This window comes from Maribacter sp. 4G9 (genome assembly GCF_002742265.1).
In the GTDB taxonomy this organism is placed as follows: Bacteria; Bacteroidota; Bacteroidia; order Flavobacteriales; family Flavobacteriaceae; genus Maribacter.
In genome coordinates, this window is record NZ_MDGL01000039.1 from 57345 (window position 1) to 115015 (window position 57671).

At 41.5% G+C, this 57671-nt stretch carries 57 protein-coding genes, 1 tRNA gene and 1 riboswitch; of the genes, 12 read left to right on the forward strand and 46 right to left on the reverse strand.

All coding sequences use genetic code 11. The features are described 5' to 3' along the window. The first annotated feature begins 12 nt into the window (after positions 1 to 12). From BFP75_RS21745 to BFP75_RS22605, 3 genes are read left to right on the forward strand one after another with little or no spacing between them, the layout of a single operon-like run. A complete protein-coding gene (locus BFP75_RS21745) occupies positions 13 to 186 on the forward strand; it encodes a hypothetical protein (RefSeq protein WP_165776551.1) in 174 nt (57 codons plus the stop codon). Beyond that, positions 183 to 839, forward strand: a complete 657-nt coding sequence (locus BFP75_RS22305; protein ID WP_240531705.1) for a recombinase family protein — start codon at positions 183 to 185, stop codon at positions 837 to 839. Before BFP75_RS21745 ends, BFP75_RS22305 begins: the two co-directional genes overlap by 4 nt. After that, positions 840 to 1799 carry a recombinase family protein gene (locus BFP75_RS22605; protein WP_317044510.1) on the forward strand — a complete coding sequence of 320 codons (960 nt, stop codon included), beginning with the start codon at positions 840 to 842 and terminating at the stop codon, positions 1797 to 1799. Here BFP75_RS22605 and BFP75_RS05610 read toward each other — a convergent pair. The 15 genes from BFP75_RS05610 to BFP75_RS05680 all read right to left on the reverse strand — a co-directional run bounded on the left by BFP75_RS05610 (position 1753) and on the right by BFP75_RS05680 (position 17853). Next, a tRNA-Arg gene (locus BFP75_RS05610) sits at positions 1753 to 1826 on the reverse strand. The genes BFP75_RS22605 and BFP75_RS05610 overlap by 47 nt on opposite strands. 121 nt (positions 1827 to 1947) lie before the next feature. Then, positions 1948 to 2397 (reverse strand): GatB/YqeY domain-containing protein, encoded by a 450-nt coding sequence (locus BFP75_RS05615; RefSeq protein WP_099544129.1) that lies wholly within the window; start codon positions 2395 to 2397, stop codon positions 1948 to 1950. 86 nt (positions 2398 to 2483) lie between these two features. Continuing rightward, a complete protein-coding gene (gene ftsZ, locus BFP75_RS05620) occupies positions 2484 to 4391 on the reverse strand; it encodes a cell division protein FtsZ (protein ID WP_099544131.1) in 1908 nt (635 codons plus the stop codon). Between the two features lie 43 nt (positions 4392 to 4434). Next, positions 4435 to 5760 (reverse strand): cell division protein FtsA, encoded by a 1326-nt coding sequence (ftsA, locus tag BFP75_RS05625; RefSeq protein ID WP_099544133.1) that lies wholly within the window; start codon positions 5758 to 5760, stop codon positions 4435 to 4437. A 4-nt stretch (positions 5761 to 5764) separates the two neighbouring features. Next, on the reverse strand, positions 5765 to 6484 hold the full coding sequence (locus BFP75_RS05630) for a cell division protein FtsQ/DivIB (RefSeq protein WP_099544134.1): 720 nt from the start codon (positions 6482 to 6484) through the stop codon (positions 5765 to 5767). Further along, a complete protein-coding gene (murC, locus tag BFP75_RS05635) occupies positions 6474 to 7826 on the reverse strand; it encodes a UDP-N-acetylmuramate--L-alanine ligase (protein ID WP_099544135.1) in 1353 nt (450 codons plus the stop codon). The genes BFP75_RS05630 and murC overlap by 11 nt, the downstream gene beginning before the upstream one ends. Before the next feature lie 5 nt (positions 7827 to 7831). Further along, positions 7832 to 8920 (reverse strand): undecaprenyldiphospho-muramoylpentapeptide beta-N-acetylglucosaminyltransferase, encoded by a 1089-nt coding sequence (gene murG / locus BFP75_RS05640; protein WP_099544136.1) that lies wholly within the window; start codon positions 8918 to 8920, stop codon positions 7832 to 7834. Then, complete coding sequence (locus BFP75_RS05645) at positions 8907 to 10109, reverse strand: FtsW/RodA/SpoVE family cell cycle protein (RefSeq protein WP_099544138.1); 1203 nt, start codon at positions 10107 to 10109, stop codon at positions 8907 to 8909. Before BFP75_RS05645 ends, murG begins: the two co-directional genes overlap by 14 nt. A 3-nt stretch (positions 10110 to 10112) precedes the next feature. Further along, positions 10113 to 11447, reverse strand: coding sequence for a UDP-N-acetylmuramoyl-L-alanine--D-glutamate ligase (gene murD, locus BFP75_RS05650; protein ID WP_099544140.1), 1335 nt, complete (start codon positions 11445 to 11447; stop codon positions 10113 to 10115). Beyond that, positions 11448 to 12668, reverse strand: coding sequence for a phospho-N-acetylmuramoyl-pentapeptide-transferase (gene mraY / locus BFP75_RS05655; RefSeq protein ID WP_099544142.1), 1221 nt, complete (start codon positions 12666 to 12668; stop codon positions 11448 to 11450). 17 nt (positions 12669 to 12685) lie between these two features. Beyond that, a complete protein-coding gene (locus BFP75_RS05660; protein ID WP_099544144.1) occupies positions 12686 to 14149 on the reverse strand; it encodes a UDP-N-acetylmuramoyl-L-alanyl-D-glutamate--2,6-diaminopimelate ligase in 1464 nt (487 codons plus the stop codon). Further along, positions 14146 to 16152: a penicillin-binding protein gene (locus BFP75_RS05665; RefSeq protein WP_099544146.1), complete on the reverse strand. Its 2007-nt coding sequence runs from the start codon at positions 16150 to 16152 to the stop codon at positions 14146 to 14148. Before BFP75_RS05665 ends, BFP75_RS05660 begins: the two co-directional genes overlap by 4 nt. 3 nt (positions 16153 to 16155) lie before the next feature. Next, positions 16156 to 16491: an FtsL-like putative cell division protein gene (locus BFP75_RS05670; protein ID WP_240531706.1), complete on the reverse strand. Its 336-nt coding sequence runs from the start codon at positions 16489 to 16491 to the stop codon at positions 16156 to 16158. A 5-nt stretch (positions 16492 to 16496) separates the two neighbouring features. Further along, the gene (gene rsmH, locus BFP75_RS05675) at positions 16497 to 17411 is read right to left on the reverse strand and encodes a 16S rRNA (cytosine(1402)-N(4))-methyltransferase RsmH (RefSeq protein WP_240531707.1); all 915 of its coding nucleotides are present in this window, start codon (positions 17409 to 17411) and stop codon (positions 16497 to 16499) included. Continuing rightward, positions 17380 to 17853 carry a division/cell wall cluster transcriptional repressor MraZ gene (locus tag BFP75_RS05680; protein ID WP_099544150.1) on the reverse strand — a complete coding sequence of 158 codons (474 nt, stop codon included), beginning with the start codon at positions 17851 to 17853 and terminating at the stop codon, positions 17380 to 17382. Before BFP75_RS05680 ends, rsmH begins: the two co-directional genes overlap by 32 nt. 259 nt (positions 17854 to 18112) lie before the next feature. Here BFP75_RS05680 and BFP75_RS05685 point away from each other — a divergent pair, with 259 nt between their 5' ends. Together BFP75_RS05685 and yihA are read left to right on the forward strand one after the other, a co-directional pair. Continuing rightward, on the forward strand, positions 18113 to 18877 hold the full coding sequence (locus tag BFP75_RS05685; protein WP_099544152.1) for an alpha/beta fold hydrolase: 765 nt from the start codon (positions 18113 to 18115) through the stop codon (positions 18875 to 18877). A 10-nt stretch (positions 18878 to 18887) separates the two neighbouring features. After that, entirely contained in the window at positions 18888 to 19514 is a 627-nt protein-coding gene (gene yihA, locus BFP75_RS05690) for a ribosome biogenesis GTP-binding protein YihA/YsxC (protein ID WP_099544154.1), read from the forward strand. Between the two features lie 17 nt (positions 19515 to 19531). Here the strand turns inward: yihA and gldC are convergent, their stop codons facing one another. Together gldC and gldB are read right to left on the reverse strand one after the other, a co-directional pair. Beyond that, the gene (gldC, locus tag BFP75_RS05695) at positions 19532 to 19867 is read right to left on the reverse strand and encodes a gliding motility protein GldC (protein ID WP_099544156.1); all 336 of its coding nucleotides are present in this window, start codon (positions 19865 to 19867) and stop codon (positions 19532 to 19534) included. Beyond that, positions 19868 to 20797: a gliding motility lipoprotein GldB gene (gene gldB, locus BFP75_RS05700; protein WP_099544158.1), complete on the reverse strand. Its 930-nt coding sequence runs from the start codon at positions 20795 to 20797 to the stop codon at positions 19868 to 19870. Positions 20798 to 20912: 115 nt separating this feature from the next. Here gldB and nadE point away from each other — a divergent pair, with 115 nt between their 5' ends. Then, entirely contained in the window at positions 20913 to 21701 is a 789-nt protein-coding gene (gene nadE / locus BFP75_RS05705; protein ID WP_099544160.1) for an NAD(+) synthase, read from the forward strand. A gap of 173 nt (positions 21702 to 21874) precedes the next feature. Continuing rightward, a complete protein-coding gene (locus BFP75_RS05710) occupies positions 21875 to 22504 on the forward strand; it encodes a response regulator transcription factor (protein WP_099544162.1) in 630 nt (209 codons plus the stop codon). Positions 22505 to 22565: 61 nt separating this feature from the next. Here the strand turns inward: BFP75_RS05710 and dnaG are convergent, their stop codons facing one another. Further along, a complete protein-coding gene (dnaG, locus tag BFP75_RS05715) occupies positions 22566 to 24545 on the reverse strand; it encodes a DNA primase (RefSeq protein ID WP_099544237.1) in 1980 nt (659 codons plus the stop codon). A 174-nt stretch (positions 24546 to 24719) separates the two neighbouring features. On the opposite strand from dnaG, the gene BFP75_RS05720 reads away from it, so the two are divergent. Then, positions 24720 to 25325, forward strand: a complete 606-nt coding sequence (locus BFP75_RS05720; protein WP_099544164.1) for an SIMPL domain-containing protein — start codon at positions 24720 to 24722, stop codon at positions 25323 to 25325. 12 nt (positions 25326 to 25337) lie between these two features. Beyond that, on the forward strand, positions 25338 to 25577 hold the full coding sequence (locus tag BFP75_RS05725) for a zinc-ribbon domain-containing protein (RefSeq protein WP_099544166.1): 240 nt from the start codon (positions 25338 to 25340) through the stop codon (positions 25575 to 25577). A gap of 60 nt (positions 25578 to 25637) precedes the next feature. Here BFP75_RS05725 and BFP75_RS05730 read toward each other — a convergent pair whose 3' ends face one another. From BFP75_RS05730 to rsgA, 10 genes are all read right to left on the reverse strand, one after another. Next, a complete protein-coding gene (locus BFP75_RS05730; RefSeq protein WP_099544168.1) occupies positions 25638 to 26717 on the reverse strand; it encodes a hypothetical protein in 1080 nt (359 codons plus the stop codon). Positions 26718 to 26836: 119 nt separating this feature from the next. Continuing rightward, positions 26837 to 27592, reverse strand: a complete 756-nt coding sequence (locus BFP75_RS05735) for a hypothetical protein (RefSeq protein WP_099544170.1) — start codon at positions 27590 to 27592, stop codon at positions 26837 to 26839. Then, positions 27579 to 28142 carry an RNA polymerase sigma factor gene (locus tag BFP75_RS05740; RefSeq protein ID WP_099544172.1) on the reverse strand — a complete coding sequence of 188 codons (564 nt, stop codon included), beginning with the start codon at positions 28140 to 28142 and terminating at the stop codon, positions 27579 to 27581. Before BFP75_RS05740 ends, BFP75_RS05735 begins: the two co-directional genes overlap by 14 nt. 121 nt (positions 28143 to 28263) lie before the next feature. Then, on the reverse strand, positions 28264 to 29241 hold the full coding sequence (locus tag BFP75_RS05745; RefSeq protein ID WP_099544174.1) for a polyprenyl synthetase family protein: 978 nt from the start codon (positions 29239 to 29241) through the stop codon (positions 28264 to 28266). 273 nt (positions 29242 to 29514) lie between these two features. Next, positions 29515 to 30555 (reverse strand): 23S rRNA (adenine(2503)-C(2))-methyltransferase RlmN, encoded by a 1041-nt coding sequence (gene rlmN / locus BFP75_RS05750; protein WP_099544176.1) that lies wholly within the window; start codon positions 30553 to 30555, stop codon positions 29515 to 29517. A 121-nt stretch (positions 30556 to 30676) separates the two neighbouring features. Further along, entirely contained in the window at positions 30677 to 31729 is a 1053-nt protein-coding gene (gene queA / locus BFP75_RS05755) for a tRNA preQ1(34) S-adenosylmethionine ribosyltransferase-isomerase QueA (RefSeq protein WP_099544177.1), read from the reverse strand. A 156-nt stretch (positions 31730 to 31885) separates the two neighbouring features. Beyond that, on the reverse strand, positions 31886 to 33115 hold the full coding sequence (locus BFP75_RS05760) for a 3-phosphoshikimate 1-carboxyvinyltransferase (protein ID WP_099544178.1): 1230 nt from the start codon (positions 33113 to 33115) through the stop codon (positions 31886 to 31888). 36 nt (positions 33116 to 33151) lie between these two features. Continuing rightward, a complete protein-coding gene (locus BFP75_RS05765) occupies positions 33152 to 33478 on the reverse strand; it encodes a nucleotide pyrophosphohydrolase (protein WP_099544180.1) in 327 nt (108 codons plus the stop codon). Next, entirely contained in the window at positions 33478 to 33930 is a 453-nt protein-coding gene (gene dtd, locus BFP75_RS05770; RefSeq protein WP_099544182.1) for a D-aminoacyl-tRNA deacylase, read from the reverse strand. The genes BFP75_RS05765 and dtd overlap by 1 nt, the downstream gene beginning before the upstream one ends. Continuing rightward, a complete protein-coding gene (rsgA, locus tag BFP75_RS05775; protein WP_099544184.1) occupies positions 33927 to 34880 on the reverse strand; it encodes a ribosome small subunit-dependent GTPase A in 954 nt (317 codons plus the stop codon). The genes dtd and rsgA overlap by 4 nt, the downstream gene beginning before the upstream one ends. Positions 34881 to 35043: 163 nt before the next feature. On the opposite strand from rsgA, the gene BFP75_RS05780 reads away from it, so the two are divergent. Beyond that, positions 35044 to 35484 carry a hypothetical protein gene (locus BFP75_RS05780; protein WP_099544239.1) on the forward strand — a complete coding sequence of 147 codons (441 nt, stop codon included), beginning with the start codon at positions 35044 to 35046 and terminating at the stop codon, positions 35482 to 35484. 99 nt (positions 35485 to 35583) lie between these two features. Here BFP75_RS05780 and BFP75_RS05785 read toward each other — a convergent pair whose 3' ends face one another. The 17 genes from BFP75_RS05785 to BFP75_RS05865 all read right to left on the reverse strand — a co-directional run bounded on the left by BFP75_RS05785 (position 35584) and on the right by BFP75_RS05865 (position 53659). Then, entirely contained in the window at positions 35584 to 36666 is a 1083-nt protein-coding gene (locus BFP75_RS05785; RefSeq protein ID WP_099544185.1) for a bifunctional 3-deoxy-7-phosphoheptulonate synthase/chorismate mutase type II, read from the reverse strand. Continuing rightward, positions 36666 to 37526 carry a prephenate dehydrogenase gene (locus tag BFP75_RS05790; RefSeq protein ID WP_099544187.1) on the reverse strand — a complete coding sequence of 287 codons (861 nt, stop codon included), beginning with the start codon at positions 37524 to 37526 and terminating at the stop codon, positions 36666 to 36668. The genes BFP75_RS05785 and BFP75_RS05790 overlap by 1 nt, the downstream gene beginning before the upstream one ends. A gap of 75 nt (positions 37527 to 37601) precedes the next feature. Next, entirely contained in the window at positions 37602 to 38750 is a 1149-nt protein-coding gene (locus BFP75_RS05795; protein WP_099544189.1) for a pyridoxal phosphate-dependent aminotransferase, read from the reverse strand. Beyond that, positions 38747 to 39574: a prephenate dehydratase gene (locus BFP75_RS05800; RefSeq protein ID WP_099544191.1), complete on the reverse strand. Its 828-nt coding sequence runs from the start codon at positions 39572 to 39574 to the stop codon at positions 38747 to 38749. Before BFP75_RS05800 ends, BFP75_RS05795 begins: the two co-directional genes overlap by 4 nt. Positions 39575 to 39822: 248 nt before the next feature. Beyond that, positions 39823 to 40287 (reverse strand): hypothetical protein, encoded by a 465-nt coding sequence (locus BFP75_RS05805; RefSeq protein ID WP_099544193.1) that lies wholly within the window; start codon positions 40285 to 40287, stop codon positions 39823 to 39825. 197 nt (positions 40288 to 40484) lie between these two features. Then, positions 40485 to 41282 carry a head GIN domain-containing protein gene (locus tag BFP75_RS05810; protein WP_099544195.1) on the reverse strand — a complete coding sequence of 266 codons (798 nt, stop codon included), beginning with the start codon at positions 41280 to 41282 and terminating at the stop codon, positions 40485 to 40487. Between the two features lie 3 nt (positions 41283 to 41285). Continuing rightward, positions 41286 to 42383, reverse strand: coding sequence for an acyloxyacyl hydrolase (locus BFP75_RS05815; RefSeq protein WP_099544197.1), 1098 nt, complete (start codon positions 42381 to 42383; stop codon positions 41286 to 41288). Positions 42384 to 42503: 120 nt separating this feature from the next. Continuing rightward, positions 42504 to 43457, reverse strand: a complete 954-nt coding sequence (gene metF / locus BFP75_RS05820) for a methylenetetrahydrofolate reductase [NAD(P)H] (RefSeq protein WP_099544199.1) — start codon at positions 43455 to 43457, stop codon at positions 42504 to 42506. Between the two features lie 61 nt (positions 43458 to 43518). Then, complete coding sequence (locus tag BFP75_RS05825; RefSeq protein ID WP_099544201.1) at positions 43519 to 43875, reverse strand: four helix bundle protein; 357 nt, start codon at positions 43873 to 43875, stop codon at positions 43519 to 43521. A 26-nt stretch (positions 43876 to 43901) separates the two neighbouring features. Continuing rightward, on the reverse strand, positions 43902 to 46622 hold the full coding sequence (gene metH / locus BFP75_RS05830; RefSeq protein ID WP_099544203.1) for a methionine synthase: 2721 nt from the start codon (positions 46620 to 46622) through the stop codon (positions 43902 to 43904). Further along, positions 46619 to 46969: a four helix bundle protein gene (locus tag BFP75_RS05835; RefSeq protein WP_099544204.1), complete on the reverse strand. Its 351-nt coding sequence runs from the start codon at positions 46967 to 46969 to the stop codon at positions 46619 to 46621. The genes metH and BFP75_RS05835 overlap by 4 nt, the downstream gene beginning before the upstream one ends. 44 nt (positions 46970 to 47013) lie before the next feature. Next, entirely contained in the window at positions 47014 to 48015 is a 1002-nt protein-coding gene (locus tag BFP75_RS05840) for a homocysteine S-methyltransferase family protein (protein WP_099544206.1), read from the reverse strand. A 92-nt stretch (positions 48016 to 48107) separates the two neighbouring features. Next, a riboswitch (SAM riboswitch) is annotated at positions 48108 to 48233 on the reverse strand. A 139-nt stretch (positions 48234 to 48372) separates the two neighbouring features. Next, positions 48373 to 49434: an NAD(P)/FAD-dependent oxidoreductase gene (locus BFP75_RS05845; protein WP_099544208.1), complete on the reverse strand. Its 1062-nt coding sequence runs from the start codon at positions 49432 to 49434 to the stop codon at positions 48373 to 48375. A gap of 67 nt (positions 49435 to 49501) precedes the next feature. Then, on the reverse strand, positions 49502 to 50344 hold the full coding sequence (cobA, locus tag BFP75_RS05850) for a uroporphyrinogen-III C-methyltransferase (protein ID WP_099544210.1): 843 nt from the start codon (positions 50342 to 50344) through the stop codon (positions 49502 to 49504). Position 50345: 1 nt separating this feature from the next. Further along, entirely contained in the window at positions 50346 to 52436 is a 2091-nt protein-coding gene (locus tag BFP75_RS05855) for a HEPN domain-containing protein (RefSeq protein ID WP_099544212.1), read from the reverse strand. Between the two features lie 6 nt (positions 52437 to 52442). Continuing rightward, entirely contained in the window at positions 52443 to 53066 is a 624-nt protein-coding gene (locus BFP75_RS05860) for a phosphoadenosine phosphosulfate reductase family protein (protein WP_099544241.1), read from the reverse strand. A 161-nt stretch (positions 53067 to 53227) separates the two neighbouring features. Continuing rightward, a complete protein-coding gene (locus BFP75_RS05865) occupies positions 53228 to 53659 on the reverse strand; it encodes an RrF2 family transcriptional regulator (protein WP_099544213.1) in 432 nt (143 codons plus the stop codon). A gap of 226 nt (positions 53660 to 53885) precedes the next feature. Between BFP75_RS05865 and BFP75_RS05870 the strand changes: the two genes are divergently transcribed. Next, positions 53886 to 54353: a (2Fe-2S)-binding protein gene (locus BFP75_RS05870; protein ID WP_099544215.1), complete on the forward strand. Its 468-nt coding sequence runs from the start codon at positions 53886 to 53888 to the stop codon at positions 54351 to 54353. A 26-nt stretch (positions 54354 to 54379) separates the two neighbouring features. Next, positions 54380 to 56581 carry a xanthine dehydrogenase family protein molybdopterin-binding subunit gene (locus tag BFP75_RS05875; protein WP_099544217.1) on the forward strand — a complete coding sequence of 734 codons (2202 nt, stop codon included), beginning with the start codon at positions 54380 to 54382 and terminating at the stop codon, positions 56579 to 56581. A 138-nt stretch (positions 56582 to 56719) separates the two neighbouring features. On the opposite strand, the gene BFP75_RS05880 is transcribed toward BFP75_RS05875, so the two are convergent. Continuing rightward, positions 56720 to 57625 carry a helix-turn-helix domain-containing protein gene (locus tag BFP75_RS05880; protein WP_206073496.1) on the reverse strand — a complete coding sequence of 302 codons (906 nt, stop codon included), beginning with the start codon at positions 57623 to 57625 and terminating at the stop codon, positions 56720 to 56722. Positions 57626 to 57671: the final 46 nt, after the last annotated feature.

Below are 57671 nucleotides of genomic sequence, written 5' to 3' on the forward strand. Positions count from 1 at the left end.
GATGTATAGGTAATGTCAAATTCAGTACTTGAACCAAAGCAGAAAAAAGGAACATTCAATAGTACATGGCTCAAAACTTTTAATGGTTTTGAGGATTATTCGGAGGAAGAAGCTGAAAGAATTTTGGAGCAGCTCCGGGAACTCGCCAACATAGTTTGTCGCCATGTACAAAAAACGGGCACATGAATTTAGAGGTATTCGGTCAATTTGCGAAAAAGGAAAAGGGAAGGATTATCGGAAGGAACCAGACGGCGGTCATCTACACCCGTGTGTCCAGTAAGGAGCAATTCGACAACAATGCCAGTCTGTCCACCCAACTTAAATATTGCCAGGAATACGCACTCAGAAAGGAATTGGACGTATTGGAATATTTTGGGGGAACCTACGAATCCGCTAAGAGCGATGAGCGTAGGGAATTCCAAAGGATGCTGAACTATGTCAAAAGGAGAAAGAACATTGGCTACATCATCGTCTATTCCTACGACAGGTTTTCCCGTACTGGCGCCAACGGTGCCTATATCAGCGAGCAGTTGAAAAAGCAAGGGGTCGCCTTAATATCGGCCACACAGGAAATCGATGTGACCACAAGTGCCGGTACCTTTCAGGAAAACCTGTACCATATGTTCTCCCATTTTGATAACCAGGTCCGACGGGACAAGTCCATTACTGGAATGCAGGAAAAGCTTCGAAGGGGCCATTGGACCGGAGCTTACCCATTCGGGTATACCAATACCAATCCCGGTAAAGGAAAGACCCCAAATTTCGTGATCACAGAGGAAGGAAAGCTTTTAAAACAGGCCTTTTTGTGGAAGGCCAATGCCAATATGTCCCATGTTTAGATCGCAAAAAGGCTTAAAGAGAAGGGCCTTTGCATAAATGCAAAAAAGCTCACCGATCTTTTCAGGAACCCTTTTTATTGTGGACTTATTGTCAATCGGCTGATTCCGGGAGAGGTAGTCCAAGGAAAACACGAGGCCCTGATTCCAAAAGAGGTTTTTTTGAAGATACACGATCTGCTACATACTGGGGATTCGCCCAAAAAATATTCGTATGACGACGAAAACCTGCCTCTGAAACAGTTCGTTAGGTCTTCGGTTTGCGGTACGCCATACACAGGCTTTATAGTGCGGCAAAAGGGCCTTTACTATTACAAGAACCGACGAAAGGGAAGTAGGGAGAACAGAAGTGCCAAAAAGCTCCATCAGGAGTTCCTGAACGTTCTGGGCGAATATACGATTGTGGATAAAAAGTATATCGAACCCTTGACCGAAATCATTCACGATACTCTGATGGATAAAAATCAGGAAGCATTGGAAGACCAAAAAAGGTTGACAAAAGAACTGGATCAGGTAAAGGAGCGGAAAGGTACATTGGAAAGAAGGTTCGTTCTATTGAACGAAATTTCAAGGTCACAGTATGACCTTTTCATGCCCGAGCTAAAGGCCAAACAAAGGGAACTGGAAATGAAATTGGAGAAGGGCGGTATAAATAGTTCAAACCTCAAAAAGTCGGTAAAGATGGCACTCAATTATGCTTGTAACCTCCCTAAAATATGGGAGTTAGGTGATTTGGAAACTAAAAGGGCCATTCAATATATGGTATTCCCGGACGGGATCGGGTATGACTTTAAAAACAAGGCAGTTCAAACTTTTCGAGTCAATGAAATTTTCAGCGCAATCTCCTCATTTTCAGGTGACTCAAGGAAAATAAAAAACGGGAATTTCCACTCATTTCGTGAAAAATCCCGTTTAGTGACCGCGGAGGGATTCAAACCCCCAACCCTCAGAGCCGAAATCTGATGCGCTATTCAGTTGCGCCACGCGGCCATTTATCAATATATGAGCAAAAAACTCAAATATGCCATTAAGACTATAAAACTAAAACCAACACTCAGATGCGCTTTTCTCCCGATAGCTATTGGGAGCGCCACCCAGCCTTTATCTTAATCTAGGAACTTAATTTTTGCTTTACAATCGTGGAAATTAACTTCCCATCCGCTTGCCCTGCCAATTCCTTGGAAACGATACCCATGACCTTTCCCATATCCTTCATACCCGAAGCACCCGTGGCATCGATGGTTTGTATAACTACTTTTTCGACTTCCTCCTCAGTAAGTTGTTCCGGTAAAAATTGTTCTATCACTGCAACTTGTGCCAATTCCGGATCTGCTAAATCCTTTCTTCCTTGTTCTATAAAAATCGTAGCACTATCCTTTCGCTGTTTTACCAATTTCTGAACCAACCTGATCTCATCCTCTTCACTAATATCCTTACCGGAACCACTAGTGCTCTCCAACAAAAGAGCGGATTTGATGGCTCTCAAAGATTCCAAGGCCACCGTATCCTTGGCTTTCATAGCCACCTTCATCTGTTCCATTACCTTTGCCTGTAAACTCATCTATTGTGGTTTTTGGTCTGCAAAGATAAATAATAAACCCGAAAACAATGTTTGTTTTCGGGTTCAAAAGTTTATTAGGCTCAATACTAGTCCACGTTATCGTGTAAAAACGAATTGTTGGACCTTAATTGAATCTCATCATTGCTATCATCACTGAGGGTCGTTCTGGAAATTTTTTTTTCTCGTGGATTGTCGTTCAAATTGACGCCCTGTCTTTTATAAGCGGGTTCCTTTTCAATTTCATCAATATTGCTCAAACTATTTTTAAACTTATAATTATAGTTTTTCAGCGTTCTTTTTCTTTCATCTAACCGCTCCCTTAGCAATTCCTCAATAGGGGTTTCCATAGGGTCTACAGAGGTATCATGGTTCCTGTTTTCCCTAGATACCACGGTTCTTTTCTCAAAAACCAATTCATCTTCGATAATTTTGGGTTCGAACTCTTCAGCTTTGGATTTGGCGCCTGTCAGCCTATTCTCCAACTCCATATAGTCGTCCAAACTGTATCTGGTCTCGCCCTTTTTATTATACTCCAAAACAGGAATTACCTCTACGCTATCGTTCACGTCTAAATCCTTAATTTCATCATCAAAATTAAAAACCACAACGTTCTCTATTTCTTCCTCCTCCATTTGCTTACCAAAACTCATGGCGACTTGATCTTTTTCTTCCCTGCTATACTTCAAAACTTCCGGTTCCACCACTTCAATATCCCTAATTTTAGCCGTGGCATCAATGATAACAAAGTCGTCATCGGAAATAGCATCGGCAATTACTTCCTCATAAAAGACATTAAAGTTTTTTATATAATTGGTTGTAGGAATCAGATCAAAATCTCCTGGATCTAAAAATTGATATCGCTCCAGTTCCTTGTCCGTTTCTTCCTCCTCCTCTACTTCCAACGTGTGAATTGTACGCGAATCGGAAAGCAATTCCGCCTCTGCTTTTTGATTATCCTCCAGTGTATGGATTATTTTTTTTGCCTCGGTATTTACTATGTCATCCTGTTGTTCCACATTAAACCCCGTAGCAATAACCGTAACCGCTATAGCCTCTCCTAAGGATTCATCCTCACCTACACCCATGATGATATTGGCTCCGTATCCAGCTTCAATTTGAATGTGATCATTGATTTCTCCTATTTCATCGATGGTGATTTCTTGAGCTCCGGATACGATCAACAGCAATACATTCTTCGCGCCCGTAATTTTATTGTCGTTCAAAAGCGGTGAATCCAATGCTTTCATTATTGCTTCGTTGGCCCTTGCAGAACCTGAAGCAATGGCGGAACCCATTATGGCCGTACCACTATTGGAAAGAACGGTCTTGGCATCGCGTAAGTCAATATTTTGTGTGTAGTGGTGGGTAATCACTTCTGCTATACCCCTAGCGGCAGTTGCCAAAACCTCGTCGGCTTTGGAAAAACCTGCCTTAAACCCAAGGTTTCCATATACTTCCCTTAACTTATTATTGTTGATTACAATTAAGGAATCGACATTTTTTCGTAATTTTTCTATACCCAGTTGGGCTTGATCACAACGCATTTTACCCTCGAATTGAAAGGGCATGGTAACGATTCCAACCGTTAAGATATCCATTTCCTTGGCAAACTTGGCAATAACGGGAGCAGCACCAGTTCCTGTTCCCCCGCCCATTCCGGCAGTAATGAAAATCATTTTTGTGGTACGGTCCAACATGCCTTTGATATCCTCCATGCTCTCCATCGCAGCCTGTTCACCTACTTCAGGATTGGCACCAGCTCCCAATCCCTCCGTCAGCGATACACCCAATTGAATCTTTATGGGAACAGGACTGTTGTCCAAGGCCTGCGCATCCGTATTGCAGATAACAAAATCAACCCCATTGATACCGGCCTGGAACATGTGGTTTATGGCATTGCTACCCCCACCACCTACACCAATGACCTTAATGACATTGCTTTGATTTTTTGGAAGATCAAAAGAGATACTGTCAAATTCGTTGTGATTACTCATACTTATTTATATTACTGGTTATTATGTGCTTATTCTATTTTTTCTACTCGGCGTTATCCAAAAAATCCTTTAGTTTTTCGGACCACTTGTCAAAAACGGATTTTCGTTCCTTTTTTCTGGGGTTCGCCGTGGACTCCTCTTCAAAACCTGCCATTACAGGTTCTGCTTCTTTCCTTATAGTGTTAACATGCATGGCCGACTTCCTTTCTTGGTTCCTAATAGCATTCATTAGCAAACCTACTGCCGTAGCATATAATGGACTAGCCACTTCCTCATCAGAATCCCCTGCCAAATGCTCATTGGGATAGCCAATTCGCGTATCCATTCCCGTGATATATTCCACCAATTGCTTTAAGTGCTTCAATTGACTGCCACCCCCAGTTAGTACAATCCCCGCGATCAGTTTCTTTTTCTGTTCATCATGACCGTAATTCTTGATCTCTACATATACCTGCTCAATAATTTCCACTACCCTGGCATGTATAATTTTGGAAAGGTTCTTAAGGGTTATCTCCTTCGGCTCACGCCCTCTTAAACCTTGTATGGATACAATTTCATTGTCCTTGTTCTCCCCGGGCCAAGCAGAGCCAAACCGCACCTTAAGACTTTCGGCCTGTTTTTCTATAATGGAGCAACCTTCCTTAATATCCTCGGTTATAACTCCGCCACCAAAAGGAATTACGGCCGTATGTCGAATAATCCCATCTTTAAAAATGGCCAAATCCGTAGTACCGCCCCCTATATCGATCAAAGCGACACCAGCTTCCTTCTCCTCCATGCTCAATACGGCATCGGCCGAGGCTAATGGTTCCAACGTAATATTTCCCAAATCCAGACCGGCACTTTTTATACACCTGCCCACATTCTTGATCGAGGAAACCTGACCAACAACTACATGGAAATTCGCCTCCAATCGACCCCCGTACATACCAATGGGCTCTTTTATTTCAGCCTGGCCATCAACCTTATATTCCTGGGGCAGCACGTGAATTATTTCTTCCCCGGGAAGCATGATGAGTTTATACACCTGGTTACACAAAGAATCCAGATCATCCTCATTGATGACTTCCTCTGAATCCTTTCTGGTAATGTAATCACTATGCTGAAGGCTTCGGATATGTTGCCCAGCTATACCCACTACTACCGAACCAATTTTAAGCCCAGAATTGGTCTCTGCCTGTTCCACGGCCTGCTGTATGGATTTTATGGTCTGTGTGATATTATTAACAACTCCCCTATGCACCCCAAGACTCTTGGATTTACCAATCCCTAAAATCTCGATTTTGCTATACTCATTCTTTTTCCCGATGATGGCCACAATTTTAGTGGTCCCAATGTCTAAACCGACCGAATAATTTCCTTGTTCCATGTTGTTATATTTTAGTGCACACTACCTGGTTATTGAATTCCAAACTTACTTCCGCAAAGTCCTCCAAAGTGTTATCCTTGTTCGCCTTGGCATAAAAGGCCTTAAAGTTGCTGAACTTTGTTTCCAAATTTTCAATATCCCCTAAATTCACCACAAATTGATTCAGCCTGAACTTTAATTGATAATCATCCTCTGCCTTTACATGAATACCTATTACGTTCTTTCGTAAAAAATCGTCCTTGTTTATAAACTCCAAAATTTTGTATACATCCTCTAGGCTCTTACCCGTTATATTACCTGTTATAATAGGCACCCTAGCCGAATAATTTGATGAAAACGGCATACGTTTCCCTTCATCATCCAGATAGAACTTTGAATTCCCCTCAATGCGTCCGATGGGTTTGCGTTGAACAATTTTAGACCTTAGCTCACCGTCTATTGTGATATAGACCTGGGCACTTTTCACCATTTCATTGGCCTCAATGGCCTTTTCTATAGTATTCAAAACTATATTTTCTTTAGGCACATTTTCGAGCCGTCCATAATTTTGTATTAACAATTTATTAACCGCTCCCTCAGTGATATACAAATTTTGATCACCCAAAAATTCTACCTTGGAAACGACCACGTTCTTATCGCGGTTTCTCTTATTAGAAAATGCATAAAGCCCCATGATTACTGACACCAACGCAACTATTTTTAAATAATTCCAATTAATGCGCATACTCCAATTCCTTTTTTATTCTTATTATTTCCAACCCAATATCACCGGCGCCCATCATTACAAGCACTTCAGGATTTTGGGCCTTTATTTCCGATACCAGTTCTCCCTTTTCCACGATTTTCTTTTGGGGATTGGTCATCTTTTCCATAAGCCAAGCGGAGTCTATTCCCTCCATGGGCTCTTCCCTGGCGGGATAAATTTCCATGAGCAGCACACTTGAAAATTTTGATAGACTTTTTGCAAAATCATCGCCAAAATCCCTTGTCCTGCTAAATAAGTGCGGTTGAAAAATCGCCAATACCCTTTTATTGGGGTGCATTTCCATGATGGCATCGTACACGGCATCGATTTCAGTAGGGTGATGTGCATAATCATCAATAAGGACAAAATTCTCATGCTTAATCCTATAAGAAAACCGTCTTTGAACACCCTTAAAAGTTGCCAAGGCTTCAGCCAGGCGATACGGTGGGGAACCTGCTTGTATCGCCATGGCAAAAGCAACCAAACCATTCAGTAAATTGTGTCTTCCTGGCTTGTTGAACTTAACTCCGGTTATCGATCCATCCGGAGTTCCCAAATCAAAAATGTAGGCACCATGTTCTATTTTTATATTTCGGATGCAATAATCCGAACCATCTTCAATTCCATAGGTAATACCCGCTAAGGGCAATCCTTTTCTAATAAATAATTTCCCTCCCGGTTTTATTCTTTCCACAAATTGCAGAAAGGATTTTCTTAACTCCTCTGCATCCCCATAAATATCCAAATGATCGGCATCCATAGAAGTAATGCAGGCCACGTTTGGGGAAAGTCGTAAAAACGACCTATCAAACTCATCCGCCTCAACAACGGAATAATCCGTTCCTTCCAACAAAAAATTGCTATTGAAGTCCTCTGAAATACCTCCCAGAAATGCCGTCAACTGCGTGCCTGTTTCCTTTAACAAATGGGCAAGAATGCTCGAAGTTGTGGTCTTGCCATGTGTACCCGCCACTGCAAAGCAGAATGAATCCTTGGTAATGAGTCCCAAGACCTCGGAACGCTTTTTAATTACAAAGTCGTTATTTAGAAAATATTGATATTCCGAATGTGTGGTTTTTACCGCAGGCGTGTAGACCACCAAGGTTCCTTGGGAATTTAAAAATGGTTTTGGGACCAATTTTAAATCATCCTCATAGTGAATGGAAATGTCATGGCCGGATAGTTCAATGGTCAAAGGAGTTTCGGTCTTATCATAACCGGCCACCTCCTTACCGATAAATTTGAAATATCTGGCCAATGCAGACATACCAATACCTCCGATACCTATGAAGTAAACCTTATGTATGTCCTTTATTTCCATGTTGGCTAATTCAACAATTTTTCAATTTCGTCACAAATGTCCTTGGTCGCACTTGGCAAAGCCAAGTCCTTAATATTTTTGGAAAGCCTTTCCTGGATTTCCCTTGACTCGAAAACCGACAAAAATGTCGTTTCAAAGTTTTCGTCCAAATCATTTTCCTTGATCATGATGGCGGCCTCTTCGGCCACCAATGCTTGCGCATTTTTTGTCTGATGATTCTCCGCAACCACGGGCGACGGTATAAAAATGGTAGGTTTTCCTACCAGACAAAGCTCGGAAACCGCACCTGCGCCAGATCGTGAAATTATCATGTCAGCTGCCGCATAGGCTTTGGCCATATCATTTAAAAAGGCATGGACCTTCACCCTATCCGAATTTAGATTCTCATAGTCCTTAATGTAACCCTTGCCACATTGCCAAATCAACTGAAGGTCCAAAGACTTAAAAAACGCGAGATTATCCGCAATCAGGGCATTGATCCTTTTGGAACCCAAACTTCCTCCAAGCACCAAAAGGGTTTTTCTCCCTGTTTCCAGACCAAAAAACCGTAATGCCTCGCTTTTATCCTCATTGATGGCAATCAAATCCGCCCTAACGGGATTACCCGTTTTTACAATTTTATCCAATGGAAAAAAACGTTCCATCCCGTCATAGGCAACACAAATCTTGGCCACCTTATCCTTTAAAAGCTTGTTTGTGATGCCAGCAAAGGAGTTCTGCTCCTGAACCACGCAAGGTATACCTCTGCCCGAAGCGACCTTTAATAAAGGACCACTGGCAAAACCGCCCGTACCCACTACGGCATGGGGTTTAAACTTGCTTACTATTTTGCTTGCCTTGATCAAACTACTTATCAGTTTAAATGGAAACATTAGATTTTTAAGGGTCAGTTTCCGTTGTATCCCTGTTATCCACAATCCTTCAATTTTGTATCCCGCTTGGGGAACCTTCTCCATTTCCATCCTATCCTTTGCTCCCACAAAAAGGAATTCCGCATTGGGATGTCTTCGTTTCAGTTCGTCGGCAATCGAAATTGCCGGATAAATATGCCCCCCTGTTCCCCCTCCGGAAATGATAAACCTATAATTGCCCACTCAATACTTCTAAGGGGTTACTCTCATCAATATCCACACTACTTTCCTTGGTCTGTGCCGCATTTTTATTACTTGCACTCAAAATGATCCCGATGGCCAAACAAGTCATCCAACTAGAAGTACCCCCACTACTTATCAAGGGCAAATTTTGCCCGGTAACCGGAAACAACTCCACGGCAACGGCCATATTTATCAATGCTTGGAATACGATGGGCAATCCCACTCCCAAAACCAATAATTTGCTGAAAATGGTTTTACAACCATTGGCCACCACTACAATCCTGAATAGTAAAAACAGGTAAAAAAACATTAATGCAAAGCCACCTATCAATCCATATTCCTCAACAATGATGGCATAGATAAAATCCGAAGAACTCTGTGGCAGAAAATTCTTTTGTACGCTTTTGCCGGCACCTTTTCCCATAACGCCACCCGTTGCAATGGCGATTTTCGCCTTTTCTATCTGATAGGTACCTTCCGTATCTTCCGGATTGCTAAAACTATCGATACGGCTCATCCAAGTATCCACTCTATTTGGAAACAAATCAGGAGCGGCCTTGGCCACCAAAATAAAAAGGGCCAAACAAGCGATTCCCGTACCAACGATTGCAACCAAATACTTTAATGGGTATCCCCCCAAAAAACATAACATCAAGACCATGGAAAATATAATTCCCGCGGTAGAAAAGTTAGCCGGAAGGATAAGGACCACGACTAAAAATACAGGCAACCACAAAGGCAAGATACTTTCCTTGAAAGTGACCTTTATATCGCGCACTTTTGACAAATATCTTGCTACATAGATCATCAAAACCACGGCCGCTAAGTTCGAAGGTTGAAATCCAAACCCAACAAGCGGCAATCGTATCCACCTGCTCGCATTGGTTTCACCTGCCGTTGTTCCCTGTGCCAATACAAAAATCAATAGTACGATCACAATGGGCATGGCAATCAAAGAAAGTCCCTTGAAAAAATGCGTGGGTATTTTATGAACCCCGTATATAATCCCAAAACCTAAAAACAATAACAAGGCATGTTTCACCAAATGGCCTACCGTAGTACCATTACCTACTACATAAACCAGATTACTACTGGCACTGTACACTGGAAGAAATGAAAACAACGCCAAAAGTGCCGCTATGGCCCAAATGGCTTTGTCCCCGTTAATACTTTGTAATAGGTTTCGCACTATTTATAAATTTTTTACGCAATTCTTAAATTGATTCCCGCGGTCCTCATAGTTCTCAAAAAGGTCAAAACTGGCACAGGCAGGAGACAATAACACCGTATCGCCTCTTTCTGCAATTTTGTAGGCCACTTTTACCGCTTCCTCCATAGCATAGGTCTCCACCAATAGATCCACTACATTACCAAAAGTGTCCTTGATTTTTTCATTATCGACCCCCAAACAAACGATGGCCTTCACTTTCTCCCGCACCAAGGGCATCAACTCCTTGTACTCATTACCTTTATCCACTCCTCCAACTATCCAGACCACAGGCGTCTTCACGCTATCAAGAGCGTAATACGTGGCATTTACATTGGTAGCCTTGGAATCGTTTATATACTGCACATGGTGTATTTTCAAAACCTTTTCCAAACGATGTGGGGCCCCTTGGAAATTGGTAATACATTCCCTAATAGTTTCTTTGCGGATACCCACTAATTTTGCCACCATGGCAGCAGCCATTGTATTCTTTAAATTGTGTTGGCCTTCCAATGCTAAACTGTCTGTCATCATTTTTATAGTGTCTACTTGCGTTGTTATTTTAATTTCATTTTCTTCTATACAGGCTCCTTCCTTCAAGGATTCCTTCAAGGAAAAAGGGAGTAATTTGGATTTGACCGGGTGTTCCTCCAACCAATTGGCAATAACTTCATCATCAGCATCATAGATAAAATAATTCTCCCTTTTTTGGTTTTTGGTGATCAAGAATTTGGAGGCGATATAGTTTTCGAACTTATATTCATACCTATCCAAATGGTCCGGAGTAATGTTGGTAATTATGGAAATATGCGGTTTAAATTCCCGGATACCGTCCAATTGAAAACTGCTGATTTCCAAAACATAGTAATCAAAGTTTTCCTCGGCCACCATTTTTGCGAAACTATCACCAATATTACCGGCCATACCTACGTTCAAACCGCCACTTTTTAAAATATGGTAGGTAAGCATCGTAGTGGTAGTCTTTCCGTTGCTTCCGGTTATCCCTATGATTTTTGCATCGGTGTATCTACTTGCAAATTCAATTTCAGAGATAACGGGAATGCCTTTATTGACCAGCTCCTTCACTAGGGGAACAGCATCTAGAATTCCGGGACTTTTCATGACCACATCGGCCTTCATTATTTTTTCCTCGGAATGTTTTGATTCCTCCCAATCAATCCCAAAATGTTCAAGAACGTTTTTATATTTTTCCCTTATTTTTCCCTTATCGGAAACGAAAACATCAAATCCCTTTTTTTGTCCTAAAATGGCCGTACCCACGCCACTTTCACCACCACCAAGCACTACCAAAAAAGCCATCTATCTCACCTTAAGTGTTACAATGGTCACAACGGCCAACATAATGCCCACAATCCAAAATCTGGTTACGATCTTACTCTCGTGATATCCCTTCTTTTGATAATGATGGTGCAGGGGCGACATTAAAAAAATACGCCTGCCTTCCCCAAATTTCTTTTTGGTATACTTGAAATACGCCACTTGTGTCATGACCGATAGGGACTCCGCGAAAAAAATACCACAAAGGACGGGAATCAATAATTCCTTTCTAACGATTATGGCAATTACCGCGATTACCCCCCCAATGGTCAAACTGCCCGTATCTCCCATAAAAACTTGGGCCGGATAGGTATTGTACCAAAGAAAACCTACCAATGCCCCAACAAATGCGGTGATGAATATCAACAGCTCACCTACCCTTGGTATGTACATAATATCCAAGTATTCTGAAAAAATAATATTACCGGAAACCAAGGCGAAAACCCCCAGGGTAAATACTATTATGGCCGAAGTCCCCGCTGCCAGACCATCGATACCATCCGTTAGGTTTGCCCCGTTGGAAACAGCCGTCACAATTAAAATGATAATGGGAATGAATATCAACCAGGCATACTCCTTGGCCCCTTCTCCCATCCAAGAGATAAAACTTCCGTAATCAAATTCATTATTTTTGAAAAAAGGTACGGTGGTCATCGTAGACTTTATTTCCTCACCACGTACCTCCTCAACCGTAAACTGCTCCGTGATTATGGTCTTATTATGGTCGCGCATGGTTACCTCTGGATGGAAGTAAAGTACCGCACCTACCAAAAGACCCAACACCACCTGGCCTATCACTTTGAACCTTCCCTTAAGTCCTTCCTTGTTCTTTTTGAACACCTTAATATAATCATCGATAAAACCAATGACCCCCATCCATAAAGTGGTGAAAATCAACAAAATGATGTATATATTTTCCAATCTGGCAAAAAGTAGTACCGGAATAAGCGTCGCCAATATGATGATTACACCGCCCATGGTTGGAGTACCGGCCTTTTGCTTTTGTCCTTCCAGACCTAAATCCCTTATGGTCTCACCTACCTGCTGATTTTGAAGAAATAGGATTATTTTTTTACCATATGCCGTGGCGATAATAAGGGAAAGCAAGATGGCCATACCCGCACGAAAGGTGCTGAACTGGAACAGACTCGCTCCAGGCAGCTGGTATTGCTTCTCCAAATATTCGAACAGGTAGGTTAACATATATTTTTCTTAAGTGCCTATTTTTCGAAGGCCTGTAACAATTCCTTTACAATTTTAAAATCATCAAAATCAATGCGTTTGCCATTGGTTTCTTGATAGGTTTCATGGCCCTTTCCGGCTATTAAAATAATATCATTGGCATCTGCCAACTGGCAGGCCGTCTTTATGGCCTGTTCCCGATTTTCAATGGATAAAAATTTTTTTGCGTTCTGAGGTTCCACGCCACTTTCCATTTCAGCAATAATGGCACTGGGCGATTCCGTCCTTGGATTATCCGAAGTGAAAATTACCTTGTTGCTCATTTCCGAAGCGATATTGCCCATTACCGGACGCTTAGATCTGTCTCTGTCGCCACCACACCCCACAACGGTGATGACGTTTTCATTTCCAGTCCTCAACGTGTTGATTGTCTCAAGCACATTTTTTAAAGCATCCGGCGTATGGGCATAATCAACTATTGCCGTTATTTTATTTTTTGATATATAATACTGAAACCTTCCATCTACATTTTCCAACTCGCTCAACAATCGTAAAATCTCCAATTTTTCCAGTCCCAATAGGTCGGCCGCCGCATAGATACAAAGCATGTTATAGGCATTGAAATGTCCTATAAGTTTTATCCATAATTCATTATCTTCAATTTTGAGCAACTGACCATCGAATTGGTTTTCCAAAATCTGTCCCCTGTAATCCGCATAATTTTTTAAGGCGTACGTGAACTTTTTTGCCTTGGTATTCTGGAGCATTATCAAACCGTTCTTATCGTCGATATTCGTAAGCGCAAAAGCCTTTTTGGAAAGGTTATCGAACAGTTTCTTTTTAGTGTCCCGATACTCCGCAAATGTTTTGTGGTAGTCCAAATGATCATGGGACAGATTTGTAAATATGGCCCCTTCGAATATTAGGCCTTCGGTCCTTTTCTGATGAATTCCATGGGAACTGACCTCCATAAAACAAAACTCAACCCCCGCATCGTTCATCAATCGTAAATGATGGTTGATTACTAGGGCATCTGGTGTGGTATGGCTCGTAGGATATTCTGTATCATCGATCATGATTTTAATGGTCGATAACAAGCCAACTTTATACCCCGCCTTTTTGAACAATTGGTACAACAGACTGGAAACTGTCGTTTTTCCATTGGTTCCTGTTACGCCCACCAATTTTAGGTTTTTGGAAGGAGTATCATAATAATTGGACGCCATGATGGCCAAGGCCTGTTGCCCATTTTCGACCTCCACATAGGTAACACCATCCATCATTTTTCTTGGCAGCTTCTCGCAAACAATCGCCCTGGCACCAAGTTCGACAGCCTTGTCCAAAAATTTATGACCATCTGTTACGGTGCCCCTGGTTGCCACAAAGGCATCTCCCTTTTGTACTTTTCTGGAGTCAAAGCATACCGAGACCACTTCGCAGTTTGTGGTGCCACTAACTGCAGAAATATGAACGCCGTACAATATGTCCTTTAATATCTTCACGATAACTCCAATACTATTTTTTTGACCTTCTTTAAATCGGTTCCCTTGGATATGGATTGATTCTTTACCTTTCCGTTCCCCTTCACCTCTACTTCCAGCCCCAGGTTTTCCAATATTGAAATAGCATCCATACCACTCATACCCCTTACATTGGGAACTTGCTTATATTGTTTTTGGATATTGGCATAATACCCCTGATAGGCATCCTCCAATCGAGTTTCCAATACTTCCTTAACATCCACCTCATCGATCAATGGGGATGTGGCATAAATTTTTTGCGCAATGGATTTAAAAACCGGTCCGGAGACATCGGCACCATAATAGCCCACACTTTTGTCCGGTTCATGTATTACAACAATGCAGGAATACTTTGGGTTATCCGCAGGAAAATATCCCGCAAAAGAGGAGATGTACTTTAGCTTATCTGGATCTTTGCTTACATAGTTTTTCTGGCATGTACCCGTTTTACCGGCCATGGAGAAATTTGGAGAATATAGACCGTGCCCGGTACCATGTTTCTTTTCCACCACATCCTTTAACAACTGTTGTACTTTTTTTGCCGTTTCCTTGGAACATATGGATGGGTTCAGCACCTCCTTTTCAAACTTTTTGACCGTTTTGTTCCATTCCTTCACCTCTTTGATCAATCGAGGTTTGATCAACTCTCCATCATTGGCAATGGCATTATAGAAAGCCAAGGTTTGGAGTGGGGTCATAGCCACTTCATATCCATAGGCCATTTGGGCCAGAGATAGTCCAGACCATCCTTTATCCCCTGGATACCTTAAGACCGGTTTGCCCTCTCCTTTCACGGGAAGCCCCAGTTGCTTATGAACATCCATACTCATGAGTCGGTTCACATATTTCTCTGGATCATCCTTGTAGTTATTGTGAATAATTTTCGCAAAGGCTGTGTTGGAAGAAACCTCGAACGCTTCCGATACAGAAATTTTACCATACCCCCCATTCTTGGAGTCCTTTACGTAATGGTTATAAATTTTCCATTTTCCCTTTTCAGTATCCACCACGGTACTGGTATCGATTACCTTATCTTCCAGGGCCGCTACCAAGTTCACCAACTTAAATGTGGAACCCGGTTCGTGGGATTCCCCAATGGCATAGTTCAAACGTTCGTAATACTTGCCATCTGTGGTCCTGCCCAAATTGGAAATGGCCTTTACCTCTCCCGTTTTGGTCTCCATGACGATAACGCTGCCATGGTCTGCCTTATATTTTTCAAGCTGCTTCAACAGGGCGTGGTGCGCTATATCCTGGATATTGATATCGATTGTGGAATAGACATCATAGCCGTCCTTTGGCTCGACAATGTTATCATACCCAATGGGCTTCCATTGGTTTTTGGCGATTTTTACTTTGGACCTCTTACCTTCGATACCGCTCAAGTATTCGCTAAAGGCACCTTCCATTCCAACTCTGGTATGGTATCCATTTTCGTCAACACGCTCGTAGCCCACACTTCTTTCCGCAATTTTACCCAATGGGTGCTCCCTTTTGGTATTCTGTTCAATGACAATACCCCCTTTAAAAGGGCCCAATTTAAATAACGGAAAGCCCTTTACAGCCATGTATTCAGAATAATCCAGGTTTCTAGCAATCAGGGCATACCTGTTTTGGTTTTGTCTGGCCTTTCTAAGTAATTGTTGGTAATACGATGACTCCTTGTTAAATAATTTCGCCAAGGCATCTGACAAGGGTTTCACATTCTCCTTAAAGTCCTTTTCACTTACCGTTACGGCATCAAAATGTATATTGTATTTAGAAACGGAAGTGGCCAATAAGCTTCCATCATCTGAATAAAGATTCCCCCTATTGGGAGCTATGGTAAACATTTTTGTGGTTCTGGTTTCGGCCAATGCCATATATTTTTCACCATCCACAACTTGGATGGAAACCAGCTTGAACAATACCGCACCTGCAAAAACCACTAGGCATGCCGCTACGATATAGAGTCTGGACAATATGGATTTATCTGTTACCGGCATTTCCTAATTAGAGGGGTTTAATGATTCTACCTTTATTTTCTTTGGTGGGGTTTCCGATGGATACAGACCTTTTTCCTGGACCGTACTTGTTATGGTGGACTCCAGTTTTAATTTCTGCAAATCTGAACGCGCATCAACAAATTCGTTTTTCAATTCCTTGACACTTTCGTTCAGGGCGGCTATTTTGTGTACCTTTTTATCGGCGCTATGGGAACTACTTATCATGATTGCCGCCAAAAAGGAGGTGAAGATGATGAACCTCCAGTTTTTTAGCGAATCCCCATCCACCAAGAACTTTCCCTTCAAAATGTCCAATATGCCCTTTTTAACTTTCATCATTCAAATTATATGCGTTCAGCAATTCTAAGCTTTGCGCTTCTTGCCCTATTATTCCTTGTTATCTCTTCCTTTTTTGGCACGATCAACGGTCCAACTTTTTTCAACGGAACATCGACGTTCCCATAAAAATCCTTTTCTGGCTCCCCCTCAAATTGACCCGACCTTATAAATCTTTTGACCAAACGATCCTCCAGTGAATGGTAGCTAATCACACTCAACCTACCCCCTATATTCAATAATTCCGGCACTTGCTCCAAAAACTCCCGGATAACGGCCATTTCTTGATTTACTTCGATACGAATCGCCTGATAGATCTGTGCCAAAATCTTATGCTTTTTATGCTCTGGCAAAAACCCTTTCAATACCTCTTTCAATTGTTGGGTAGTACCTATCGGTTCCCGCTCCCTTGCCGCTATTATGGTATTCGCAATGGCATTGGCATTTCGCAAGTCCCCATATTCAAAGAGCACGTTCCTTAAATCATCATAGGAATACCTGTTCACCACATCATTGGCGGAAAGCGCATTGCGCTTGCTCATTCTCATGTCCAACATCGCATCAAACCGTGTGGAAAAACCCCTTTCGGCTTCATCGAACTGATGTGAGGAAACCCCAAAATCGGCCAAGATGCCATCCACTTTTCGTATGCCATAGAACTTTAAAAACTGGGCGATATACCTGAAATTTTCACCGATCAAAACAAATCTCTCATCCTCTAGTCGATTCCTCTGTGCATCTTCATCTTGATCAAAGGCGAACAACTTGCCACCGCTCCCCAATCTTTTCAGTATTTCACTCGAATGGCCTCCTCCGCCAAAAGTTACATCCACATACACGCCATCCTCCTTGATTGCCAGACCATCCACGGACTCTTTCAGCAATACCGGGTTATGATACATCACCACCTGGCTTTTCGGCATATTTCACTTCATATGCCAACTGCTCCCGCTCTTCAGGAGAAGACTCTACATCCCCATCGTACGTAGCCTTGTCCCAAATCTCCAAATGCCTATCCATTGGAGACAATACCACATCCTTTTTAATATCTACAAGACCTATTACATCCTTGGGAATCAACAACCTACCCGCCGCATCAATTTCAACCTGCCTTAGGCCCGAGGTAAACTTCCTTTTGAACTCGCGATCTTTTCTACTGTCCCCCAGCTTTTCATTGAGTTTTTTAACCTCGGATTCCCACTCGTGCTTAGGATATAGCTCCAAACATTCATCGTAATAGGACTTTTTTATAAAAAAACCATTACTCAACATTGGAGCCATTTGATTCCTAAGGGACACGGGTAACATTACCCTCCCTTTGGCATCTGCCTTACAGTTATATACCCCTGAGAAATAGATTTCCAATATTGTTGGCCTTTCTTATACAACTCAAATATATAAATATTATTACCACATTTTACCACAAAAAACCACTTTGTTAATAAAATAGCGAATTTTTACATCAATTTTGACACAAGTTGAATCCAAATCACCACAAATAAGCGTAACGAACAATAACATCGTTCTCAAAAGATGTAGATTCCCAGGAATTTTGGAAGGCATATTAATGTTATTCTATTCTATCTAAATACCTATATTTGCCCAAATGTCAGAACCCGAGTAGATGGATGACGAAATAATCAAAGACGGGAAGTTCAGGTATATTGAAAAAGGGGAAGGAACCCCTATCATAATCCTGCACGGTCTTATGGGCGGCCTGAGCAATTTTCATGGCGTTACGGACCATTTCCCTAAAATGGGCTATAAAGTGCTAGTTCCAGAACTTCCAATATATAGCATGCCCATGCTCAAAACCAATGTAAAGAACTTTGCCAAATACTTGGAAAAGTTCATTGAGTTCAAAGGGCTTAAAGACGTGATTCTATTGGGAAATTCCCTAGGAGGCCATATTGGACTGCTACACACCAAATTATATCCTGAAATGGTAAAGGCCCTTGTCATAACAGGAAGTTCCGGACTTTATGAAAGTGCCATGGGCGATGGATACCCCAAACGTGGGGACTATGAATTCATAAAGAAGAAGGCGCAGGACGTTTTCTACGATCCAGAGGTTGCTACCAAGGAAATCGTTGACGAGGTCTATGCGACCGTAAACGACCGTATAAAACTGGTAAAGACCTTGGCCATTGCCAAAAGTGCCATACGCCACAATATGAGTACTGATTTACCGACCATGAATACCCCCACCTGTATCATCTGGGGCGAAAACGACACGGTAACCCCGCCAGATGTTGCCGAGCTTTTCCATGAGCTTTTACCGGATTCCGATTTGTTTTGGATCAAGGAATGCGGCCATGCACCTATGATGGAACATCCCATAGAGTTCAACACCATTTTGGAGGAGTGGCTACAAGCGCGTAACTTCTAAATCAACCTCAATGAAAATTAAGTCGGCAGACTTTGTTATGAGCAATTCGGATGTTGCCAAATGTCCCAATGAGCCACTGCCTGAATATGCCTTTATTGGAAGGTCCAATGTTGGGAAATCTTCCTTAATAAACATGTTGACGGACAAAAAGAACTTGGCAAAGACATCGGGCAGGCCTGGAAAAACCCAATTGATCAACCATTTTAAGATCAATGAAAATTGGTTTCTGGTAGACCTTCCCGGTTATGGATATGCAAGGGTTTCCAAAAAGGACAAAAAAACCTTCCAAAAATATATTACCAACTATTTCCTCCAGCGCCAACAGCTGGTATGTTCCTTTATATTAATTGATATCCGCCATAAACCGCAGCCCATAGATCTGGAATTTATGCAGTGGATGGGCGAAAATGGCATTCCCTTCGCAATCGTTTTTACAAAAGCCGATAAGCTAAAGCCCCTCGCAATCCAAAGACATGTAACCGATTACCTTCAACATTTATTAAATGAAGTCTGGGAAGAGGCACCACAATACTTTATCACTTCTTCTAGCAAAAAAACGGGAAGGGATGAATTGCTGGACTATATAGATGCCGTGAACCTCGAATATTTCGATGCAAGCAGAAACAACCCAATTTAGCGCCCAGCTCCGAAACGCTACTTTTTTAATTCTAACTTTTCAGCAAAATAATCACAAAAATCCTTCATAGTGGCCGTCATTTTTTCATCTTGGGTGGCCCTCATAAAAGTATCCGATAGCGAAACCAAGGTTTGGTGGAAGAAAATCTTCATTTCATCAACGGGCATGTCCTTCGTCCATAAATCTATTTTCAAGGATTCCCGGTTTTTGCTATCCCAAACGGAGAGCAACATGGCTTTGGCCTCTTCATTATCTATTCCTCCGTCCTCTGCGGACCATGATAGTTTTTCCGGTACCCGGTTCTCATCAAGACCTACCCTCAAGGTAATCTCCGACTCATGTAAATCTGACATCTAGCTTCTTGGTTTATAATTGGATTTTTTGAATATTTCCTCCTCGGGCATGGTCAACAACTGCTTCAGGTTCAACTCATTGTTTTCCATAAACGATCTTACGATTTGCCAACCTATGTATCTGCCCAGACGCCCAGGAGATTCATTGTCCAGCTCCAGACCAAATTTTGAAAAAGGTGCCGGATCTAAAAACCGTTGGTTCAATCGGGTTTCTGTACTGTACAGATATTCATTCTCCACAAAGTTTCTCCAAATGGGCTCTTCATTTGCCATGGCCCAATCCATTTCGTCCTCACTATACCCAATCTTAATCTGGTCCTTGGTGTAGGGCATTAGTTTATCTTTTAGATAGAGTTCCTTCCCAAAATAGATCATTCGAGCAAGATAGGTGCGGTCCCTAGGCCTTGGAACCACTTTTTTGGCAAAGGCGCTTGCCACATCGCTTACCATAAATTTTCTATCTAAAATGTTTGCTACGTAACGTTGAAAGCCGCCGTAGTATTTATGTTGGGAACCTAGATAGTTGTCCAATCCTATAAACAACAATGTATCAGCAAAAATAATCCTGTTATCATAATCAACATCATTGGTAACTGTAATAATCTTAGGGGTTTTCTGCTCTGGAAAGTAATATTTGATATGCCTGAACAAATCTGATAGTCCTTCTTCCTCATCCTCAAAACTATTGAACGTGTTGCCCACTTGTTGAAACAGTTCGACCTGAAGGGAATCTTTCATTTTGGCAACCCAAACACTATCCGGAGCAGGGAAGAGATATGGAAACATTTTTCTCAATTTGGGGAGACCTGCCTCACCCGATTCGGCGAACAACCTGTCAAATCTTTCTATTTTTAGGTCCATAGGAATTTTTGAAATATCCTCTTCGACCTTATCGCTGTCATTACATCCAATAAAAACGAGAAAATTGATAAAACAATAAAAATAGGTTTTCTCATACCAAGTATTTCTGGATACATTTTATTTTTAAACAAGGACAACTTATTTTTAGGCAAAGTTAATCGATCTAAACATATTTTATAAGCGTATGCAAACGGAAAAAGTTATCGATCACATTGTAAGTTGGCTCAAGGACTATGCATTGAATGCAAATCAAAAAGGTTTTGTCATTGGCATCTCTGGCGGAATAGATTCTGCCGTCACTTCTACCCTATGCGCCAAAACCGGTTTGGACCTGCTTTGTTTGGAGATGCCCATACACCAAGCCGTAAACCAGGTCGACAGGGCCTCCAACCATATTGATTGGCTACAAAAGAACTTCCCCAATGTGACCAGACAGCCCGTAAACCTTACCCCTGTTTTTGATAGCCTTGTCGCCGCTTTTCCAAAAGTGGAAAACGAGGAAGAACGATTTATGTCCTTGGCAAATACCCGGGCAAGGCTTAGAATGACCAGCCTTTATTACTTTGCCGCCTTACATAGGTACCTAGTTGCTGGAACAGGCAACAAGGTGGAGGATTTTGGTGTTGGGTTTTACACAAAATATGGCGATGGCGGGGTCGATTTAAGTCCCATTGCCGACCTATTAAAAACAGAGGTTTATGAAATAGCCAAAAAATTGGGTGTTAATGAAGAAATAATAAAGGCGGCACCTACAGATGGGCTATGGGGAGACGACCGTACGGATGAAGACCAAATTGGGGCCTCCTATCCTGAGTTGGAATGGGCCATGCGTATGAAGGACGAGGGCAAAACTATTGAAGATTTTACAGGAAGGGACAAAGAGGTATTTTCCATATTCATAAGATTCAATACCATGAACCGCCATAAAATGGAACCCATTCCCGTTTGTATCATACCAGAAACCTTGAAATAACCACTCACCTAAGAATCAAGTTAATAAAACGAATAATAAAGCCATTTTAAGGGCGTTAAATAAAAATAGTACATCTTTGTCTTCTAAATTTGATATTTTAGTCCTACATTGCATGTACTCTTTTTCTTTAATGGAAAAACAACCGGCCTAAACTATCTTGAAAAAACAACATAATGATAAAAGTTTTAATTGCGGATAATCATCCTATCATCCGTATGGGTGTTAGGAATGTATTGGAATCCGCGTCTGGTTTTGAAATGGTAGACGATGTTGCCACCACGGAAGAGCTTTTCGAAAAACTACAAAATGTAACCCCCGATGTTGTAATGCTTGAAATGGACATTCCCGAGATGAACGGAATTGCCGCTTTAAGAAAAATCAAAAAAGAATATCCCAACGTAAAGGTACTTATGTACAGTGGACAATCTGAGGATGTCTATGCGCTAAGTGCCATTAGGGCAGGGGCTTTTGGATATCTATCCAAAGCTTCCGATGTTGACTATATTCTCTCGGCGGTAACTAAAGTTAGTGAGGGAAGCATGTTCATAACCAATGAATTGGCACAAAGATTGGCATTTGATGAGGGTACGAAGAAACCTAGAAGGTTTTTCCGTAAACTGTCCACAAGGGAAATTGAGGTGTTAAAACTTCTGGCCAGTGGCAGAAGAAACAAAGAAGTCGCCCAAGGCTTGAATCTTAATGAAAAAACGGTTAGCACCTATAAGGCCCGTTTGATGAAAAAGCTGAACGTGGACAATATGGTAGATCTTCTACAACAGGCCAAAGCCCTGGAACTTTATTAAAATACAGATTAATATTATAAAGAAGACCCGCCATTAAAGCGGGTCTTCTTTATTTAGGGTATTAAGAAAGTACCCTATTCAACTTTTGGTTCAACAGTTTGTTAAGCTGTAAGTAATTCATGATTTCCTCCAAAATTTCCTTATTATCCTCTTTTGCATCTTCCGTTTCATTTTGTAGGGCCTGCATTCTTTTCTTAATAAGAAAGCAGCGCAAGGTTAGGATGGTCTCGCTTACCAGTTGGGCTATAACACTTCCTTTTTCTTTAGGATAAATATCCTTTCGCTCCCAATTGTGCAAGCTGTAACGTTCCTCTTCCATAAGGATGGAGGACACCTCATTTCCCAATTCCTGTTCCAATGCCGCAATAAAATCACTGACCTTAAAATCCTCGTTTTCGTTCAGGGCGGCTATCAATTTATAATAAACATCCCTAAAAGTAGGGTTTGCCAACTCTATCTCATCTTCCTGCAAATCCAAGTACACCTTTTCGTACACTTTTATTTCCAAAGACTCCGGTTCCAGGACCAAGTCCCCACTCTCATTTTCCTTTAACACCAGGTCCTCAAATTCTTCCTTCCTGTTGCCATACAACAAAAGACTTTCAATGATCTTGCGTTCAAGTTCATATTGGACATCCACTTTTTCGCCAACAGGTTCATTTCTGACTACATCAAAAGCTTTTTGATCTTGTTTTTCCTTTTTTAGAGCGTCTGCCTGGTCCTTTTTTCCAATTTGCGCCAAGGTGCTGAAAAGCACACCTTCTGAAATGTTCATGATCTGTGCACATTCCTGCACATAGATTTCCTTTTTTATCCGATCGGGAATTTTGGAAATGCTGTTCACGATATCTCGTACCGTATCCGCTCTTTTTATGGGGTCGTCCGATGCTTCTTTCACCAGCAAGGAAGCCTTGAACCTAATAAAATCCTTGGAATTATCCTTAAGGTACTGCTCTACCTCTTCCAATTCATTGTTCTTGGCAAAACTATCGGGGTCTTCGCCTTCTGGAAAAGTGCAGATACGGACATTCATGCCCTGTTCCAAGATCAAGTCTATCCCCCGTAATGACGCTCGTAACCCGGCAGCGTCACCATCGAATAACACCGTGATATTTTTGGTCAACCGGTTAACCAATCGGATCTGTTCCGGCGTAAGCGCCGTACCACTGGACGACACCACATTGTGAATTCCTCTTTGGTAGAACTGAATGACATCTGTATATCCCTCCACCAAATAACAATTATCCTCTTTGGCAATGGCCTGTTTGGCATAGTAAATTCCGTATAGAACCTTGCTTTTATGATATATTTCGCTTTCAGGCGAATTCAAATACTTAGCCGCCTTTTTATCGTTGGTAAGGATACGCCCTCCAAAACCCAAAACCCTGCCACTTAGGGAATGTATGGGGAACATGACCCTACCTTTAAAACGATCGAACTTTTTTGGGCTGTTTGGGTTGTTTGAATCCTCCTTTACTATGGTGAGACCGGTTTTTTCCAGATAATCCAATTGATATCCTTTGTCTAGGGCAGCCATGGTAAATCCGTCCCACTGATCCAAACAATAGCCCAAACCAAACTTTTGAATGGTATCTTCCGTAAAACCTCGTTCCTTAAAATAACTTAGCCCTATGGCCTTCCCCAATTCAGTTTTCCACAAGATGTCCTGAAAATAGGAACTGGCATATTCTGATACCAAATACATGCTCTCAAGTTCATTGGCCTGCTCCTTTTCCTCGTTGGATTGTTCCGTCTCCTCTACTTCTATATTGTATTTTTTGGCCAAATACTTTATGGCTTCGGGATAGGTAAAATGCTCGTGTTCCATTAAAAATGCCACTACGTTTCCGCCTTTTCCACTACTGAAATCCTTCCAAATCTGTTTTACCGGGGATACCATAAAACTAGGGGTACGCTCGTCTGTAAATGGGCTTAGGCCCTTAAAATTGGAACCTGATTTTTTCAATTGCACAAAATCACCGATCACTTCCTCCAAACGCGCCGTTTCATAAACTTGATCGATAGTGGTTTTGGAAATCATTTGCAACTGGTGTTTCTGGCTTTGGAATCTAGAATAGAATACCAAATGTATCAAAATGAAGTGAATTTTCTCCTGTTCAAATGAAAATGCGCGCACCTATATTTTTAAAACAGCACATATTCAAAAAAATGGAAACTAATGGTATCTTAGCTTAAACACTTTAATTTAAAAACCATGAAAAAATCACTTCTCCTTTTATTTTTCCTTTGCTTTTTGAATACCCTTTTCGCACAGGAAAACCCCAACACCATTAATACAAATGGGACCTATGAATACGATTTTGCACCTACGTATACCAGTAGCATGATCATTAGCCTTAACAACGTCTATTACGACGCTCAAACGGTCAGCTTGGAGGAACTAAAGAAAACATATTTGGATAAATTGCGCCAGGCAGGATTGGACACATCAAAACTAAAGGAAGACCCCTTATCCTATGCTTTGATGGGATATGAAAAGGACGGCATAATCCTAACCTATACGACAGATTCTTTGGAAGAGATACAGAATTTTCTATTGGTTATGTCCATGGGGGTATCCCGTTCCGAAACTTCCATGAAAGCAAGACTAACCGATAGCCAAATGGCGGACTATGCCCATAAAGCCTATGAAAACGCAAAACAGAAAGCGGAGGCCATCGCCAAAAAAATAGGACGTTCCGTAGGAAAAGTAATTTATATCAGCGACGGTAATAATGAAGAAATCAACGAATCGCTTTATTATGGCAATGCCGTTAAGAAACGCACCTATTATCTAAACGCTTCTTTTGAACTGTTGTAGACCCTAATTCTTATGATTCTTTTTTTTGGAACACGACCGGGTAAATCAGAAACCAAATTTCTCCAAGGTGTTTCTTGTCCGTACTGTAACCAAATGGGTACGCTAAGTGCTTTTATTTCTTCAAATTATTTTCATCTATTCTGGATAAAACTCTTTAAAATTTCCTCGTCAAAAGTAGTGGAATGCAACCATTGTAAACGTGTGTACTATCCAGATGAGTTTTCGGAAGAAATGAAAAGTGCCACAAATTAGAAAAGGGCATACCCAAGTGGCATGCCCTTTCTAACTCAAATAAACATTAAACCTGCATCTTTATAAATCGAATCTAAGGCCAAGCGATACGTTTCTTTGGTCTATGGCCCCATCTTTAAAAATGGGGTTTAGGTCATATTTAAGGTACAGCAGCACTCCATCAAATCCCGCATAGGCACTTAAACCATAGATAAGGTTGTTGGTATTGTAGTCCCGTTTCAATTTATCCTTGACACTACTGCCATCTTGTTCGTATTTCAGCTTTTGCCTCGTTCCGATATTAAAACCACCATAAGCACCTATTCCCAAGCGAAATTGATTTTGCAAGGAGTATCTTATGGTCTTATCCGTTTCCTTGAATTTTGAGGGGCCAAACTCCAAATGGAAGGGGAATACCAAATTATCCATTCTAAACTTAGATTTATCAAGCTCATATTCAAAGGTTTGAAGCTCGGCGTTCCCTTGATCGTTCAAAACAAAATATTGATTGTCCTTCATTTCAAGTCCGTTGAACTGGAAAGAAAACCCGTAGTTCAACCTAAGAAAATTGGTATTCTGAAAAACCCGTGTCCGCCATTGCCAGCCCATTTCAAAAAACCTGCTCCCGCCCAACTGGTACGGAGAATCGTTCAAGGATTGACCGTCTATAATAGCATTGTTTAATCCCACGGCAATAACAAAGTCAGAATACGTACGGCGATCATATTTTAAATCCCGTTTCCAAGTGTTCGTATTGAAAATATAGCTCTCGGCAGGTTTCCCTCCAATATCGATTCCTATGCGAATTTGACCTTCAGGTATTGAATCCACTTGAATATCGTTGAACAAAATCCCATCATTACGTTCTAGCAAAGAAATTTGATTATCGATAATCACGAGCCTATTCTCAATATTCAAGGCCCTTTTTTCAGCTGCCGCTTCCTTTAGTATTTTGGCTTCTTCTTCCGAAATGGAACCATCGGCTAAACGTCGGTTTATTTCAGCTACTTCAACTTTCAAGGCCTCCTTCTCCTGTTGCGTGACTTGCTCCTTTTGTGATTTTAAGGCCTCTACCTTTTTTGCATATTCCTCTTGGGCACTTATTGTGTTCACTACGCATATTGTAGCCACTACCAGTACAAATAATGTAATTGTTCTCATTTCTTTTGATTTTGATTTTGATTGACCCTTCGACTACGCTCAGGGCAAATGAATAAAACTCCAGTCCCTGTCCCTATAGTAATGTATAGAGCGAAGGAAATTTAGATTGTTTTGATGAATTAGTTGTTCCTGTCGGCCACGGCCGTCCTAACCTTCAGAAAACCGGCCTTTAAGGTTTCAAAAATTTGGTCCCGGAAGGATTGATCAAGTTCTTCCTCTACCTCGGTCAACAAGGCCATGGCATTGACCGAATTATCGTAATTAAAAAGCTTTTCCCTTAAAATTTCCTTTTGGGCGTTCATTAGTAGGGAGTCTACTTCGGCATCCGTTATTTTTCCATGTGTTTCTATGTCATTCACTTGGGCGATTACATCGGCAATTTTCGCATCCAGAATTTCCGTGGGAACCATGGGGATAATTTCATCCTCCAAGGACGAGTGGGGCGTATTCGCTACCGATGTACCTGTATCTATAACCGACTCGAATTGAGAGTTCAATGAAGGCTGAATATTTCCGTTCCTATTTCCTTTGGGTTCCTTAGTATCGTTTACCACAAGTGCTTCGGACTGTATAACTCCCAAAACTATCGAGTCTTTTGCTTCCTTATTTTGCTCAATAATTTTAGTATTCCCTGAATCAACAACCTTTATAGGTGCAGGGCCATCAATTTCTTCGGATTTAGTAAAGAAAAAAAGCGAGGTTCCTAAAAGGAGGACAATACTTGCTGCGATTCCTATCCAAAAATAGCCGTTCTTCCCTTGTTTCCTTGGTTCTTCCAATTGACCGGAAATCCTTTCCCAAGCAGCATCCGAAGGAGTAATCCTCCTTTCTTCCAATTTGTTCTTGATATGCGTTTCAAACTTATCTGGTTCCATATCCAATGATATTTTGTTGTTGTAACTGCTCTTGGAGCATTTTTCTGGCCTTAAATAGTTGGGATTTGGAGGTGCTTTCCGTAATATCCAACATTTTGGCAATTTCTTGATGTTTGTATCCCTCTACGGTATACAGTACAAAGACCATTTTATATCCTTGGGGCAAGGCGTCTATTAACCTTTGAATATGTTCGGTATCCAAATCCGATACTACTTCGGAGAAATTTGGCTGATTGTCCTCAAAAATGGCATCGTCATACACTACAAACTGCTGTTTTCTAAGAAAGGAAATACTTTCCCTAATCATAATTCTTCGTACCCATCCTTCAAAGCTGCCCTGAAACTTGAAGGACTCCAGATGATTGAACATTTTTACGAACCCTTGTATCATTACATCCTCGGCAAAGTGAGTGTCCTTTATATATTGCCTACAAACACTGAGCATCTTAGGCGCATGTTTGGCATACAAAACCCTTTGGGCTTCCCTGTTCCCATCTATGGCTTTCTTTATAAGCTGCCGTTCGTTTTTATAAAAGGGTATAATTTTCAAATCTTTTAAGGTCTTCTATTAAAATAGACGCATACAGATGCAATATAGTTGCCTGATTCTTAAAATAATTTTTAAATTATTTAAAATCAATAAGTTATATTACGAAAAAAAATTAAAAACCTTATTTTTTACGCTCCACAACGTAATTTACCATAAGCTCCAAGGAATCCCGATAATCCGATTTTGGATATTGATGTAGCAATGAAAGGGCTTCGTCCTTAAATTGGAGCATTTTGGCAACGGCATATTCCAAGCCCCCAACTTCCTTGACAAAAGCAATGACTTCCTTTACCCGTTTTTTATTCTTATTGTGGTTTTTGACCGAATTTATCAACCAGTTTTTTTCCTTTTTGGAGCAATTGTTCAAGACATAAATTAAGGGAAGGGTCATTTTTTGTTCCTTGATATCGATTCCCGTTGGTTTGCCAATTTTCTCTTCCCCGTAATCAAAAAGGTCATCCTTTATCTGAAACGCCATGCCGCACAATTCACCAAATTTCCGAAATGTTTCCACATCCTGACTATCGGGCTTTACGGAACAGGCGCCCAGGCTACAGCAAGCAGCAATTAATGTGGCCGTTTTTTGGCGAATGATATCATAATACACTTCCTCGGTAATGTCCAACCTTCGGGCCTTTTCAATTTGAAGCAGTTCCCCTTCGCTCATTTCCCTTACCGCAACGGAAATAATTCCGAGTAAATCAAAATCCCCGTTATCAATGGAAAGCAACAGTCCCTTGGACAATAGGTAATCCCCAACCAGAACGGCAATCTTGTTTTTCCAAAGTGCGTTTATGGAGAAAAAGCCCCTGCGCTTATCACTTTCGTCCACCACGTCATCATGTACCAAAGTAGCCGTATGTATCAATTCGATCACAGATGCACCCCTATAGGTACGTTCGTTGACTTCCCCATTGTTCAATAATTTAGCGGCAAGAAATACGAACATAGGTCGCATTTGTTTGCCTTTCCTGTTAACTATATAATAGGTAATCCTATTGAGAAGAGCCACCTTGGAAACCATTGAATCCCGGAATTTGGTTTCAAAAAGATCCATTTCCCGGTTGATCGGTTCCTTTATTTGTGATACTATTTTCAAGCAGTTTGGCTTAGAATTTCAAAATTAGGGAAAAGAGTTCAGTGAGCGGTAATTAGGGGGTGGGAATTAGGTGTTGGTTAAAGTAATAACTCTTCTCTTTTAGCTGCTTTCATATGTTTCAGGTTTCAGGTTCTATATGAAATCACTTTTAGCTAAAAACTTATAATTCTTAACTATAAAATTGACATTAAGAGGTCAGTGGTCAGTGGTCATTGGTCATTGGTCATTGGTCACAAAAAAACAACTTTCGCTTTTAACTTTTAACTATAAACCTTACGATTTATTTGCCAATTGACCACAGGCAGCGTCAATATCCTTTCCCCTTGATCTTCTAACGGTAACCGTAATGCCGTTCCTTTCCAAGGTTTCCACATACATTTCAATGGCAGTATTGGAAGCTTGCTGAAAATCCCCGTCATCAATGGGATTATACTCGATAAGGTTTACCTTGGATGGTGCAAACCTGCAAAATTCCACCAAGGCGTCCACATCCTTTCGTTGGTCATTGATACCTTCCCAGACCACATATTCATAGGTAATGCGACTTTTGGTCCTTTGATACCAATACACAAGTGCCTCTCTAAGGTCGGCCAAGGTAAATGTGGCATTAAAGGGCATTATCGATGTTCTGGTTTCGTCTATGGCAGAATGAAGGGATACGGCCAATTTGAATTTTACGGCATCGTCCGCCATTTTCTTGATCAGTTTGGGTACGCCAGAAGTGGAAACGGTAATTCGTTTTGGAGACATGCCCAAACCTTCTGGGGAGGTGATTTTTTCAATGGCCTTCAATACATTGTTGTAATTCATGAGGGGTTCGCCCATACCCATAAAAACAATATTGCTCAAGGGTCTATCAAAATACAATCGGCTTTCGTTATCAATGGCCACTACTTGATCATAGATTTCATCGGGATTCAAGTTTCGCATGCGTTTTAAGCGGGCCGTGGCACAGAATTTACAATCCAAGCTGCAACCCACCTGACTGGACACACAGGCCGTGGTCCTTGTTTTGGTAGGAATGAGTACAGACTCCACCACCAAATCATCATGCAGACGTACGGCATTCTTAATGGTACCATCTGAACTACGTTGCATTTGGTCCACTTGGATATGGTTGATCACGAAGTTCCTTTCCAACATATCGCGGGTCGTCTTTGACAAGTTGGTCATTACATCAAAGGAATGGGCGGATTTTTGCCAAAGCCATTCATAGACCTGGTTGCCCCTAAAGGCCTTATCCCCTTGGGAAACAAAAAAATCCCTTAGTTGGTCCCTGGTCAATGCCCTTATGTCCTTCTTCCTTGTTTCCATAAAAGGTGTAATACCATTCTCATTTTTGGAATGGTTTTATCGCTATCGACAAAAATCCCGCTTTTCAAAATAATGATAAAGCGGGACCCTTCTTATTTATCTCCTCAAAAGTTGGGGAAAGTTATCTTAAAATGAGCATGGCATCGCCATAAGAGTAAAACCTATAACCTTCCATAATGGCTTCCTTATATGCCTTTTTCATTAAATCGTGGCCCATAAAAGCTGAAATCATCATCAATAAGGTCGATTTTGGCAAATGGAAATTGGTAATCATCGAATTTGCAATACTGAACTCGTACGGAGGGAAAATGAATTTATTCGTCCAACCTTCAAACGTATTCAAGGTACGATTGGATGAGACCGCGCTCTCCAATCCCCTCATAGCAGTGGTCCCCACGGCACATATTCGTCTTTTCTTGGCAATGGCATTGTTGACAATTTCAGTAGCCTTTTCATCAATGATCAATTCCTCACTATCCATTTTATGCTTGGAAAGATCTTCTACCTCAACAGGATTAAATGTACCCAAGCCCACATGCAAGGTAAGTTCGGCAAAATTAACACCCTTTATTTCCAACCTTTTCAACAGATGTTTTGAAAAATGGAGTCCTGCCGTTGGAGCCGCTACGGCACCTTCATGTTTGGCATAGATGGTCTGGTATCTTTCCTCATCTTCCGGTTCCACTTCCCTCTTGATATATTTGGGAAGCGGGGTTTCGCCCAGTTCCCTTAATTTTCTTCTAAAATCCAAATATGCCCCGTCGTATAGAAACCTTAACGTTCTACCGCGGGAAGTGGTATTGTCAATGACCTCTGCAACCAAGGTTTCATCATCACCAAAATAAAGCTTGTTCCCTATACGGATTTTTCTGGCAGGATCCACCAAAACGTCCCATAGACGTTGCTCCTCATTGAGCTCACGTAAAAGAAATACTTCGATACGGGCACCTGTTTTTTCCTTGTTACCATATAAACGTGCCGGAAATACTTTGGTGTTGTTAAGGACCATTATATCCCCCTCATCAAAATAATCGATCATATCCTTGAACATTTTATGTTCAATTTTACCTGTTTTGGTGTCTATGACCATTAATTTGGACTCATCCCTATTCTCTGACGGATGTTCGGCCAATAACTCCTTTGGAAGCTCAAAATTAAAATTGGATAATTTCATGTATTTCTTTTTTATTGACCGCCAACACTAGATGTTTCTTCCCAAAAAATTATTTCAAAAGAATTTTTAAGGCCACTTCTTAGTATAATTTTTGCACCGCTTTTTGCGGCTGCAAATATACGAACCACAACAGGGGGTTGTCAAGTAAAACATCAATTATAATTCCCGCACCTTAAAATGTAGCTTTTCCAGGTCCTTCCAAAAATCGGGATAGGACTTTGTAACCACCATGGCATCGTTGATTACCAGGGAAGTCCTTAGTGCCAGGGGAGCAAAGGCCATGGCCATTCTGTGGTCGTTATACGTGTCTATGGCAACGTCCTTGTTTATGGTACGGGAGGCAATTAACGTGAGTGCCTTGTCAGTAACTGAAATATTCGCCCCTAATTTTGTCAACTCCGTATTCAATGCCTCCAATCTGTCCGTCTCCTTTATTTTGAGGGTATGAAGACCGGTTAGGTGACAACCCATTCCCAATCCAAAACACGTGACCGCGATTGTTTGGGCTATATCAGGTGCATTTGCAAGATCATGGTCAATAACTGAATTATGAGTATCCGACACTTTTTTCAACGTGATCTCATTTTTACCAAAGGAGGTCTCCACCCCAAAATCCGTATATATTTCCTGAAGAATACTATCTCCTTGTAAACTGTTCTTTTTATAGGCCGATAGGGTTATTGCAGAACCCACGTCCGATAATGCGACAATACTATAGAAATAAGATGCGGAACTCCAATCCGACTCAACCACCAAGGCAGTAAGGTTGACCGATGCTTTTGGTTTTACCAAAATCGTATTCTCTTGAAAACTAGTTTCAATTCCAATTTCGTTCAATAATCCCAAGGTCATATTTATATAGGGAACCGAGGTAATTTTACCCACCAGCTCCAACTCGAGACCATTTTCCAAACTGGGCGCGATCAGCAAGAGCGAAGAAATATACTGGCTGCTAATATTGGCCGGTAGGCTTACTTGATTTTTGGCAAGCTTTTTCCCTTTGATGCGAAGGGGCGGGTATCCTTCTTCATTTACATAGGAAATATCGGCCCCCAATTCGTTCAAGGCATCCACCAGTATTTTTATGGGCCGCTCCGTCATTCTTTTAGATCCGGTCAGGATTACGTCGCTTCCCTCCAAGGCCGCAAAGTAGCCGGTAAGGAAACGCATTGCGGTACCCGCATGGTGAATGTCCACCGTTCCCTTTTTTTGCATTAGCCCGTTTTTCATGACGTGGGCATCGTCAGAATTTGAAAGGTTCTGTATTTCAATACCGGGGTATAATGCCGATAATAGAAGTGAGCGGTTGGATTCACTCTTTGAACCCGTTATTTTGATCGTATCTTTAAGTACTGTATTGTTAGGGCCGGCGAGGTGGATTTTCAAGATAAATGGTATTAAAAACGAACGCCAAAGATAGTATTATTTCAACTTTTTGTTGTTGTGATGGCGATCATGATCGCGCTTTGTTTTCAAATCTAACTTTTTATCAAATGCCTGTTGTAAATCTACACCGGTCTGGTTCGCCAAACAAAGCACCACAAAGAGGACATCTGCCAGTTCTTCGCCTAGGTCTTTGAATTTATCGGATTCTTTTTCGCTTTGTTCCCCATATCTTCGGGCGATTATCCGTGCGACTTCCCCAACCTCTTCTGTCAACTGAGCCATATTGGTAAGCTCATTAAAGTAGCGTACACCATGTTGCTTAATCCAATCATCTACTGCTTTTTGTGCGTTGTCTATATTCATTATTCCTTATCTTTTGTATCCATTATAATTGTCACCGGACCATCGTTGAGCAGATCTACCTTCATATCCGCCCCAAAAATTCCCGTGCCTACTTTTTTACCAAATTCCTGCTCCAGTCTGGAAATAAATTTTTCATAAAGGGGAATGGCAATTTCCGGTTTTGCTGCCCTTATATAGGAAGGTCTGTTTCCCTTTTTGGTAGATGCGTGCAAGGTAAACTGACTTACCACGATAATGTCACCATCACTTTCCATTACGGATGTATTCATAACACCCAAAGCATCGTTGAATATGCGCAGGTTGATCACTTTACGGACCAGCCAATCAATATCCTCTTCAGTATCCTCTCCAACTATGCCTAGCAATATAAGCAGACCGTACCCAATAGAGGAAACGACTTTTCCCTCTACGGTTACACTTGCCTTGGATACGCGCTGAATGACCGTTCTCATTTTCTTTCCCCGTGAATGTCAATTCTATAATTCTCGTCTTCCCCCGTTATCATTTGTACATAGCTTTTATATCGGCTCCAGGAAACCTTGCCATCTTCCAAAGCCGTTTTTACCGCACATTGGGGCTCGTCCATATGAATACAATTATTGAACTTGCAGTCTTGTTTTAATTGAAACAGTTCAGGAAAATAGTCGCCTATTTCTTCCTTTTCCATATCCACAATCCCAAACCCCTTTATTCCGGGAGTATCGATAATCTGCGCGCCAAAACTCAAATCGAACATTTCGGCAAAAGTGGTTGTATGCTGTCCCTGTAGATGTTGTTGGGATATTTCGGCAGTTTTAATGCCCAGACCAGGCTCAATGGCATTGATCAAGGTTGATTTTCCCACTCCGGAATGCCCTGAAAACATAGAGGTTTTTCCGATCATCATCTCTTTTATCCTGTCTACGTTCTTTCCGGTCTTCGCCGATATTCCTATACAGGTATATCCAATTTCCCGATAGAGGGCTACCAAAAATTTTATTTCATTTTTTTCCGCGTCGGAGTAGGTATCAATTTTATTGAAGACCAGCACTGTGGGTACTTGATAGGCCTCGGCAGTAACCAAAAACCTGTCAATGAATATGGTATAGGTAGTTGGGTTGTTCAATGTAATCAACAAAAAAACCTGATCAAGGTTGGCAGCGATAATATGGGTCTGTTTCGAAAGATTGACCGATTTACGGATTATATAGTTTTTACGGTCTTCTATACTATTGATGACCCCCACCTTTTCCTCGCCTTTTTCGTCCAGTTCAAAATGGACATTGTCACCAACGGCAATGGGGTTGGTACTTTTTATCCCCTTGATCCTGAATTTACCTTTGATCCGGCATTCATAGAACGATCCGTCCGTAGCTTTGACGGTATACCAACTTCCTGTAGATTTATAGACTGTTCCTTCCATTTTGGCAATAACTCCAACTACAAAGAAACGATATTACTTTCAGAATCCATTTGTATACATCCTTTTCAAGAAGACAGGTATTTTATTGCAAAACCTACCATGTGTTTATTGTAAATTTGATTTGCATGAAAAACGAATGATTCATCCTTTAAAAACCAAAATCATGAAAAAAACACTTTACACCCTTTTCTTTACTTTTTTGGCGGTAATTGCTGCTCAAGCCCAAGAATTCAAAATTATAACAACCGTTGAATCCATCGTGCCCAGCGGTTTGGGAAGATCTAGAATTATTGATGGTAATGCGGATAGGGACTATAAGGAATTTGCAACCGTACAAACGGAAGAGGACAATACAAGGAACAAAGCGGACCGCTCAGATATACGGGTAAAGGATTTTGAGGAGACCAAACTCCTGAATTTTTATAATATAGCGGGAATCCGATTTCAAAATATTGCCGCCAACGATGCGCTCATTTCTTCCAAACTCACAGCCATGGCCGCGGAGGGTTGGGAACTCGTTTTTGTAACCAGTGGTGTTGAGGCCGATGCGGGTGACAAAGACGGCCAAGGAATTTTTATTACCCGTTTCGTTTTTAAAAGGTAAACCCTTTAGGGATTGAAGAACAATTGCCCCAAAAAATACATTTTGAACCTATTCCCAAAACGAACATAAAAAGCCCGGTCAATGACCGGGCTTTTTATATTATCCATTTACGATTTTTTCCTGATGGTTAATGGACTCTTGGTGAATTGCCTTGAACATTTTCAATATAAACTCTTCACTGAGTCCTTTGCTTTCCCCTTCCAAAATCATAGCGCCTAGAATTTGGTTCCATCGGTTGGATTGTAGAACGGCAACGTTTCTTTCCTTTTTAAGCGCTCCTATACTATCGGAAATCTTCATACGTTTTCCTAGGATATCGATCAGTTGATTGTCTATTACATCGATTTGGGCCCTTAAATTGCTCAATTTGGAATTGTATTCCGCCTCAACATCGGTCTCCTTTCTTATTTTTAAATCCTTCATGATTTGAACCAATCTTTTTGGAGTTACCTGTTGGGCAGCATCGCTCCAAGCGTTATCAGGGTCGTGGTGGGTCTCGATCATCAACCCATCGAAATTTAAATCCAAAGCGGTTTGGGAAACATCAAAGATCATGTCCCTTCTTCCCGTGATATGTGATGGATCGTTGATCAATGGCAAATCGGGAAATTTGTTCTGGAATTCAATGGCCATTTGCCACTCCGGGATATTTCTGTATTTGCTTTTTTCATAGGTTGAAAACCCACGGTGGATAGCTCCCAATTTTTTCACCCCTGCGGTATACAATCTTTCTATACCTCCCAACCAAAGGGCCAAATCAGGATTTACGGGATTTTTCACCAAAACGATCTTGTCCGTGCCTTCCAAGGCATCGGCCAATTCCTGCATAATGAACGGACTTACGGTAGATCGGGCACCTACCCAAAGTAAATCAACATCATACTCCAGGGCCAATTCAACATGTGCCCTATTGGCAACCTCTGTGGCGGTTTTCAGTCCTGTTTCCTCACGCACCTTTTGAAGCCATTTTAGACCCAAGGCACCAACACCTTCAAAATTTCCGGGGCGCGTTCTAGGTTTCCAGATACCTGCACGGTAATAATTTACATCGGTATCCTTTAACTCATGTGCGATCTTTAAAACCTGTTCTTCGGTCTCGGCACTACAAGGCCCAGCAATTACCAGCGGATGGTTCAAATGCATATCATCCAACCAGGATCTCATTTCTTTCTTGTTCTCCATTACTTCTTATTTATCGGTATTCCCTTTAATATTGATTTTATCTTGTTCGTATTGTTCATTTCGTTATAAATGCCATCAAAATCATCCACCAACAACAATTCCCTAAAATCCATCAGGTTCTGAATGTATTCATTTAAGGTCTCTATGACGTTTTCCTTGTTCTGTTCAAAAATGGGTGCCCACATGGCGGGTGAACTCTTTGCCAAACGCACCGTACTTTCAAAACCACTTCCTGCCATGTCAAAAATATCACGTTCGTTTTTCTCTTTTTCAATTACCGTCTTTCCTAACATAAATGAGCTGATGTGTGACAAATGCGAGACATAGGCAATATGCTTGTCATGGGCCTTGGGATTCATATAGCGAATGCGCATACCCAATAACTGATAGATTTCCAAAGCCCTTTCCTGCAATTTGAAAGCTGTCTTTTCCACTTCGCAAATAATATTGGTCTTACCTTCATATAGGCCATGTATGGCCGCTGAAGGACCGGAAAACTCTGTTCCTGCAATGGGGTGGCAAGCCAGGAAATTTCTTCTCTTAGGGTGGTTCGCCAATGCCTTACAAATAAGCTCTTTGGTAGAACCCGCGTCACAGACCACACAATCATCCTGTACGCCGTCCAATATTTTTGGCAATTCCTTCACCGTGGCATTGACCGGAATACTGACAAACACAAAATCGGCCTTATCCAAATCCTCATAAGTCGCCTTGTGTTCAATAAGGCCCAAGGCCATGGCCTCTTGCATATGTTCTGGATTGGCGTCGATTCCAAAAATCTTGGCCTCTGGCATTTTTGCATTGATATCCTTTACAAAGGAACCTCCTATCAATCCTATACCGATTACAAAAACGTTCATAAGCCTCCCCTGGCCCCTCCCAAGGAGGGGAATTTTGATGTTATTATCATTTTTTTCAACCTGTACAACTTCATTTTATTCAAATCTTGAAATAGCCTCCTGTATCTTCTCTTTTGTTACACATAGGGAAAAACGGATATACCCTTCGCCATTACTTCCAAATATAGTCCCCGGTGTAATGAAGATATCCCTATCGTACAAAATATTGTCTATAAATTCCTCTGCCGATGTTATACTTATGGGTAATTTGGCCCAAACGAACATACCTACGGCATCCTCATCATAACTGCAGCCCAATTTTTTTGCCAATTGAAAAATAAGTTCCCTTCGTTCCTTGTAAAGCTCGTTCAACTCACTATACCAAACATCCGAACTTTCCAAAGCGGTTATGGCACCCTTTTGTATGCCATAAAACATACCGGAATCCATGTTACTCTTTACTTTTAGGACTGCCTCCAAAAATTGTTCATTGCCCAAAACGAAGCCTACACGCCAACCGGCCATATTAAATGTTTTGCTCAGGGAGTTCAACTCCAAACAAATCTCTTTGGCTCCATCGATCGCCAGGATACTCTTAGGATGGTCGTTCAATACAAAACTATACGGATTGTCGTTGACCAATAAAATATCGTTTCTTTTGGCAAAAGCAATAAGATTTGACAACTGTTCCTTGGTAGCGGTAGCCCCTGTTGGCATATGTGGGTAACTTACCCACATCAATTTTACCTTGGTCAGGTCTTGGGCCTGCAAAATATCCAGATCAGGAAACCACCCATTTCCTTCCGTCAAATCATAATAAACAGGTTCTGCCTCCACCAATTTTGTAACCGATGTGTAGGTAGGATACCCCGGGTTGGGTACCAATACTTCATCGCCTTTGTTCAAAAAGGCCATACTTATGTGCATAATACCTTCCTTGGAGCCCATCAAGGGAAGTATCTCATTTGCCGGGTCAACCGCTACCCCAAATTTTCTTTTATAAAACGAGGCAATCGCATTGCGCAATTCTGGTAATCCTTGATAGCTTTGGTATTGATGTGCACCTTCCTCCAAAATGGCATTTTGGACCGTATGGATAACTGCTGAGGACGGAGCCAAATCAGGACTTCCTATACCCATGTTGATAATGGGCCTTCCCTTGGCCATTAGCCCCCTTACCTCCCTCAATTTTTTGGAGAAATAATATTCCTGAACCGATTCCAGTCTTTTGGCAGTTCGAATCATAACATGGCGTTTTTATATTCCCCTAATACCTTTATCTCTTCCAACATGATATTCAAAAGCGATTTTGCCTTATCAAAATCCTCGTATTTGTTAAATGTCACATCCACAAAAAAAGAATATTTCCAAGGCGTCTCGATAACGGGCAGGGATTGAATTTTGGTAAGGTTTAAATTACAATCGCTCATTACATTCAGTACCGTGGCCAAACTGCCGCGTTTGTGATCGGTCAAAAACCGCAACGAAGCCTTATTTATTTCCTCCTTGGGAAGTTCCTTGTTCTTTGTTTTTACAATGATAAAACGGGTGGAATTATTTTTAATGGTCTGTATATCGTCCGCTACGATGTCCAAATCGTATAAATCAGCTGCAACCTTGGGAGCAATGGCCGCAATATGCTTTAATTTTTGATCGTGTATGCGCTTGGCGGTTTCCGCAGTATCCACATCCTCCACTAGTTTTATGGACGGATAATCCTTAAAGAATTCCTTACATTGCAGCAATGCCATAGGATGTGAACTTACCTCCTTTATATCCTCAAATTTTTGCCCTTTCAACACCATGAGATTATGATGGATATTCAGATAATATTCGCCTATTATATGCAGGTTGTTCCTATGCACCAACGCATAATTGGGAATGATAGAACCTGCAATGGAGTTCTCAATGGCCATGATACCCTTATCCGCTTTTTTTTGTAATAATTGGTCCACTACGGCATCGAACGACATACATTCTACCAATTCAACGGCATCATCAAAATAGTCCTTGGCTACTTGATGATGATTAGATCCCCTAATTCCCTGTATGGCTATTCTTATTGGCACGACTTTATTCTAAAAAAAAAGTCCCGTTTTTCACGGGACCCTTCGTATTATATTATTTTCAACATACTACAACAGTCCCGTACCTCTTTTAAAAAAGAAGTAAAAATAAAAACCGTTCCAGAAATATTGCTTTGTCATAATCTTTAAAACCGCGGCTAATGTAATAATTATATTTAAATCGCAAAGAAAAGTTCCCTCACTTTTTTAAAAAATTGGAAAAAGTGTTGAAAATTTGATTTTAGCGAGAATCAAAACTTTAAGGCCAAACCAACTCCGGTATCGGAAGGGACTAACCTATAGGTGGTCTTTCCCAAACTATCGTTGAATTCCAAAATAGCATTTTTCTTGTTCTTGTTGGCCAAACAGTAAAAAATGGAACCTACTACGGCCGTACTTGCAAAACCAATGATGGGGGCCGTTGTATCATTGTCATTATTCTCACTGACCAGGTACCAAATACCAAAGCCCAGATTGGCCGTCGCGGCAGCAAAAGTCACTCCATACTGCTTTTTTGATTTAGACCAATAAACTTCCGAAGCCGGATTGGAATCCATGGCCATCCCGAATTCCTTCCAGGTCATTTTATCCTTGTCCTGATAAAACTCATCACCCCACATACCTTGAAAAACGGTAATCTCTTGGGCAAAAGCATTTTCCATTACACCTATGAACGCCAGTGCTATTGTAAACTGAAGTATTCTATTTCTTTTCATCTTTTAAAATTTATTATTATTGATAAGGTAAGATGCAATTCACCACTAATCTTAGAAAAAAATATTCTGATTAGATTGGCTCATTTCATATCTTTTTTGTTTAAAATTAAATAACATTAATTAAACAAAATGATGTTTGGTAGGCTTTAACACGTTTTTAATATGTTTCCGGAAAATCGATATACTCAAAAACAGGATTAATCACTAAAAATCAACCGTCCATTAAATAGTTCCTCAACCTCAACAACTTCTGGCCGATTGAAGGAAATAACATCACCATAACCCCGTATCACCCCAGAAATAGATTCTTGCGGATTTACCAATAGATCATTACTTCCACGGTGATTTAGGGAAATAGATTGAGCTGTCAATTCCTGGGCCTCAATCCTGGAATCTCCTGCGGCAATGGTCACATTGAGATTTTGTGTATTGCCCCGTAGCTTAAAATAGGCAATGCCATTTACGACAATACTTACGTTTTCTGTATTAAGATGTAAATCAAATTCCCCATCCGTAGTTTCCGCTTCGGGAACAACAAAACTTTCTGAAAACAGGGTCAGATTTGGATACGCAAGTACGCCATCGCTTTGTATGGGAAGGCCCGTACTACTTCTAATTTCTGTTATGTTAGGGGAGGTGACATAAACCGTTGTCAATCCGTACTCCCTAAAAAGATTACAACCATTTTCATTGCGTAGAATGAGTCGGTCTCCCTCTAGGGATACAGAAACTTCCTCCTTAAGATTTTTGCCTGTTTCCACTTCCACTTTTTGGACATCCCCTTGCGTAAGTACCAAGGCAACCTTTTCAAAAACCGTTATTTTGTTGAATTCAGGGACCACTATTTCCTCTCGTACCAAATCACCCGCCGTTTGTAAACAATCCGAAACATTATCTGAATTACAGGAAATAACGGCGATACTCAAAAGACATACGACCCTTTGAAGGAATGCACCGATCAAACCATTTTTAGTATGTTCCCTTTTTCCATCCATTCCTTATAACCGTATTCCAATGCCAAATTCCACAGCTTCCGCGGCAGCACCGTGTGATTTTAAAGTGATGGCACCAAACATTTTGTCTCCAAAATATCGTTTTAAGCCTATCCTATTATACATACGCCCTTCAAAATCAAACGGATAATATACATAATAGCCCAACTGGGTGATGACGGACATGCTATTGATAAAAAGTTCATGTCCCAAAAAGACCCCTACTCTTTTATAATCATCATCGGGCCGTACGTCCATCTCAGGAAATGACGTGCCCTGAAACCGAATTAACTCCTTCAAAAAATTAGAAAAGAACACATCCCCTCCCAGCTGAATGGCACTTTTCCTCCCCAATCGCTTATCGGCATAGGCCGAAAAAATAAAAAATCCATATTGCCCGGAACCTATAACGTCGCTTTCATTAAGTCCGCCCCTTAAAATTAAGTTGTAACGTATCGGCTCGTTTATCTTTTCCCTATCTGAAGTATTTATATATTCCAATTTCTCTCCACCGTCCAAATCATACGTTAACCCCAGGTTTAATGCAAACGTATTCGTGGAAGTATTGGGCGACCTAAAATTACCATTGGAATAATGGATGACGGAAACCCCGGCCTTTAAACCCAATCCCGAAATAATATTTTCCTTGTGATAGTTCAGCATTAGATAGGTGGAACTTAAAAAATCCGACCCATAGGCGTTGTTCCTAAAATTTTCCTCCCTGTCATAGGGATTAGTGGTATAAGCAATCCCCTGCCCTATCCTAAACTGGATATTTCTTTTAAGAAAGTAAAAATTGTAGTGTGCATACAGTCCAAAATTCCTGCCCAATGTAGCATTGTTCATATCCTGATAAACAAACGAGGCCCCGTAATCCGGATAGTTATACAGCTCCTCCCATTCTTTCGACCCATAGGTTTTGCGGTTGTAGCCCAAAATAAAACCACCGGGGTGGTTGGCAATTAGATGGGAAATATCAGGATTATGAAGTAGGATAGAGCCATAGAACTGGCTAAAATCCAAGGTATGTTTTTTGATTTCCGAATTTTGGGAAAAACATAGGGTTCCCAATAGGGAAATTAACAAAAAACATTGCTGTTTCATGGGGGTCAAAGGTAGTAAAGTTGGTTGTTAGTTTTTAGTTATTGGTTGATTGTATTTCCCAATCAAAACTGAAAATAGTATTTGTACCCCTTTAAAGAGTCCTATAGCTAAGCGTTTAACTCAAAAAACCTCTTTCGCAATGGCCTTAATATTATCTGATTTTCCCATGGAATAGTAGTGCAAAACGGGCACACCTGCCGCCTTCAATTCCTTGGATTGCTGAATGGCCCACTCAATGCCCACCTGTCGTACCTCTTTGTTCGTGGAGCAGGCCTCAACGGCATCGATCAAATCCTGTGGAATATCGATTCGAAATACCTGTGGCAACAATTGCAGGTGTCGCTTAACCGCAACCGGTTTTATTCCCGGAATAATGGGTACATTGATACCTAAATTCTTGGCGGCCTCCACAAATTCAAAATATTTTTGATTATCAAAGAACATCTGTGTTACCACGTAGTCCGCTCCGGCATCCACTTTTTCCTTTAGGCGCTTTAAATCGGTTTGTAAGGAAGGAGCCTCCAAGTGCTTTTCGGGATAACCCGCCACGCCAATGCAGAAATCGGCATTGTCGTCAGAGTTTATAGTCTCGTGCAAATACTGCCCATGACTCAAATTCCGGATCTGTTCCACCAATTCCTTGGCATAGCAATGTCCACCATCCGTAGGGGTAAAATATCGTTCCTCCTTCATGGAATCTCCCCTGAGGGCCATCACATTGTCAATGCCCAGATAATGGCAATCCACCAAAACGTACTCCGTTTCCTCCTTAGTAAAACCTCCACATAATAAATGTGGAACGGTATCCACATGGTATTTATGTTGAATGGAAGAACAAATCCCCACCGTTCCAGGTCTCATACGGGTCACCTTCTTTTCCAAAAGTCCGCCTTTGTCAATATACACATACTCTTCCCTAGATGTGGTCACATCAATAAAGGGCGGTTTAAATTCCATCAGGGGATCTATATTATCGTACAGTTCCTGTATGCTCTTTCCCTTAACGGGCGGTATCAACTCAAAGGAAAACAAGGTCTTTCCCTTGGCCTTTTCTATATGTTCCGTTACTTTCATTCTATTTGGTTGGTAGTTTTTAGTTAAGTGTTGATGGTAAATACATGAGCTGTTCTCTTACTTAACTCTTACTTTTATAATAATTGATAAAGCCGTTCAATAACTTTTTACAATTGGTAATTTGGTTTAATGTCTTTTCAAAATCTTTCTCGTGAACATATTTTTGGTCTAAAGCTAAATAAAGTTGTGTTTCCAACTCATAAAGTGAACCCCTTGAAATATACAAAAACTGAATAGTATCGGGAGCTGTTCTTCTACCAATACCTTCGGCTATATTTGACGGTATTGATATAACACATCTTCTCATCTGGTCAACTAATCCAAAATCTTCTCGTTTTGGGAAACCCAACAAAAGATTATATACATCCTTTACCAACTTACGACTCTCTTTCCATACATCCAATTCAGTATATTCCATATGTGCTTACCAACAACAAAAAACTATCAACTTTCAACTATATTTGGCGCGAGCCATTTTTTGGCCTTTTCAAAACTGATGCCTTTTCTTTGGGCAAAATCGGCAACTTGGTCCTCCTTAATTTTTCCCAGACCAAAATATTTTGCCTCCGGATTTGCAAAATAATATCCCGAAACCGATGCTGCCGGCCACATAGCCAGACTATCCGTTAGCTTTACCCCTATTCTTTCCTCTACTTGAAGCAACTCCCAAATGGTCAGTTTTTCCAAATGATCCGGACAGGCCGGGTATCCCGGTGCCGGGCGAATCCCTTTGTACGATTCCTTGATCAGTTCCTCATTGCTTAAATTCTCATCGTTTGCATAGCCCCAATAGTTGGTCCGCACCTCCTTATGCAAATACTCCGCAAAGGCCTCGGCCAAACGGTCCGCCAAGGCCTTCACCATAATGGAATTATAGTCATCCAAATTCCTTTCAAATTCGGCGGCTAGCTCAGCGGTTCCAAATCCTGTGGACACGCAAAAAGTCCCTATATAATCAATGATTCCGCTATCCTTCGGTGCAATAAAATCGGCCAACGCATAATCTGCAACGCCTTCCCTTCGCCGTAACTGTTGTCTTAGGGTTCTAAATACGTATGTATTTCCGTCATCCGTATTCCTGACCTCGATATCATCAGCATTTACGGTATTTGCAGGAAACAGCCCAAAAACGCCCTTTGCCTTCAATTGTTTCTTGTCCAAAATCTCCTGCAACATTTCCTGGGCATCGGCAAAGAGATTGGCAGCCTCTTTTCCCACGACATCGTCGGTCAATATATCGGGATATTTCCCATGCAATTCCCAGCTTCTAAAGAAAGGGGTCCAATCAATAAAGGGAACCAATTTATCCAATTCTTGATCTTCTATCACCTGTGTCCCCAGCATTTGAGGCTCCTTTATTTTACAGTTGTCCCAATCTATTTTAAATTTATTCTCACGGGCCTGCGCTATCGTTTTATATTCCTTCTTTACGGAACGCTTTAAAAACTTGTCCCTAAAGTCATCATAGTCTTCCTTAATTCTCATTTTGTAAGCCGCCGATGTTTCTTTCTGTAAAAGGTCGCCAACAACGGTTACGGCCCTAGAAGCATCGTTTACATGGACCACGGCCTGGTTATATTGTGGGTCTATTTTTACGGCCGTGTGCGCCTTACTGGTGGTTGCCCCCCCGATTAATAAGGGAATGCTGAAGTTATTCCGTTGCATCTCTTTGGCCAGATGCACCATTTCATCCAAGGAAGGCGTAATCAATCCGCTAAGACCAATGATGTCCACCCTATGCTCTACCGCCGCGGCAATGATCTTTTCTGGTGGCACCATGACGCCCAAATCGATAATCTCATAATTGTTACAAGCCAAAACTACACTGACAATGTTCTTTCCTATATCGTGGACATCCCCCTTCACGGTCGCCATCAATATTTTTCCATTTCCTTCGGAGTCCCCTTCCTGCGGATTGGCCAATTTTTCCTCTTCAATATAGGGCAACAAATAAGCAACGGCCCTTTTCATGACCCGCGCCGATTTTACCACTTGAGGCAGAAACATTTTACCGCTGCCGAACAAATCCCCTACTACGTTCATCCCGGTCATCAAATGCCCTTCAATGACTTCAATAGGTTTATCCGACTCTTGCCGGGCCTCCTCTACATCCAATTCAATGTATTGATCGATTCCTTTTACCAAGGCCCTTGTAATACGTTCCTGCAAAGGTTCCTCCCTCCAGGAATTATCCACTTTGCTTTCCTTGGCCTTACCTACAACAGATTCTGCAAATTCCAATAATCGCTCCGTTGCATCCTCCCTGCGATTCAACATGACATCCTCAACGTGCTCCAGAAGGTCCTTGGGAATATCGTCATAAACCTCCAACATCGTTGGGTTTACGATACCCATGTTCATGCCGGCCTTTATCGCGTGATACAAAAACACCGAATGCATGGCCTCCCTGACTGGATTATTACCCCGAAATGAAAAAGAAACATTACTTACACCACCACTGACACTACAATACGGTAAATTTTCTCGGACCCACTTGGTTGCTCTTATAAAGTCTAGCGCATTGAGTTTATGCTCGTCCATTCCCGTAGCCACCGGAAAGATGTTGAGGTCGAAAATGATGTCCTCTGGCGCAAAACCAACCTGATCCACCAAAATATCATAGGAACGCTTGGCGATTTCAATACGTCTTTCGTAATTGTCTGCCTGGCCTACCTCATCAAAAGCCATAACGATCATAGCGGCCCCATATCGCTTTATCAATTTGGAGTGATGAATAAATTCGGCTTCGCCCTCTTTCAGACTAATGGAATTAACCACACACTTTCCTTGCACGACTTGTAGTCCTGCCTCAATAATTTCCCATTTGGAACTATCGATCATGATGGGAACTCGGGCAATATCGGGTTCTGCAATGACCAGGTTCAAAAACTTGACCATGGCAGCCTTACCATCGATCAGTCCATCATCCATATTAATATCGATGATTTGAGCTCCTCCCTCTACCTGTTCCCTGGCAACATCCAAAGCTTCCTCAAATTTTTCTTCTTTTATCAGCCGTAGAAATTTCTTGGAACCTGCCACATTGGTCCTCTCCCCTACGTTAATAAAATTACTCTCTGGTGTCACCACCAAGGGTTCCAGACCTGAAAGCTTGAGGTATCGTTTTTCGTTGTTCGTTATTGGTTGTTCGTTGTTCGTTCTCATAATTTTTTGTGGTAATTAATGAATCCGTTCAACAATTTTTTAACCCGATCTATTTCTGTCATAATAGTAGTCATATCAGATCCTACATAATCCAAATCACTCGCCAAAATCAATTGTGTTTCCAGTTCGAACAATGAACCTCTGGCAATATGAAGAAAATGCACCGTTTCTTTTGCGGATTGTCTACCGCAGCCCTCTGCAATGTTTGATGGAACTGAAACTGCACATCTTCTAATCTGGGAAGTAAGCGAATACTGCTCATCCTTTGGAAAATTTGTTGTCAAAACGTACACGCTTTTTACCAATTCCCTTGCTTGTAACCATATATCTAATTCCTTATAATCCATTAAAATCCATCAATACATTTCTAGCAAAAATTAACGAAAAACGATTAACGGGCAACCAATAACGGTCTAGGCGCATAACCAGCAGCCAAATCAGCAATTGCTTTAATATGTGCGGGCGTAGTTCCACAACAACCTCCAATAATATTAATCAAACCTTTATCCAGATACTCCTTTATTTGACTCGCCATTTGTTCCGGATTTTGGTCGTATTCTCCAAAAGCATTGGGCAGTCCGGCATTGGGATGGGCCGATATTCCGAATTCACTTTTTTTGGAAAGTACCTCTAAATGGGGCACTAAGTCCTTAGCTCCCAAGGCACAGTTGAATCCTACAGTTAACAAAGGAATATGGGATACGCTAATAAGAAATGCCTCAGCGGTTTGACCCGTCAACGTTCTGCCAGATACATCTGTAATGGTCCCGCTTATCATGATAGGAACGTCTAAATTTCGTTCTTCCTTCACTTCTTCTATAGCAAATAAAGCGGCCTTACAATTTAAGGTGTCCGTTATGGTTTCTATCAACAATACATCTACACCACCATCCAAAAGGGCTTCTACTTGTTGCTTATACGCTACGCGTAATTCCTCAAAGGTAATGGCCCTGTAACCGGAATCGTTTACATCCGGGGACATACTTGCCGTTTTGTTGGTTGGTCCCATACTACCCGCAACGAAACGTGGTTTTTCGGGGTTTTTTAACGTGTACTCTTCGGTAACTTTTTTGGCGATGACCGCAGATTCATAATTCAAGTCATACACAAAATCCTGCATTTCATAATCCGCCATGGCGATGGTGGTACTGGAAAAGGTATTGGTCTCAATGATATCCGCCCCGGCCTCGAGATATTTACGATGTACCTCCGCCAAAGCTTCTGGTTGGGTAAGGGCCAACATATCGTTATTGCCTTTAACATCAATGTGCCAATCCTTAAATCGCTCGCCACGGAAATCGGCCTCCGTGAACTTATATTGCTGCAACATAGTCCCCATAGCGCCGTCCAAAACCAAAATTCTTTTTTGAATTTCCTCTTTTATATTGCTCATTTCTGTTTCATATTGGACGTTAAAAACTCCTATTTTAAATCAATTAAATGTAACGTAAGGAATCAAGAATAGTAATTTGGGTAAGCCTTTTGGGGTTATCTTTCCCGATAGCATTTGGGATAGAACGTAGCACCTACTTACCTACTGACCAAATCAGGCTAGACGAAGGGTTGCCAAGGCTTCAATGGGTCTATTCCCTCCACCTTTCTTGATAACAATACAGTTTTTAAAAGAACTGGGGCAAAGTAACGGCTCTACCCGTTCAAAACCAAATAATCATTTTTGTAAAGACCTTTACATAACAAAAAACCCTTCAATTAGTATTCTTGAAGGGTTTCTTAGTCGTTTTAAAAATTACTATGCTATACTTTGAACCACTTCTTTTTTAGCCTCTTTTTTGGAGCCGTCAAATCCTTCTACCCCACCCACGGTAGTATATTTCATAACATATCGCTTACCGGGATTGATGATTTGATAGGCATACTGACACATGACGGCAGCCTCATGAAACCCTGATAAGATCAATTTCAACTTCCCCTCATAGGTATTGACATCTCCAATGGCAAAAACTCCCGGTATGTTTGTCTGATAGTCCTTGGCATTGTTCACCTTTATAGCATTCTTCTCAATTTCCAATCCCCAATTTCCGATTGGACCCAATTTCGGTGAAAGTCCGAAAAGCGGAATAAAATTATCCACTTCTAGGTAGGTTTCACCCTTTTCGGCGTCGTTATGTTTGATGACCACGGCTTCCAACTTCTCATCGCCATATAATTTTTTAACCTCGGCTTCCGTGAATAATTTTATTTTACCCAATTTGGCCAATTCCGATGCTTTCTCAACAGAGTCCAAGGCTCCACGAAATTCATTCCTACGATGGACCAAAGAAACTTCGGCAGCCACATCTGCCAAGAAAATCGCCCAGTCCAAGGCTGAGTCTCCCCCTCCCGCAATAACTACTTTTTTGTTGCGATAAACCTCCGGGTCCTTAACCATGTAGGCCACGCCTTTATCCTCAAAATCCACAATATTGGAGATGGGAGGCTTCCTAGGTTCAAAAGAGCCCAAACCTCCTGCAATCACCACAACGGGAGCATGATGCTTCGTGCCTTTATTCGTGGTAACTATATAGGAGCCATCTTCTTGTTTTTCCAAAGTTTCCGCCCGTTCGCCCAAAGTAAATCCAGCTTCGAACGGTTTTATCTGTTCCATAAGATTATCCACTAGAGTACCCGCCAATATTTCCGGAAAAGCGGGAATGTCGTAAATCGGCTTTTTTGGATAAATCTCCGAACACTGACCCCCTGGCTGTGGCAAGGCATCGATGAGATGGCATTTTAGTTTTAGCAGTCCTGCTTCAAATACGGTAAATAATCCTGTTGGGCCTGCACCTATGATTACAATATCTGTTTTTATCATTTCTTCGTTATTCGTTGTTCGTTTTTAGTTGTTCGTTGTTTGGCTTTTAGCTTTTAGCTTTTAGCTTTTAGCTTTTAATAAAAAAACACTTTTCACTTTCCACTTTTTCATACTGATTTTTTAATTCTAAGAGCTGTTTCCTATGCCGAACCACCTCTCCAATAATAATGATGGCAGGGTTGGACAATTTATTTTTCTTTACTTCGTCCTCTATGTTGGAAATAGTTCCTACCCCTATTTTCTCGTCCTTCCGAGTACCATTTTGGATAATGGCAATTGGTGTATCGACCTTCCCTACCTTTTTAAAAAGAGAAACAATTTCGGGTAATTTTGACATTCCCATAAGAATGACCACCGTAGCATTACTTTTAGCTGCCAAAGCAACATCTTTTGATAATTTGTGTTGCTTTGTTGTTCCTGTAATCACCCAAAAACTCTCCGAAGCCCCTCTTTTGGTTACTGGAATATTTTGGTAGGCCGGCACACTTAGACTTGAAGATATACCAGGAACCATAACCGTTTCCAAACCATGACGGGCAGCAAATTCCATTTCCTCGGAACCACGACCAAATACAAAGGGATCCCCACCTTTTAGTCGAACCACGTGTCCGTGGGATTTGGCCCTGGAAACAATAAGCTCGTTGATTTGGTCCTGTTGAAAGGTGTAACAACCTTTTCTTTTTCCAACGAATATCATTTCTGCCTTTGGGGCATATTGTAAAAGCTCTTCGTTAACAAGGGCGTCATACAAAACCACATCGGCACTTTGAAGGGCCTTTATCGCCTTAACGGTAATTAATTCAGGGTCACCCGGTCCAGCTCCCACAACAGTTAACCTCCCTCCAGTATGGAAAGGAGTGTTTACTGTTGCTGCGATTGTTTTTTGATTGGGTTGTTTGTTAAACTGCATTTTAAACTTGCGCTAATTCTTGTTCCCTATACTTTTCAACGGTTTCTAAAAACAATCTTGCATTTTTCAAATAGGATGTGGCAAATTCTTTCGTTGGCTCATTCTTGTTTATTTGCAAAACCATGTTCTCAAAACCACCCGAAACCTCGATCCTACCGTCGGCAACAAACTTCTCGTCAAAATCCTTGAGAATACTGGCGTGGGTATTCACTTTGGTATTTTCTGACGTCAACAAGGCCTTGGCCGAATTGACCATGGAAGCATAGGCATAATAAATACTGGCTGCCCATTTTTCCTCTTCATATTTTTCTTGGGCATTCTTGATTTTTTCCTCACTTTCAAAAAGCAGTGTTGCAATCAAATCGATGACCACCCCGGCACATTCGCCTACACCAATGGCCTGCTCGTATTTTTCCGTATTCCCCCAATCGATGAAATCATCTGCTGTTAAATCGTCTACACTGGACAAATGGGTAAGAAAATCATAGAAATACATTTGTCCTTTTTCGGTATAATAATCGGGAAAGGATTTTCCATTGCCGTTCGCATCAAAATCATTTAATATTAAACGCAAGGCCTCGGGTCCTCGCTTACTTGGCACCTTTACTACCTTATCAGCAAACCGTCCATTTCCATTTCCATCATTTCCGCCGCCCAATAATACCTGTAAGGCAGGGGCTACCAATTTATCCTTGGTACGTACGGACATTCCCTGAAAACCAATATTGGCCATATTGTGCTGTCCACAGGCGTTCATGCATCCGCTTATTTTAATAACCACATCCGGATTTTCAATATATTGTGGATATTCTGCTTTTATCACCCGTTCCAATTCCTCCGCAATTCCCGTACTACTCGCAATACCCAGGTTACAGGTATCCGTTCCGGGACAGGCGGTAATATCCAAAGCCTTATTATACCCTGCTTCGGCGAAGCCTAGTTTTTTTAGTTCCGAAAAGAAAAAAGGAATGGCATCCTCCTTTACATAGGGAATCAATATATTTTGGCGCAAAGTCAACCGGAATTCCCCGGCAGCATATTTCTGCACCAAATCCGCCAATAATCTGGCCTTGTCCGTATAAAAGTCCCCTAGAAGTACCTTAATTCCAACAGCTACAAAACCACCTTGCTTCTGGGGTACAATGTTGGTAGACTTCCATTTTTCAAATTCCTTGATATCGTCAATTTCTACTTTTGGAGCTTCGAATTCGGAAACTTTTATCTTAGGGTATGCCAAGGCATCAATGGGATAGGTTTTAAAAGGAATTGCCTTGCATTCTTCATCGATCAGTTTTCTAAAACCATCCAAGCCTACATCTTTTAATAAGAACTTCATTCTGGCTTTTGCCCTGCTTTTTCGCTCTCCAAAGCGGTCAAAAACACGGACTACCACTTCCATCAGAGGAATTATTTTATCCGAAGGCAAAAACTCATATAACACATCCGCATGCCTTGGTTGTGATCCCAATCCCCCACCAAGCATCACCTTAAAACCTTTAATACCTTCATTGATTTTGGCAATAAAGCCGAGGTCGTGCATATAGGAAAGTCCAGTATCTTCATCCGAAGCGGAAAAGGATACCTTAAACTTTCGTCCCATTTCCTGACTAACAGGATTTCTCAAAAAATATTGAAAAAGGGCGTGTGCATAGGGCGATACATCAAAAGGCTCGTTTATATCGATTCCTGCGGTCTCGCTGGCCGTTACATTGCGTACCGTATTACCACAGGCCTCCCTGAGGGTAATATCATCTTTTTCCAACTCCGCCCAGAGTTCAGGGGTCCTGTTCAAGTCCACATAATGAATTTGGATATCCTGTCTGGTCGTAATATGGAGTCTACCTCTGGAATACTCGTCCGAAACCTCACAAATACGGTGCAATTGTTTAGATGTTACCTTTCCGTAAGGCAACTTAATCCTGATCATCTGAACCCCTGTTTGACGCTGTCCATAAACTCCCCTGGCCAGACGAAGACTTCGGAATTTCTCCTCATCCAACTTACCGCCTTGGAATTCATGAATCTTTCGTTCTAACTCCAGGATATCCTTTTCTACAATCGGATTTTCTATTTCTGTTCTAAAACTTTGCATTATTTATCATTGTAAATGAATTCCACACTCTCTAGTCTCAAGGGCCTTTACTGGATCAAAATATAAATCATTTTTTGGAAGTTCATACTTTTCCAAATAAGCATCTAAATCATCATCTGTCCAATAATAGAATGGACTAACTTTTAATATACCATTCTGACTGTAACTTAAAATATCCTTCGAACTTCTTAATTCAGTCTTCCTTATACGAATATTAGTAAACCAAATATCAGGTTTGTGTTCATTAAGAGCCCTTCTGAAAGGCTCTAATTTTACAATCTCAGAAAACTCTTCATGTTTAGGATCATCTACTGAAGGAAAACCTAGTCTGTACTCTAAGAATGCCCTTGTCTCTTTAGGTACGTAAGTGTTGAGGTTTAATCTAAATTTATTAACAAGTTGTTCAGCGTGATAATATGTTTCGGGTAAATTATAACCCGTATCACACCAAACAACATTTATGTCAGGGTCTATGCGGGCAAAAGTACTTAGTAAGACGGCAGAGTATTTACCGAAACTAGTTGTTACAATTCTTTTATCAGAAAGAGATATGGCCCAATCTATTATAGCTTCAGGTTTCTTTACCCTAAGAATTTCATTCCAGTACTTTAAATCAATTTTATAATTCATATACCCCATAGATTAAGTAGAGTTTTCAAAAATAGAATTTATATTTAATCTGTCACCAATGAAACCCATAAAAATTTTATTAACCCTATAGATTTAGTAGATTCTTAACAAAAGTGAGCAAAAAATAAGATATTCTCAACATGGATTCCTGTGAGCGTATCCTATTTTACTTCCTTGGGAGTATCGCAAAGAATATCTTGCAAGGTATTGTTTCGGTATACCGCCAAGGCACTGTCCCTAACTTGGAGCATCAGTTTGTGTACGGAGCAACGCGCTTCATCCGGGCAGTCGTCGCAGCTTTCATAAAAATTAAGGCTTACACAAGGTACCATCGCTATGGGACCTTCCAGTACCCGCATAACATCGGTCATGTAAATTTGGTCTGGATTCTTTAAAAGATAATAGCCTCCACCTTTACCCTTTTTGGAACTCAGGAAACCCGACTTGCGCAGACTTAATAAAATACTTTCCAAAAACTTCTGGGAGATGTTCTCATGCGCTGCAATTTCGGAAATCTGAACGGGCTTTCTATCTTTTTGGTTTCCCAAATAGGCCAGTGCCTTTAGTCCGTATTTTGTTTTTTTGGAAAGCATGACGCTAAGATAATTAAAATTAAGGGTTGAGGACTTAAAATGGAACCTTGGGCAATAGAAGTAAAACTCAAACAGGTAAAAAATGAGGCGAGGTAACCCCTTCATAGTGTGTATCTTTCCAATGAATACAATTAAGTTGATAAATAATGTTAATCTTACACGTTACTTGTTCCATTACTAGTGATTATTTCTTACCTTGAAACATCCGATTCAAAACAAACTCATTATGTCAAAATTCAGCTTAAAAATAAACGGAAAGACCCAAGAGGTCGATGTGGATGAAAATACACCCATGCTCTGGGTGCTTAGGGACCATCTCAAATTGGTGGGCACCAAATACGGTTGCGGTATTGCCCAATGTGGGGCCTGTACCGTTCACCTGGGAGATAATGCGGTTCGCTCCTGTCAATTAACGATTTCATCTGTGGGCGATCAAGAAATTACCACCATAGAAGGATTATCGGAAAACGGTGACCATCCCGTACAAGAGGCATGGCTCGAAGTAGATGTACCACAATGCGGATATTGTCAGGCGGGTCAGATAATGAGTGCATCGGCCCTATTGAAACGGAACCCTTCCCCTTCGGATGAAGAAATCGAAGCGGCTATGAACGGAAATATCTGCAGATGTGGAACCTATGTACGCATAAAGAAAGCGATTAAAACCGCCGCCTCTGCGACACAGAATGCATAACTCGAACCAGGTAAAAACTTAAAAAAATGACACTTGTAAAAACAAAAATAGGTAGACGTTCCTTTATTAGGACTTCCGCACTTGCGGGAGGCGGAATGATGGTTGGTTTTAGTTGGCTGGCCTCCTGTAAAATGACACCAGAAGAAGTAAACAGTCTTCCCAAGGAATGGTTTGAAATAAATGGATTTCTGAAGATAGGGGACAATGGTATGGTGACCATTATGTCACCCAATCCGGAAATAGGCCAAAACGTAAAAACGGCCATGCCTATGATCGTAGCTGACGAATTGGATGTGGATTGGAAAAATGTAATCGTAGAACAGGCGCCTTTAAATTTAGATGTTTTCCAGCGCCAATTGGCCGGTGGAAGTCAATCCATAAGAGCTGGATGGGAAGGACTCCGCATGGCGGGGGCTACGGCCAGAAAAATGTTGAAACAAGCAGCGGCCGCGGCTTGGGAGGTTCCAGAGAATGAAATTACCACCTCCAATGGAATGATTTATCACGAGACCAGCAAGAAATCGGCTGGATACGGTGAAATGGCATCCGCTGCTGCACTAATGGAGGCACCCGAAGAGGTGAACCTTAAGGAAATAAATGATTTTACGATAATAGGTACGGACCGATTAAATGTGGACGGACCAAAAATAGTTACTGGAAAACCACTTTTCGGAATCGATGTTCAGGAAGAAGGCATGCTAACGGCGATGATCATACATCCCCCGGCCTTTGGGAAGACGTACAAATCCATGGATGCGGAGTCCGCTAAATCCATGCCGGGAATTGTAGATGTATTTCCTGTGGAGGTGTATCCGGAAGGTGTTGAAAAACAATGGTCCGATGGTGGAGGAATCGCAGAATTAGTAGCCGTTGTTGGTGAAAGTACCTGGCAATGCATGCAGGCCAAAAAAGCGTTGAAGGTGGAATGGGAAAGCCCGTCCGACTTGGAAAGTACGGCATCCTACGAAGAGGACCTCGAGAAACTTATAGAGGCCCCCGTAGAGGCCCCAGCAAGAAGTGATGGGGATTTTAACAAGGCCATAAAAGGAGCTGCCAAAGTTATAGAACGCACCTACAGTGCCCCATTCCTGGCGCACAACACCATGGAACCCATGAACTTTTTCGCAAACGTAACTGCGGATAAGGCGGAAGTTAAAGGTCCGGTACAGACCCCTGAATTTTTGGAAAAGACCCTATCCTCCGTATTAGGTTTGCCCATTGATAAAATAGATGTTGGCATGACCCGTATGGGTGGGGGATTCGGGCGTAGGCTCTACGGACACTTTGGTGTAGAGGCAGCCGTTATTTCCAAAAAAGTGCAGGCTCCAATCAAATTGGTGTATACCCGTGAGGATGACATGACCCAAGGTACCTACCGTCCTGCCTATAAAGTAAGGTTCAAGGCAGGATTGGACAAGGACAACAACCTAATTGCCTGGTCCGTGAAGGGAGTTGGAACCAATGATGATTTAGTATTTGAAGATAGATTCCCTGCGGGTGCGGTAGATAATTATTTGGCCGAAAAGACAAGTCTGCAGACCAAAATTACCACAGGGGCATGGAGGGCACCTAGATCCAACTTTATGGCCGGTGCGGAGCAGTCCTTTATGGACGAGGTAGCCGAGTTGGCGGGTAAAGATCCTATCGAATTCCGATTAGAATTGTTCGACAGGGCCATAAAAGACCCCGTTGGTCCTCCTGAGAAAAACGATTATGACCCGGAACGCTATGCCGGTGTACTAAAACTGGTTAAGGAAAAATCCAATTGGGGTAATACCAACGATGGAAAAGCAAGGGGAGTTTCGGCATACTACTGCCACAATTCCTATGTAGCCCAAGTATTGGACCTAACCATGGATGGCAACAAACCTATGGTGGACAAGGTGGTCTGTGCCGTGGATTGTGGAATCGTAATCAATCCGATCAGTGCCAAAAACCAAATTGAAGGCGGAATTATAGATGGTATTGGTCACGCCACGTATTCTCAAATGACCTTTGAGGACGGGGTTCCCCAGCAACAGAATTTCGACTCCTATCATTTGATCAGGAATAGTGAGGCACCCAAACAGATAGAATCCTATTTTGTGGACAATGGTATAGACCCCACCGGACTGGGAGAACCTTCCTTACCACCGGTCATTGGGGCATTAGCAAATGCTATGTACAAGGCTACAGGAAAACGTGTTTACAAACAGCCCTTCATCCTCGAAAAGGAAATAGTGGGATAGTATATAGCTTGGCCTAAAATCGCTAGGTATTGACCGTTACGACCCCACGGCCGTAATTGTAAAAAGTGTTATCAAGGAATCCTTGATAACACTTTTTTTACTGAAATCTATATTTCGATTTTTGAAAATGGGTTTAATTCAATTCATCATTCGGTACTCCTGAGGGGTATATCCTACCTTTTTCTTAAAGAGTCTTGTGAAGTGCTGAGGGTATTTAAAACCAAGGTCATAAGCAATTTCACTTAACGATTTATCCGGGTCGAATATTTTATGTTTTGCAATTTGAATCAAGGTATCCTGTATATGTTCGTTGGCACTTTTTCCCGTTTCTTTCTTAATCAGGTCTCCAAAATAATTGGGGGATAGATGTTGTTCCTCTGCAAAATAACTGACCTGTGGTGTCCCCAATTCCCTTGCTTTTCCTGATTGGATATAAGAATTCAAAGAAGCCTCGAACCGCTGTATTATATTTAAATTTTCCCTTTCCCTAGTAATGAATTGTCTGTCGTAGAAACGAACGCAGTACTTCAAAAATAGCTCAATGTTGGCGACCACCAAGTCCTTGCTATGCTTGTCTATCCCTTGCGATAGTTCAGTTCGAATCTTCTCGAACAGATCCAAAACCAATCGGCGTTCCTTTTGGGAGATGTGCAATGCTTCATGGAATTGATAGGAAAAAAATGAATAGTCGGACATGGTTCTTCCCAAGTTGGTACTCCATAGTAAATCTGGATGAAATAACAGGGCATGCCCCAACGGTTTAAAGTCTTTATCAATATGTCCCACGTTCACTACCTGACCGGGTGAGAGGAATACCAAAGTGCCATCCTGGTAATCATAGTTTTGGCGACCATATGTAAGGGTACATCCCTCGCCCTGTTTTAAAAAAACACCGTAAAAATGATATCTCACGGCTTCTGCCTGTTGCACATAGGTCCAAGTTCCTTCCGATAGGTCATGAACACTAACAAGTGGGTGCAAGGTTGACAGGTTAAATTTGGAACAATAGTCATCCACCCTTATCAAATCCTTTATGTTGGACATCCTTGAAAACTTTTGCCTGAATTTAGTTCATGTTTTGTGAACAAAT

Coding starts and splice junctions, on each gene's coding strand:
- BFP75_RS05670 (WP_240531706.1), bottom strand. CDS start 16,491: ATGATGAAAGTTAAAAAGGGCATATTGGACATTTTGAAGGGAAAGTTC.
- BFP75_RS05810 (WP_099544195.1), bottom strand. CDS start 41,282: ATGGATGGAAAAAGGGAACATACTAAAAATGGTTTGATCGGTGCATTC.
- ftsA (WP_099544133.1), bottom strand. CDS start 5,760: ATGGAACAAGGAAATTATTCGGTCGGTTTAGACATTGGGACCACTAAA.
- BFP75_RS05785 (WP_099544185.1), bottom strand. CDS start 36,666: ATGGAGAACAAGAAAGAAATGAGATCCTGGTTGGATGATATGCATTTG.
- gldC (WP_099544156.1), bottom strand. CDS start 19,867: ATGTCAGATTTACATGAGTCGGAGATTACCTTGAGGGTAGGTCTTGAT.
- BFP75_RS05730 (WP_099544168.1), bottom strand. CDS start 26,717: ATGAGAACAATTACATTATTTGTACTGGTAGTGGCTACAATATGCGTA.
- BFP75_RS21745 (WP_165776551.1), top strand. CDS start 13: ATGTCAAATTCAGTACTTGAACCAAAGCAGAAAAAAGGAACATTCAAT.
- cobA (WP_099544210.1), bottom strand. CDS start 50,344: ATGCAGTTTAACAAACAACCCAATCAAAAAACAATCGCAGCAACAGTA.
- BFP75_RS05875 (WP_099544217.1), top strand. CDS start 54,380: ATGACACTTGTAAAAACAAAAATAGGTAGACGTTCCTTTATTAGGACT.
- BFP75_RS05615 (WP_099544129.1), bottom strand. CDS start 2,397: ATGAGTTTACAGGCAAAGGTAATGGAACAGATGAAGGTGGCTATGAAA.
- BFP75_RS05720 (WP_099544164.1), top strand. CDS start 24,720: ATGAAAAAATCACTTCTCCTTTTATTTTTCCTTTGCTTTTTGAATACC.
- dtd (WP_099544182.1), bottom strand. CDS start 33,930: ATGAGAACGGTCATTCAGCGCGTATCCAAGGCAAGTGTAACCGTAGAG.
- BFP75_RS05630 (WP_099544134.1), bottom strand. CDS start 6,484: ATGCGCATTAATTGGAATTATTTAAAAATAGTTGCGTTGGTGTCAGTA.
- mraY (WP_099544142.1), bottom strand. CDS start 12,668: ATGTTAACCTACCTGTTCGAATATTTGGAGAAGCAATACCAGCTGCCT.
- metH (WP_099544203.1), bottom strand. CDS start 46,622: ATGAGAACGAACAACGAACAACCAATAACGAACAACGAAAAACGATAC.
- nadE (WP_099544160.1), top strand. CDS start 20,913: ATGCAAACGGAAAAAGTTATCGATCACATTGTAAGTTGGCTCAAGGAC.
- BFP75_RS05855 (WP_099544212.1), bottom strand. CDS start 52,436: ATGCAAAGTTTTAGAACAGAAATAGAAAATCCGATTGTAGAAAAGGAT.
- yihA (WP_099544154.1), top strand. CDS start 18,888: ATGAAAATTAAGTCGGCAGACTTTGTTATGAGCAATTCGGATGTTGCC.
- BFP75_RS05805 (WP_099544193.1), bottom strand. CDS start 40,287: ATGAAAAGAAATAGAATACTTCAGTTTACAATAGCACTGGCGTTCATA.
- BFP75_RS05825 (WP_099544201.1), bottom strand. CDS start 43,875: ATGGAATATACTGAATTGGATGTATGGAAAGAGAGTCGTAAGTTGGTA.
- metF (WP_099544199.1), bottom strand. CDS start 43,457: ATGAAAGTAACGGAACATATAGAAAAGGCCAAGGGAAAGACCTTGTTT.
- BFP75_RS05685 (WP_099544152.1), top strand. CDS start 18,113: ATGGATGACGAAATAATCAAAGACGGGAAGTTCAGGTATATTGAAAAA.
- murD (WP_099544140.1), bottom strand. CDS start 11,447: ATGGCTTTTTTGGTAGTGCTTGGTGGTGGTGAAAGTGGCGTGGGTACG.
- murC (WP_099544135.1), bottom strand. CDS start 7,826: ATGGAAATAAAGGACATACATAAGGTTTACTTCATAGGTATCGGAGGT.
- BFP75_RS05780 (WP_099544239.1), top strand. CDS start 35,044: ATGAAAAAAACACTTTACACCCTTTTCTTTACTTTTTTGGCGGTAATT.
- BFP75_RS05815 (WP_099544197.1), bottom strand. CDS start 42,383: ATGAAACAGCAATGTTTTTTGTTAATTTCCCTATTGGGAACCCTATGT.
- rsmH (WP_240531707.1), bottom strand. CDS start 17,411: ATGCCGAAAAGCCAGGTGGTGATGTATCATAACCCGGTATTGCTGAAA.
- BFP75_RS05880 (WP_206073496.1), bottom strand. CDS start 57,625: ATGTCCAACATAAAGGATTTGATAAGGGTGGATGACTATTGTTCCAAA.
- BFP75_RS05665 (WP_099544146.1), bottom strand. CDS start 16,152: ATGCCGGTAACAGATAAATCCATATTGTCCAGACTCTATATCGTAGCG.
- BFP75_RS05710 (WP_099544162.1), top strand. CDS start 21,875: ATGATAAAAGTTTTAATTGCGGATAATCATCCTATCATCCGTATGGGT.
- rlmN (WP_099544176.1), bottom strand. CDS start 30,555: ATGGAAACAAGGAAGAAGGACATAAGGGCATTGACCAGGGACCAACTA.
- BFP75_RS05870 (WP_099544215.1), top strand. CDS start 53,886: ATGTCAAAATTCAGCTTAAAAATAAACGGAAAGACCCAAGAGGTCGAT.
- BFP75_RS22305 (WP_240531705.1), top strand. CDS start 183: ATGAATTTAGAGGTATTCGGTCAATTTGCGAAAAAGGAAAAGGGAAGG.
- dnaG (WP_099544237.1), bottom strand. CDS start 24,545: ATGATTTCCAAAACCACTATCGATCAAGTTTATGAAACGGCGCGTTTG.
- BFP75_RS05795 (WP_099544189.1), bottom strand. CDS start 38,750: ATGATTCGAACTGCCAAAAGACTGGAATCGGTTCAGGAATATTATTTC.
- BFP75_RS05735 (WP_099544170.1), bottom strand. CDS start 27,592: ATGGAACCAGATAAGTTTGAAACGCATATCAAGAACAAATTGGAAGAA.
- BFP75_RS05835 (WP_099544204.1), bottom strand. CDS start 46,969: ATGGATTATAAGGAATTAGATATATGGTTACAAGCAAGGGAATTGGTA.
- BFP75_RS05860 (WP_099544241.1), bottom strand. CDS start 53,066: ATGAATTATAAAATTGATTTAAAGTACTGGAATGAAATTCTTAGGGTA.
- BFP75_RS05845 (WP_099544208.1), bottom strand. CDS start 49,434: ATGATAAAAACAGATATTGTAATCATAGGTGCAGGCCCAACAGGATTA.
- rsgA (WP_099544184.1), bottom strand. CDS start 34,880: ATGGAAGGAACAGTCTATAAATCTACAGGAAGTTGGTATACCGTCAAA.
- ftsZ (WP_099544131.1), bottom strand. CDS start 4,391: ATGAGTAATCACAACGAATTTGACAGTATCTCTTTTGATCTTCCAAAA.
- queA (WP_099544177.1), bottom strand. CDS start 31,729: ATGAAATTATCCAATTTTAATTTTGAGCTTCCAAAGGAGTTATTGGCC.
- BFP75_RS05765 (WP_099544180.1), bottom strand. CDS start 33,478: ATGAATATAGACAACGCACAAAAAGCAGTAGATGATTGGATTAAGCAA.
- BFP75_RS05790 (WP_099544187.1), bottom strand. CDS start 37,526: ATGAACGTTTTTGTAATCGGTATAGGATTGATAGGAGGTTCCTTTGTA.
- BFP75_RS05865 (WP_099544213.1), bottom strand. CDS start 53,659: ATGCTTTCCAAAAAAACAAAATACGGACTAAAGGCACTGGCCTATTTG.
- BFP75_RS05725 (WP_099544166.1), top strand. CDS start 25,338: ATGATTCTTTTTTTTGGAACACGACCGGGTAAATCAGAAACCAAATTT.
- BFP75_RS05840 (WP_099544206.1), bottom strand. CDS start 48,015: ATGAGCAATATAAAAGAGGAAATTCAAAAAAGAATTTTGGTTTTGGAC.